Source organism: uncultured Fibrobacter sp., assembly GCF_947166265.1.
Taxonomy (GTDB): Bacteria; Fibrobacterota; Fibrobacteria; order Fibrobacterales; family Fibrobacteraceae; genus Fibrobacter.
This window is the reverse complement of record NZ_CAMVDO010000014.1, coordinates 1-57,671: the sequence shown is the minus strand read 5'-3', so window position 1 is coordinate 57,671 and position 57,671 is coordinate 1. Positions and strand designations below refer to the sequence as shown.

Sequence of the window (57,671 nt, the reverse complement as noted above, 5' to 3'; positions counted from 1 at the left end):
ACGGAACCTCTTTTACCAGTTTTTGCAATATGCGACTAAAATGTTCATGAGCCTCTTTCTCTTGCATAAAATCAAAATGGCTCGCATGCGAGGCATCGGTTGCTTCGACAACCTTGAGCCCCACCTCCTTGAGTCCTTTCAGGCGATCCCTCGACCACATACTCATGTGATAAGGCGAAATAAAGGCGACACGCTCCATTCCCTTTTCTTTCAGGAACCGCCCCACCGCGCGCCCCGGAAAATCACCAAAGGCCAAGTTGAAAAACGCATAGCGCTTTTCTTTTTTTAACGCGCGGGGAATATCGTACAGCGGGTGCTCCCACCAGACCGAAATAGGGAACCGCGTGCAGGCGAGAAGCGCAAAGAGCCTGCTTATGTTAAACACCAGCATCGTCGATACGACAGCACCGAAATATTCGCCACAGTCCTCCAGCCGAACCTGGTTTCCGGCGGCATCTAGAAAAAGACCCTCGTCCTCATAGTATCCGAGCGCCTTGACCTTGAGGTTATTGCGCCTAGCTTCGGCATACACCTTCTGCATGAACGTGAGTTCACGTTCGCCAAGCCCGTTAAAATCCCCGCTCGGATTGCAACGCATGATCAAGAGGATTTCCTTTAAATTGACCGAAGACGACCTTGTGTTCTTGAAGTAGTAACGCCCGCGACCCTTACGGTCGAGCACACCCCTTTCACGCAACATTTCAAGGGTGCGGCTCATGGAACCCGACGTGGTCCCGTAAACGAAGCACAAGTCCTTGATCGACGGTAGCGTACTGTCCACCGAAACCTTGCCGGATTTCCAGTCTTCTAAAAGCAGGCGTTCCAGGCGTTCGGTCTCATGTTCGCCTGCGTCTACCACGATTTCGGGCTTATTGCCCCAAAAGTATCCGTTGCCGTGCTCTCCGTAGATTTTCCCTTGTTCTACCAGGCGCTTGTACGCCTGGAAAATGGTAAAGGTCGAAGCATGCAATGACGCAGCCACCTTGCGCACAGACGGAAGCCTTGCGCCGTCCTTGAATCCGGACGATTCTATCCACTTGCAAAATTCATCGACAGTCATGGAGCCTCCGTTATAACACTAGATACACTATAGCACAAACATACATAAATGTCAGGTACAAGGAACCCCTAGTAAGCTAATTTATGTAAGGAAACAAAACTCATTTCAAAAATCGAGGCTATCATGTTCAAATCGTTACTCTTCACATTGGGGATTTTGCCTATGACCGCTTTAGCATTCCAAATCGGCGCCTGGGTCGGTGGCCCGGGTCAGTATCCGCAGCCCACACAGCAGAACGTGCAGGCATTCCAAGACTTACAGGGTACGCACCTCGACCTCATCAGCTACTTCGCACTCTTCGATATCAACGACTGGAATGCAACTGAGCAGTATGCAAACGTCGCCAAGAACAACGGCTCCACGCTGGTGGTCACCTGGATGGCGAACGGCTACAACGCCCAGGACCTGGTCGACGGTAAGGCCGACACCTATATTCGCGACTATGCGAAAGGGGTCAAGAACTACGGCGAAGAAATCTGGCTCAGGCCGCTCCACGAAGCGAACGGCGACTGGTACGACTGGGGCGTGGGTAAGGCTGGCGCCGGGAATACCGACGCGAATGTCGCCGAGGCATTCCGCCATATCGTGAATATCTTCCGCGAAGAAAACGTCACTAACGTAAAATGGGTCTGGACCACCAACGCTTCTAACGCAGGAACGGGCACAACGCTCACCGGCAACTACCCCGGCGACGAATACGTGGACTACATCTCCATCGACGGCTACAACTGGGGCAAATGCCAAAGCTGGTCCAGCTGGCAGACGTTCTCGCAGGTATTCAAGAAGGCGTACAACGCGCTCGCGAATATCGACAAGCCGCTCTTCATCGCCGAAATTTCCAGCTCCGAACTCGGCGGAAACAAGGCCGAGTGGATTACCGATATGTTCGATCACTTCGCCACGGACTTCTCCCGCGTATTTGCAGTGATGTGGTTCAGCCAGAGCAAGGAAGCGAACGAGGGCGACTGGGCGCTCAACACTTCGCAGGCAGCCGTTGACGCCTGGAAGGCCGGCATCGCCAAGATGAAGGCAAGTGAGCCCACCTCATCCAGCAGCCAAGACATAAACTCAAGCTCTTCGGACAACAACACTGGTATCAAGCCGACCGGGAGAACCACCAGCAGCTCCTTTCGCCTGCAAGACGGCAAGCTCTACATGCAAACCGACAAAGCACTAAAGGCTAGCGTCGTGCAGTTCGACTACCAGGGCCGCATTTTGTGGCGGAGCGCCGTACAGCACTTTGCCCCGGGAGTACACGCCATCGAAGTTCCCAGAACAAACGCACAAAACATTTTCCGTCTTGACATCCAACACCATTAGCTGTTCTCGCAAGCTTTAATACTATTTTTGGGGCATGTACACTTTGCCCTACCGCAACGACATTGACGCCTGGAAGGGATTCGCTATATTGGCGGTTGTCCTTTACCATCTCGGCATCCTCAAAACAGGCTACCTTGGCGTAGACCTGTTTCTTGTTATCAATGGCTACCTAATCATCCCGTCACTCACGGCTAAAATCAATGAGCGTTGCTTCAGCTATTTCGGTTTCCTGAAAAAAAGGTTGCTCCGCCTTGCCCCACTCGTGATTATAGCATCCTCCGTATGCCTTGCTGTGGGCTACTCGGGCATGCTTCCCGATGATTACGAAAACTTATCCGAAACGGCTGTGGCTTCCAACTTTTTTTCGCAGAACATTCTTGCAAGCATCACCACCAAGGACTACTGGAAATCAAGTAACGCCTTCAGCCCGCTGATGCACATGTGGTTTGTCGGCATCCTGATCGAGTTCTATGTGGCATTTCCCCTGATTCTTCTCGCCCTGCGCAAGGTGACGCATTCCCTCGACCGTAAAAAGACGAACCTGCTGCTCACCTTCATCTCGGCCATCTCATTTGCCCTATTCATCAATCCGGACGTTCCTGTAGGCAATCGTTTCTACCTGCTCCCCTACCGCCTTTTCGAATTCACGCTAGGCGGTCTCATCGGCTGTAACATGGCATCCATCACCACAAAAGTGGCGCAAGCCAGGGTTCTACGAATCCTGCAGTCGGCTGGAGTACTCGCCCTCATCGGAACCATCGGCCTAAGCCTCGCCTACATCCACGGCGACACCCTCGGACTGGAACTTTCGATTATCGGCGCCGAAAGCCCAGCACCATTCTCGTCCGAAACAGCGAGGAATCTTTTAATACTTTTCACCTCGCTATTTGCAAGCATCGCCATTTCACATAACTACAGCAACAGCAGGCTTGCCGTGAGCCACTTCGGCAAGATTCTCGAAATTATCGGTAAGGCAAGCCTCAGCATTTTCGTATGGCATCAAGTTATCATCGCGTTCTACAGATACTTTGTATCGCCCGAACTTTCAGTAACATTCTTCGCCTATTTCATCACGACACTAACCCTACTCACGTTCGCCTCTTTCCGCTACGTCGAAAAACTGAAATTCAACATCAAAAGCATCGCAGCCCTTATCGCCTTATTCTCGAGCAGTACCGCATTCGCCCTGTTCGTCTACCTACACGCAGGCGTCATGCGCGACGTTCCCGAGCTGGACGTTTCCAAGAACAACCTACAGCGCAACATGTTCGCCCTGTACTGTGACCGCGTCTACGAGCTTGACCGCGACTTCCCGCAAAACGAAAAGCCGAACGTACTCATCGTTAACACTTCGTTCGCACGAGACTTCGCGAACGTGCTGCTGGAATCAACGTACAAGGACAGCGTGAACATTTCCTACGCTGCCGAATGGGACGAAAGCCTGCTCCCGCGAGTCCGCGAAAGCGACTTCATCTTCTCGTTCGGATTCAAGAGCGAAGTTCCGCAATACGTATTAGAGAACATCAAAGCAAACGCCAAGATCAAGGGCATCGGCACTAAGAACTTCGGATTCACGAACGGAAACGTCTACGCCAAGCGCAACTCCCCCGACTATTTCAAACAAACTCTTCCGCTATACCGCGAACTTGAACAAGCGAACCGTCAAATGAAACAGAGCTGGAACGGAGACTACATCGATCTCGTGGCGCTCTCGCTCGATAGCAACGGGCGCATCCGTATTTTCACCCCAGAACACAAGTTCATCAGCCAGGACTGCAGCCACTTCACGCAAAACGGCGCAAAGCATTTCGCCTCGCTCATCGATTGGTCCACGCTCCTTAGTCGATAGAGATTGCCGCGCCCCCGGCATAAGGTTGGTGAGCCTGTCGAACCACAACAACATCTCATAAAACAGAAAAGCTCCGCTTTTAAGCGGAGCCCTTCCAAACAACGGCGCTATTCCCTATTAGTCGTCCCATTCATAAGAAAACTTGAACTTGAGTCCGCCATGGGGTTCATCACCGCAATCACCATCACACCCATTATTGGACGGATTGTATTCCACACCGCTCATGCCCCAGTTGAACGTGACTTCAGAACCATTTGGGGGAACACTATTATTCTTGGCGTTGGGAGTCCCACTCCACTTGTTGTTCAGAACCTTCGCAAAATTTTCGTAGGGCCAGAAAATCGAATGCTGCGCTGCGTCCGAAGTATATAGACCACCATCATATCGCGCGTGCAGATTGAGCTGGAAGCCACCCGACCCCATTTTAACTGTATATATGGTCTTGTCAACCGGAACCGCATCATTGTCACCATTACTATCAGAATTATCTTCATACACAATCTCATCACCATGGCTAGTCCTGCCCGCATTATAGAACCAGGCGCGATAGTGGTGAGCCTGGGACCATATCCCCGATTGATTGACATGGAGCCACGCCTGGATAGTCGCGTCAAGCCTAACGCCCTTGTACCAGTACTCACTGCCATGGCCGGTCATTTGGAATTTGACCTTAATAAGTCCTACAGCCTTCTCCTTTGTATCGGTCCCCTTCGAGAAGACATATTTATTGCCAACTTTTGTATATGCAAGAACCTTGTAGTCATAATAAGGGGAGCCACCACCCACATTGTCCGTATAGCTGTCTTTCGTGGAATCAATGACACCCAACATCATAATTCCACCATCAAGATACTTATCCGCAATGGGCTTATAACTCAATTCATCGATTTCCTTTCGAGCAAGGTTCGAATAGTCATTAGTTGCCCTTAGAACCACATACCCACTCACTCGAGCATCTGAGCTCTTCTCAAAATTAAGCACAATGGCGGAATGTTCGCTATTTCTGGACAATTCCAGACCCTTTGGCGGAGCCAAGGAGGACTTGATATTCAACGTATGGGACAGGGAACTCTTTTCATCTTCAGAAGTGACCGTAATGGCAAACTTGTTAAACGGATTGTCCTTTGTGGCAGGAGAAAGCGTTCCGCATTTGCTCTGTGCCGAAGAGAACTCGAAATAGTCATCCTTCTGGGTAACGACACAGACAGAATCTCCGCGTTTCACGGTGACTCTCGCCACGGGTTCCTTCGTCTTCACTCGAACAGCGAAGGTTCCTTCATAAACCATATCGGGCCATTCAAAGTTTGTCGAATCGCAGGACCCCGACTTGCATCCCGGCTTCACCATAACGTACTTTTTCTTGCTGACATCATATACATACAAAGTATCAATGACCGTACTTGTATACAGCTTCCTTACGGTCGGTTCGGGATCGTCCTTGTCGTCAATTCCGTCTCCATCTGTATCTTTCCTGGCCGGATTGGTGTAGAACGGTCCTTCCGAACCCCTTTTCCATCCCTTGATTTCGTCATAGTCCGAAATACCGTCGCCGTCGCTATCCACATTGTTGTCATCCGTCCCCTGTAAATCTTCCGTACTGGCAGGAACGCCGTCATGGTCTAAGTCTTCGTTATAAATAAACTGTACAAAGTCCCCGGCATCAACAAACAAAGTATCCAGCATCACGCTTCCAATGTAAAGCGAATAGAGAGTGGTGTACTGGGGATTCGAAGCCCTAGTGATTCCCAAGAACCAGGCAGACGTGTCGCCCGACTTTGCCGAATAGCTGACCCCGTCCAGGGATTTCAGGGCATACACCTTTTTCCCGGCGGGATTCACCAGAGAATCCTCTTCATACTTTACCTTCAGCGACTTGAGGAGATCCGCCACGGAAACCGGTACATAACGGTCGGCAGTCATACCGTTGGCAGTCTTCACCAAGTAATTGGTAGCCACACGGAACTCCTTCAAGTTCTTTCCGGCCGTTTTCCTGAGACGCGGACCGTAGTCAATAATGACGCTCGCCGTCTTGGCGAAGGTATTGGTGTACGCCCCCGTAAAATCGTTCGCCCCCGAGCCGTCCTTCTGTAGCGTTATCGTGTAGTCCGTAGCACTCAGGAACAGGACTCCCGGATTATAAAGGACGTCCTCCACCTGCGACACGGAAAGGTTTTCGTCACAGAACGACACGCTGGAACTCTGCCCCGGCGTCAACGAAATCGGACTCAACTTGTTCACCGCGTTCTGCGTCGAAATGATGGAAGTCCCCTTATGGAGCAGATTGGCGCTGACACTCAAGGTCAAGGAATTGATTGTATACGCGATCGCTCCCGTATTTGACAACGAAACATTCACGCATAACTTGGCTCCATTAATCGTCACGTTTTCACTACGTGCAGTTGCCCGCGCCTCCTCGTATTTTTTCGCAAGACTTTCCTGGGTGCTAGACGTCCAGCCATAGCCCTGGGATTCCGTTACGGAGCCACTGTAATTCGCATGGCCAACGGCATGAAAATGTCCTCCTGTAGTTCCTATTTCAACACCCACTTCCCAGCCATCCATCAACTCGGAGCTGCGAGTTTCGTTGTAGGCATTGCTATGCATCACTTCCTCTGTCGATCCCGTAGCAACTGTATAGGTGTCCGAACTTCCGGTTGTCTTGGATTTTTTCAGGTAAATTTCCGGAGCATCGACCAGTTTCACTTCGAGGGAGGGCAGATTCGCCACCTTCGGGTTCCAGGAACTGTAGCCAATCTCCTCGTTGTCCTTCCAGGAGTCGCCATCCGTATCGTCGGAATAAGGGTCCGTCCCATAAATGAACATTTCCTCGACATCGGAGATTCCATCCTTGTCGGTATCGTTCGACAGATACATATTAACAACATCTACCGACTGGATATCACTGATATTGAAGGTATACTTGCCGCCCATCGAACCCAGGGACTTTACGGCGATTGTCATCGTCTCGTCCTTACCGATCTCGTTGAACTTTATGTCCTTGAAGAGTTCCAAGGGCATCTCGTACATATCATTTTCTTCGAGGTCCTTAAGCGGCTTGGTCCCCTTGACCTTAAGCATCAGAGAATCCCCTTCCTCGTCGGGCTGCTCCTTCATAAAATTGATGGAATACACTTCTATAAGGTTTGCCTTGTAGGTCGAGTACCCCTGATATCCGGCATAACGGTACCGCAGCATCATCTCACTTGCAGAAGATGTGACGGAACAAGCAAGAGCAACGAGGAAAAGTCGTTTTAGAATTTTCGTATTCATGGTCGCCTCCTACTTGACAATTACCCGCTTGGCATTATGGTAATAGGTTCCCTTGGTGTTGGGCTTACCCTTGAGTTTCCGGCCCTGCAAGTCATACCAGTTATCCAGTCGAATAGCCCCGGTCCTTGTATTGATAGACCCTCTACCCACAACCATCGTGTTTTCGACAATTTCCACATCGAGGGTCTTGGGCATGGAGGACTTCTTGCCGCTGTACACAAGATAGGCCTGCAAAGGATAGATATCATCATCCTTTCCCGCCAAAACGAACTCGCCCACCTTGGGTTCCTTTTCACCCGTCACGGCAAAGTCAAACAGCTTTCCCTGACCTTCCTCGAAATCACCGAAAGCGGAATAGCAATACACCCCTCTCACTTCCCAGTCCCCGAAGGAGAGATTGTTCCTCACAGTCTTCTTGAACGTAACAGGGCCGTCAAAAGTCATGACCGGTCCCGTCGCTTCTATTAAGTAGGGCGTGTACGCCTTGATCTTAGATTTCGATGACACACGGGAAGCCACCACCTTCCATGTACCATCGCTTTTCTGCACATTCAATGCGTAGAACTTGACCCCATGAACCTTGCCAGCTTCTATATCAAAAGGCAGGAACAAGGTAGAATAGGAACCCGTCACAAATTCCCTTTCGAAGAAAACCTTGTTGATGGTGATGTCCTCGTGCACTCTGATAGTGTCAGGAACGGTCCAGTCACCTTTTATACGGGCGACCGATCCATTCTCGGCGTAGGACAATGCACCGAAATACATACCATGCATCTCGTCACCGTCATCTCCTAGAAGCATAGGGATTTCTCCATCGACGCCATCGAAGACGGCCTGAAGGTGGTTGTACTCGACAAAATCAACCAATTTCAGGTTGGCCTCCTTAAACTTGTCCGGGCTCCCTATCCCCGAACTATCCTTCAAGTCCGCCTTGAACGTGATTGAATCCACATGTTCCGCCAGGAACAAGCGGGTAGAGCCATCCTTCATCGTCACGCGAAGAACACGTGCAGCATCGTACGGGGATGTCTCGGCCAGGGAACTTACGGACAACAATCCCGTCAGAACCGCCATGACAGAAGCAAACCGGAAAAAGCCTTTCATAGGGCTCACCTCTCAAAAAATGTTTTTTGAACGAAATACATCCTAAATGTACACTTTTTCTTTACAAAACAGACGTTTTTTTCGAAAAGTTATATTACAAAAAGGCATATTCCATTTTGGAATATGTCCCTTAAACGACACTCGCAAAAAAAAGAAAAGCTCCGCTTTTAAGCGGAGCCTCTCTCTAGGATAATTCTGTGCTAATGCAAGAATTAGAAACGGAAGTGGGCGAAAGCCTTGTTGGCTTCGGCCATCTTGTGCGTGTCGTTCTTCTTGCGGACAGCGTTGCCTTCACCGTTCTTGGCAGCAACGAGTTCAGCAGCAAGGCGGTCAGCCATGTTGGCTTCGTTGCGGTTACGGGCGGCATCAAGGAGCCAACGGAGAGCGAGGGCCTTGGCGCGGTCCGGTGCAACTTCCATAGGAACCTGGTAGTTAGCACCACCGATACGGCGGGACTTCACTTCGAGGCGCGGCTTGATGTTTTCGAGGCAGAGTTCGAACTTTTCGAGCGGAGATTCCGGACCTTCGAGCTTCTGGCCGAGGTTTTCGAGAGCGGTGTAGACGATCTGTTCAGCGATGGTCTTCTTGCCCTGCTTCAGCACGACACCGACGAGTTCGGTAACGAGCGTGGACTTGTAACGCGGATCCGGGAGGATGGAGCGATGGAGAGCCTTTCTTCTTCTAGACATATTCTACCTTCCTTACTTCTTGGCCGGAGCGGCACCCTTCTTCTTAACACCGTACTTGGAGCGGCCGTTCTGGCGACCGTTCACAGCCTGGGTATCCAGGGTACCACGGATGATGTGGTAACGAACACCGGGGACGTCCTTCACACGACCACCGCGGATGAGCACGATGGAGTGTTCCTGGAGGTTGTGGCCTTCACCAGGAATGTATGCGGTCACTTCCATCTTGTTGGAAAGACGCACACGGGCGATCTTACGAAGAGCAGAGTTCGGCTTCTTCGGGGTGCTGGTGTACACGCGGGTGCAAACACCGCGCTTCTGGGGGCAGGACTTCAAGGCCACGGAAGCGGTCTTGTTGCTGATCTGTTCACGTCCGTTGCGGACGAGCTGTTGAATAGTTGGCACTGTTAATCTCCTAGATTTTGGAGTGCAAATATAGTTTCTTTTTCCAATTTTTTCAAGTAGTCGGGGTTAATTATCCGAATCATCCTCGTCATTGATGCCGACTTCGTTGTCCAGCATCTGGATTCCGTTGTCGGAGGATTCTTCGTATTCACCCTGAATACCCATAGGCCGAGCCGCGGCATCCAGTTCGGCATCGGCATCCACCACTTGGACGTTCCTCAAGTGGCGAGCACCCGTACCGCACGGGATAAGACGACCCATAATCACGTTTTCCTTAAGACCCAGGAGCGGGTCAACGCTACCTTCGATGGAAGCGCGGGTAAGGATCTTTGTGGTTTCCTGGAACGAGCAGGCAGAAATGAAGCTGTCTGTCGCCAAGGAAGCCTTCGTGATACCAAGGAGCATCGGCGTGAAGGTCGCCGGAGTCTTGTCGACAGCAGTCAACTGATCGTTGATAGCGCGCAGACGGGCCTTGGAAATTTCTTCGCCCGGAAGCAGTTCGGAGTCTCCGGAATCCTTGATGCGAACCTTACGCATCATCTGGCGGACGATACATTCGATGTGCTTATCTGCGATAGCCACACCCTGCAGGCGGTACACCGCCTGGATTTCGTTCACCAAGTGACGCTGGACCTCTTCGGGGCCAAGGACGTCGAGGATATCGTGGGGATCCACGCTTCCTTCACTGATCTTCTGACCAATGTGGACACGGTCACCTTCGTTGACCGCCAGATGGACGCCGCGGGGAACCAGCACTTTCTCTTCCTGGTCATCCATCTTAATGTAAACAACCTGATTGTTGCGGACTTCTTCGATCTTTTCGACCAAGCCGTCGATCGGAGCGATGAATGCCTTGTTCTTCGGCACACGAGCTTCGAAGAGTTCGGCCACGCGCGGAAGACCACCCGTAATATCGCGGGTCTTACCGGCTGCGCGCGGAAGTTTTGCAACAGTCTGACCGACGCTCACCATGTCGCCAACCTTAACCGTAAGGATAGCGCCGTCCGGAAGCATGTAGTTACCGATTTTCGTGTTAGAAGAATCGACGATGGTAACTGCCGGGTGGAGGTCCTTCTTGCCGTGCTGCTTGTCGCTAATCACGGTCCAGGTTTCCACGCCCGTCACTTCGTCAGTTTCGGAACGGTAGGTGCGGTTTTCAACCATGTCCGTAAAGACAACCTTACCAGAAACGTTACTGATAATCGGGCTGTTATACGGATCCCATTCGAACATCACGTCGCCAGCGTTTACCGTCTGGCCGTTTTCGACATGGAGGATAGAGCCGTACGGAATCTGGTAACGACCCTTGTTGATGCCGGTCTTGTCAAAGATAACGAGTTCAGCCATGCGGCTGGTAACGACCTTCTGGCCTTCGTGTTCGACAGTTTCAACCTGTTCGAGTTCGATGTGGCCGTCGACGGTTGCCTTCTTGTCGCTTTCGACAGTCAGACGAGAAGAAGCACCACCGATGTGGAAGGTACGGAGGGTAAGCTGCGTACCCGGTTCACCGATGGACTGTGCAGCGAGCACGCCCACGGCTTCGCCCAGGTCAACCGGACGACCGGAAGCAAGCATACGGCCGTAGCACTTGGAGCAGACACCGTTGCGGGAATCGCAGGTGAGCACCGAGCGCATCTTAATGTGTTCGAGACCCGTCGCAGAAATCTTCGCGAGGTCACGTTCGGTCACGAGTTCGCCCGCCTTCACGATCACTTCGCCAGTGACCGGATGCTTGATGTCATCCACCGGTGCACGACCGAGGAGACGTTCTTCAAGAGCGATCACGGTATCGTCACCGTCCTTGAACGCGGAAACTTCGATGCCGTTCGTGGTACCGCAGTCTTCTTCGGTAATCACGAGGTCCTGGCCCACGTCCACGAGACGGCGTGTCAGGTAACCAGCGTCAGCCGTCTTAAGAGCGGTATCAGCCAAACCCTTACGAGCACCGTGAGACGAAATGAAGTATTCCATCACGTTCAGGCCTTCGCGGAAGCAGGACTTAATCGGGTTTTCAATAACTTCCTGACCACCGAGCTGCTTGATCGGCTTCTGCATCAAACCACGCATACCGGACAGCTGCTTAATCTGTTCACGGCTACCACGAGCGCCGGAGTCGGCCATCATGTAAACCGGGTTGAAGCCGTCACGGTCGCTGGAGAGCAAGTCCCACTGCTTGGCAGCGACTTCGGAGGTCGTCTTCGACCAGACGTCGATCGTCTGGTTGTAACGTTCACCGTCGGTAATGACACCATCTTCGTACAGGCCACGAATCTTGGAAACCTGTTCAGCGGCCTTGTCGAGCATTTCCTGCTTTTCCTTCGGGATCACCATTTCGGCGATAGCCACAGAAGAACCGGCGCGGGTTGCCCACTTGTAACCATTCGCCTTCAGGTCATCGAGGTAATCCACGGTCACGCGGTTACCGGTGCGGCGGTACAGGTCGTCGATGGACTTAGCGATCACCTTCTTGCCGAAGGTTTCGTTGGCGTAGCCGAGTTCCTTCGGAACGAATTCGTTGAAGATGATACGACCGACGGTCGTCTTGATAACATTGTCTTCCTTAAGGGTAAGGAACTTGATCTTTTCGCCAGCCTTGACTGCGACTTCGATGTTGCCATTGTCGTCAGCAGCTTCGCGGAGGCACACGGCATCCTTTTCGAGGGCGCCCATGTAGACCTTGCGGCCAGCCTTGAGCTTCAGATAAACGATAGCATTCAGATCGACAACACCGTTTTCGTAAGCGCGCACGGCTTCGGCGGAGTCGAAGAAGTGCATGCCTTCACCCTTACGTGCCGGACGCGGCTTGGTCAGGTAGTACAGACCGAGCACGATATCCTGGCCGGGTACCGCGATCGGCTGACCGGAAGCCGGGTGAAGAATGTTGTTCGAAGAGAGCATGAGAACGCGGCATTCGAGCTGCGTTTCGAAAGACAGCGGAAGGTGGCATGCCATCTGGTCACCGTCGAAGTCCGCGTTGAATGCGGTACAGACGAGCGGGTGGAGGCGGATAGCGTTACCTTCGATCAGGCGCGGGTAGAAGGCCTGAATACCCAGACGGTGAAGCGTCGGGGCGCGGTTCAGCATCACCGGGTGGTCTTCGATAATTTCTTCGAGGATATCCCACACTTCCGGACGTTCGGCGTCCACGTACTTCTTAGCGGACTTGAGAGTATAGACGATACCTTCTTCTTCCAAACGGTGGATGATGAACGGCTTGTAAAGTTCGAGAGCCATGCGCTTCGGCAGACCACACTGGTGCATGCGAAGTTCCGGGCCCACCACGATCACGGAACGACCGGAGTAGTCCACGCGCTTACCGAGCAAGTTCATACGGAAGCGGCCCTGCTTACCCTTCAGGAGTTCGGCGAGGCTCTTCATCGGACGTGCGGAGCCGGCACGTGCAGTGCGGCGACCGCTGTCGAACAGCTGGTCCACGGCTTCCTGCAACATACGCTTTTCGTTGCAGAGAATCACGTTCGGAGCGCGGAGGTCGATCAACTTCTTCAAACGGTTGTTGCGGTTGATGACGCGGCGATAGAGTTCGTTCAGGTCGGAAGTCGCAAAGCGGCCACCTTCGAGCGGAACGAGCGGACGCAGATCAGGCGGAATCACCGGAAGCACGTCGAGGATCATCCAGGACGGCTGGTTTGCCAAAAGACGGGCTTCTTTCGGATATGCCTTGCGGAAATCTTCGTAGGCGTCGGCAACGATAAAGGATTCGTGCGAGGTTTCGTAGTCCCTCTTGAAATCGGCAACGGCTTCGGCGAGACCACGGAGCCAGGGCTGCTGGGAATCGGCCTTCATCGCCTTTTCAGGATTTTCGTAGTAGCTACGGAAACTGTCACGCTGAGACTTCAGGAAAGCGTCCACCACCTTGAGGCGCTTCAGGGCGTCGTCCTGCTTCGTCTTGGACTTGGACTGAGCCTGAATACGGAGTTCCTGAGAAAGTTCAGACAAATTCACGTTATCGAGCAACTGCTTGATAGCGGATGCACCCATCTGGGCCTTGAAGTTACGGCCTTCGTTGATAAGGTCCTGATACTGGGCCTCGTCAATCAGGGCGTTCTTCTGCAGGTCTGCGTCACCCGGATCGATCACCACGTACTTTTCGTAGTAGATGATGTAGTCGAGGTCCTTGGTGGAGAGGTTCAGGAGGGCGCCAATGACGCACGGCTGGTTACGGACGAACCAGGTGTGGGTCAGAGGAATAGCAAGTTCAATGTGGCCCATGTACTTGCGGCGCACGTTGGAGTGAGTCACTTCAACGCCGCAACGGTCGCAAACGACACCCTTGTAGCGGATGCGCTTGAACTTACCGCAGTTACATTCCCAGTTCTTCACCGGTCCAAAGATCTTTTCGCAGAAAAGACCATCCTTTTCGGGCTTGAAAGAACGGTAGTTGATGGTTTCGGGCTTGGTCACTTCACCATGGGACCAGCTACGGATCATTTCCGGAGCGGCGAGGTGAATCGAAATATCGCCAGAATTGTCGCGTTCAATTTCTTCGACCATATTACTTATCTCCATTGGTCTGAATATTGAGACCCAAAGAACGAACTTCGCGGATCATAACGTTGAAGGATTCAGGAACACCCGGCTTCGGCGTGTTCTGACCGTGCACGATAGCGTCGTACACCTTGGAACGGCCCTGCACGTCATCGGACTTGACCGTGAGGAGTTCCTGCAGCGTGTAAGCGGCACCGTAAGCTTCCATAGCCCACACTTCCATTTCACCGAAGCGCTGGCCACCGAACTGGCTCTTACCGCCAAGAGGCTGCTGGGTAACGAGAGCGTAGCTACCGATAGAACGGGCGTGGATCTTGTCGTCCACCAAGTGACCGAGCTTGAGGTAGTACATGTAACCGATCGTCACCGGGTTCAGGAAAGCTTCACCGGTACGGCCGTCATAGAGCTTTGCCTTACCGATAATCTTGTTGTTGTCCGGATCCATTTCGTAGTTCACGATCGGGTTCTTCTGGTAAGCCTTTTCGAGTTCCTTGCAGATATCTTCGAACTTGGCACCGTCGAACACCGGAGTCGTCACCTTGAAGCCGAGCGTCTTTGCAGCCCAGCCCAGGTGAACTTCAAGCACCTGACCGATGTTCATACGAGAAGGCACGCCCAGCGGGTTCAGAAGGATCTGCAGCGGACGACCGTCTTCGGTGAACGGCATGTCTTCGACCGGCACGATCTTCGAGACGACACCCTTGTTACCGTGACGACCAGCCATCTTGTCACCGATAGAGAGGCAACGCTTCTTCGCGATGTAGACCTTCACGCACTTGAGCACGCCCGGCTTGAGTTCGTCGCCCTTCGTGACCTTGTCGATTTCCTTTTCCATGGTACGGGTCAGGGTATCGAGGTTGTCGCGAGCAACGAGCACGAGCGAAAGAACCTTTTCCTGGAGTTCGTCGTCACCCACCACGAAGGTAGATGCCGGAGAGACCTTGGTCACATCGATAGCGGAGAGGTTCTGTTCGGTGTAGGTCTGGCCTTCGCGAATCAGGAGTTCGTGAGTTTCGTTGTCCATGACCTTGCCGGCTGCCTTGCCGCCGAGGAGTTCGAACAAGTGTTCGGAACAGGAAGCCTTGATCTTGTCGATCTGCTTCTGGAAATTGGAGCGGATATCGTTGATGGTTTCCTGGTCCTTTTCCTTGCTGTTCTTGTCGGCCTTGTCCTTCTTGCTGAAGATGCGGGTTTCAAGCACCACGCCCTTCATTCCCGGAGGAGCCTTCAAAGAAGAATCGCGGACATCGCCGGCCTTTTCGCCGAAGATAGCGCGGAGCAGGCGTTCTTCCGGAGAAAGTTCGGTTTCGCCCTTCGGAGTCACCTTACCGACGAGGATGTCGTCAGCCGTGACTTCGGCACCCACGCGGATCACGCCGTTTTCGTCGAGGTTCCTAAGAGCATCTTCGCCAACGTTCGGAATTTCACGGGTGAGTTCTTCGGGGCCGCGCTTGGTGTCGCGGACTTCCATTTCGTATTCTTCGATATGGATAGAGGTAAAGGTATCCTTGATGGCGAGTTCTTCCGAAATGATAACGGCGTCTTCGTAGTTGTAACCGTTCCAGGGGAGGAAGCCGATGAGGATGTTCTTACCGAGAGCCAGTTCGCCGTGGTCGGTGGAAACGCCGTCGGCAAGCACGTCGCCCGCCTTGACGAAATCGCCCACGTCAACGATAGGCTTCTGGTTGATGCAGGAATCCTGGTTGGAACGTTCGAACTTACGGAGCACGTAGGTGTCGATAGGATCCTTGCCCAAAAATTCGTAGTTTTCGCCGAGGCCGGTGAGAGGCACGAAGTTGCCGTCCACCATGTCGCCACGCTGCACGGTAATGTTGCGTGCATCGACGAAGGTCACCTTACCGTCGTGCTTGGCGCGGACCACCGTACCCGAGTCGAGAGCGGCGCGGCGTTCGAGACCCGTACCCACGACCGGAGCTTCGGCGCGGAGCAGAGGCACAGCCTGGCGCTGCATGTTAGAACCCATCAATGCACGGTTAGCGTCATCGTGTTCGAGGAACGGGATAAGACCAGCGGCGACAGACACGATCTGCATCGGGGCCACGTCCATGAGGTCGATGCGTTCGGTTTCTTCGTCGTCGAGGGCAAAGCTGTCCTGACGCATGAGGTGCGGATATTCGCTCTTGTCACGGACGATCACGTAGCCGTCCATGTCGCCCTTGAAGCGGTTGTCGTCGGTGAGTTCGGTCGATGCCGGAGCCACCTTGAAAGCGTCTTCTTCGTCGGCAGTGAGGAAGGTGATGTAGTCGGAAACGATCTGTTCCACGACGGTGCCCACCTGTTCGTAATCGGGCTTGCCGTTAAAGTCTTCGACAGTGAAACCGTTACGGTAGTAGGTCACGTTGCCATCGACATCCTTGAACGCGAACACCTTGTTCACAAAACCTTCGAACAGGGCACGCTGCTTGATGTCGAGGTTCATGCGCACGGAGTCGATCTGCTTCTTGGTCAGTTCAAGTTCCAGGAAGAGGTGCGGGTCGTGCACGAAAGCCTTGAAGATACCGAAATGCCACTTGGATTCGGGAACCTTCACGATGTTGCCCTTGGCGTCCTTGAAGTCGATGAGACCCACGATACGGTACGGGGTTTCAATAAAGCCGAAGTGGTTCACCACGGCAAAGGAGGCGAGGGAGTTGATAAGACCGATGTTCGGGCCTTCCGGAGTTTCGATCGGGCAGAGACGGCCGTAGTGCGTGTAGTGCACGTCACGGACTTCGAAGCCTGCGCGTTCGCGGGAAAGACCACCAGGACCGAGAGCGGAAAGACGACGCTTGTGAGTGAGTTCAGAAAGCGGGTTCATCTGGTCCATGAACTGGGACAGCTGGCTGGAACCGAAGAATGCCTGGACCACGGAGGAAACCATGCGAGTGTTCACGAGGTCGCGCGGAGTCATCTGTTCGTCTTCGCCGTGGAGGTTCAGGTTCTCGCGGATGACGCGAGACATACGGGAAAGACCCACGGAAATCTGGTTGGCCAAGAGTTCGCCAACGGAACGGGTACGACGGTTGCCCAAGTGGTCGATATCGTCGAGAGCAAAGCCTTCGGTACCGTTGTAAAGACCGATCATGTACTCGATGATGGCAAGGAAGTCCGCCTTGCTCATGGTCATCATGGTAAGGGACGGAATCTTGAATTCGTCGCCGAGTTCAGCGAGGATTTCGCGGATTTCGGGCTTGCTGTAAATCTTGGCGTTCAAGCGGTAACGACCCACTTCGCCGAGGTCGTACTTGTGCGGATCGGAAATGAACTGGCTGTCGAAGTAGATTTCGGCAGTGCGCATGTCCGGAGCTTCGTCCTGCTGCTGGTGAGTCACGGAGTAGATAGCCTTGAGGGCGTCTTCGCGGGACTTCGTCTTGTCTGCAGCGAGGGTGTAGTGGATAAGCAGATTGTCTTCTTCCTTGGAAAGGAGGACAACCTTTTCAACGCTGCTCTGGCGAAGGACTTCGAGCTTCTTGTCGTCGATCACTTCGTTTGCAGCGAGCACGACTTCACCGGTATTGGTATCGATGACGTCTTCGAAAACAACGCGGTCAATCAGGACGCAGACGCCGTTTTCATCGTACTGTTCGGCCATTTCTTCCACGGAGACTTCTTCGGTCTTCTTGTAGAAAAGCTTGAGGATGTCTTCGGTGGTTTCGAAGCCAAGGCAACGGAGCATGACCGTTGCGGCGAGCTTCTTCTTGCGGTCGATCTGAAGATAAAGGGTATCGCCTTCGGTATTGAACTCGACCCAGGCACCACGGTGCGGAATAATGCGGCTCTTGTAGTCGGAACGGCCGTTCTGCTGGAGTTCTTCGTCAAAGCTAATACCGTAGGAACGGTGCAACTGGGAAACGACAACACGTTCAGCGCCGTTGACGATGAACGTTCCGTTTTCAGTCATGATCGGGAGTTCGCAAATAAGGACGTCGTTCTTGACTTCTTCCTTGAGCTTGCGATCTTCGCCATCTTCCTCGAAACTCTGGAGAGAAAGGGTGGCATAAAGCTCCATAGAATACGTGAGCCCACGCTGACGGCATTCTGGGATGCTGTATTTCGGGATACCGAAATAGTAACCTTCGTAATTAAGAGAATAGAGTCCCTTGACGTCGGTAATGGGGAAAATATCCTGGAACACGCGTTCCAGCCCAACCTTGAGACGTTTTTCTTGCGGGATTTCCTTCTGGAGGAATTGCTCGTACGAAGCCTTCTGGACTTCGATCAGGTACGGGAGTTCCAGCTGGAACTTATTGGAGGAATAGCTTTTTCGCTCCGTGGTCATTTGAAATACCTCATCCGGTGAAGAGCTTTTTTATCTAAAAATAGCAAAAAAGTTTAATACACCAAAAGCCCGCACATAAAGTGCAGGCAGTTGGCGTATAATAAGTCAATGAAGTGAAAGCATTACTTCAGAGCGACCTTTGCTCCGAGATCTTCCAAGTCCTTCTTGAGCTTTTCAGCGTCAGCCTTCGGCATTGCTTCCTTGACCACGCTGTTGGCCTTTTCGACCAGGTCCTTAGCTTCCTTGAGGCCCAGACCGGTGATGGCGCGGACGGCCTTGAGGACGTCCATCTTCTTAGCGCCGCATTCGACGAGGATGACGTCGAATTCAGTCTTTTCTTCAGCAGGAGCGGCAGCAGCGGCGGCCATTACGACAGCGCCACCGGCAGCAGCTTCGATGCCGTGGGTTTCTTTAAGGTAGTCAGCCAAAGCCTTGGCTTCGAGAAGGGTAAGACCAACGATTTGATCGCCCAGTGCCTTGATATCAGTTGCCATGATGTGTTTCTCCGATTATTCCGTTTAAATTTTTTGGTTTGTGGTTTGTTGTTAAGCTTCCGCAGCGGCTTCAGGAGCAGCTTCGGAGCCCGATTCTTTTTCCAGCTTTTCCTGGAGCGTCTTGATTTGACCGGCGATCGTGGAACCAGGTCCGAGAGCGATGGAGACGATCTGAGCGATCATGCCCTTACGATCCGGGATCTTAGCGAGGTTCACGACTTCGGAGCCAGGCATCGGCTTACCATCGAGGTAAACGCTCTTGGCAACCAAGAAATCGGGGTTTGCTTTGTGGAATGCTTCAATTTCGCGAGCGGGCAGAAGCGGGTCTTCTTCGAAGCCGACCATAACGGATGTTGCACCGGTCAGCAAATCGTCGAGACCTTCGACCTTAAGAGCGGCGAGCACGCGCTTGAGAAGAGTATTCTTCACAGCGTGGTACTTAACACCCTTAGATGCGAGTGCCTTGCGAAGGGCATTGTCCTTTTCTACGGTCATGCCTTGATAATTGAGCAGATAGACGGCGGTTGCGCCATTGAAGGACTCGACGAGCGCGTCCACGGTCTGTTGTTTTTTAACTACAGCTTTCATGGTATCTCCTAGCGCGTCAGTGCCATATCAAGTTTGATGCCCGGAGCCATCGTTGCGGACAACGTAAGGCTCTTAATGTAGGTGCCCTTAGAAGATTGAGGCTTGTTCTTAACGACAGAGTCGATAACAGCCTTGGTATTTTCAGCCAGCTGTTCGACACCGAAGGAGAGCTTGCCTACGGGGGCATGGACATTAGCGCCCTTGTCAACGCGGTACTGGATCTTACCAGCCTTGAGTTCCTTAACCGTCTGGGCAACGTTAACCGTAACCGTGCCGGCCTTCGGAGAAGGCATCAAACCGCGAGGACCGAGGACCTTAGCGACCTTACTAATCACCGGCATCATGTCGGGAGTAGCAACGACGGAATCAAAGTCCAGCCAGCCTTCCTGAATCTTCTGAACCAAGTCAGCACCACCTGCGTAGTCAGCACCTGCGCTCTTAGCAACTTCAAGGTTATTGTCCTTGCAGAAAACCAAGACGCGGACCTGACGACCGGTACCATGCGGCAGCACAACAGTGCCACGAACCACTTGGTCGGAATGTTTTGGGTCCACACCGAGATTGAAGTGTACTTCGACCGTCTGGTCGAACTTCAATTCGGACTTTTTGAGTATTTCGATTGCTTCCTTCAAATCGTACGCCTTGGTGCGATCGAAAGATTCAGCAATCTTTTTGTATTTTTTTCCTCTGAACATGAAATTTTCCTGTCAGATACGTAACGGTGAATTACCTGCCTCAGTCAACCACTTCAATACCCATGGAGCGAGCAGTACCCGCGACCATGCGCATAGCGGCTTCGAGGTCGATTGTGTTTAGATCCGGCATCTTCTTTTGGGCGATATCCTGGACCTGGGCCTTGGTGAGCTTACCAACTTTCTTACGGTTGGGTTCGCCAGAGCCGCTTTCAATGCCGGCAGCCTTCTTGATGAGGGCCGGAACCGGCGATACCTTCGTGATGAAGGTAAAGCTCTTATCGGCATAGACCGTAATAACGACCGGGATAATCATTCCCTTGTCGTTCTGGGTCTTAGCGTTGAACTGCTTGCAGAATTCCATGATGTTCACACCCTTCTGACCAAGGGCGGGACCTACCGGGGGAGCCGGGTTAGCGGCGCCTGCAGGAATCTGGAGCTTAATATAACCTGTGATTTTCTTTGCCACTGTGTTATCTCCGTTTCAAAACCGTAGAATTAAGCGATGTCGGACTCAACCTGGTTGTAGGAGAGTTCGACAGGCGTAGAACGACCGAAGACAGTCACCATGACCTTAATCTTGGTCTTGTCTTCCATGATTTCGTCTACGACGCCCACAAAGTCCTTGAAGGGACCTTCCTTGATGCGGACATTTTCGCCAATAGAGTACGGGTTTTGGATCTCGCCTTCAGTAGAGCCACTAGGATCAACTCCAAGAAGACGATCGACCTCGCTCTGTTGCAAAGGAATGGCCACCCTCTTAGTGGGGGTCATTCCAAGGAAATGGGTGACGCCATTGATGTTCATCACCAAATGCTGGGTGAGCTCGTCCAGCACCATTTCGATGAAAACGTAAGTGGGCATTGCGTTCTGGACGGATACATGACGATGACCGCGAACGGTGGAAACCACCTCGCGGGTCGGTACGATAATCTGTCCGAACTTATCTTGAACGCCTTCGCGTTCAATCATCTGCTCGATACGTTTCTTAATGTTATTTTCTTGACCGGAAAAGGTGTGAATGGCATACCACTTCATATCAGGCATAACAACTAACCTCTTCCCATAATCTTGTCAATAATCCAAGAAAAACCAACGTCGAGTCCGGCAATGTACAGACCCATAATGACGCTGAAAAGCATCACTACCAAGGTGGAACCCTTAAGTTCTTCCCAAGTAGGCCAAGTGACTTTCTTCAGTTCCTCGATGGATTCCTTGACATATTGCTGGATCTTGCGCATAATGACTCCAGGAAGTGAGCAGGTCGGGAGGGACTCGAACCCCCAACCAACGGTTTTGGAGACCGTGACTCTACCAATTGAGCTACCGACCTATTCGGACTTCCTTACTTGGTTTCCTTGTGAACAGTATGCTTGCGGCAGAACGGGCAATACTTCTTGTACTCTACGCGAGAGGGGTGAAGACGCTTGTTCTTGTCGCAGTCATAGTTGCGCTGATTGCATTCGGTGCATTCGAGCGTGATGAGTTCTCTGGGCATTTTATTATCCGATTACTTGATGATTTCGGTTACGGAGCCAGCGCCAACGGTACGGCCACCTTCGCGGATTGCGAAGCGGAGCTGCTTTTCCATTGCCACCGGGGCGATCAGGTTCACGTGGATGGTCACGGTGTCACCCGGAGTCACCATTTCGACACCTTCCGGAAGCTGGATCGTGCCAGTCACGTCGGTGGTGCGGAAGTAGAACTGAGGACGGTAGCCGTTCATGAACGGTGTGTGACGGCCACCTTCGTCCTTCGTAAGAACGTAGATTTCTGCCTTGAACTCGGCGTGCGGAGTCACGGACTTCGGAGCTGCGAGCACCTGGCCGCGGCTGATGTCCTTCTTTTCTGCGCCGCGGAGGAGCAGACCGACGTTGTCGCCAGCCTGGGCGTCGTCGAGGAGCTTGCGGAACATTTCAACGCCGGTAACGACGTATTCGGCAGTTTCGCCGAGACCAACGCGTTCGACCTTGTCGTTCAGGTGAACCACGCCGCGTTCGATACGACCGGTAGCGACAGTGCCACGACCGGTGATGGTGAACACGTCTTCGATCGGCATCAGGAACGGCTTTTCGGTTTCGCGGGCCGGCAGCGGGATGTAGGTGTCGCAGGCGTCCATGAGTTCCATGATCTTGTCCTGGTAGGCAGGGTCGCCTTCGAGGGCCTTGAGGGCGGAACCGCGGATGATCGGGGTGTTGTCGCCGTCAAATTCGTACTTGGACAGAAGGTCGCGAACTTCCATTTCCACGAGGTCGAGGAGTTCTTCGTCGTCCACCATGTCGACCTTGTTCATGAACACGACGATCTTCGGCACGCCCACCTGGTGAGCGAGGAGGATGTGTTCACGGGTCTGGGGCATCGGGCCGTCAGTAGCGGCCACGACGAGGATAGCGCCGTCCATCTGGGCAGCACCGGTCACCATGTTCTTAACGTAGTCGGCGTGCCCCGGGCAGTCGACGTGAGCGTAGTGACGGTTTGCAGTGGTGTATTCGACGTGAGAAGTGTTGATCGTGATACCACGGGCCTTTTCTTCGGGAGCGTTGTCGATTTCGTCGAAACGCTTGGCGGCGGCGAGGCCGCGTGCAGCGAGGGTCGTGCAGATTGCGGCGGTCAGAGTGGTCTTGCCGTGGTCAACGTGGCCGATGGTGCCGATGTTGCAGTGCGGCTTGCTTCTGTCAAAATGTTCTTTTGCCATGATTCTATCTCCATTTAGTGAGAGCCCAGATCGGGAGTCGGACCCGAGACCTCTTCCTTACCAAGGAAGTGCTCTACCACTGAGCTACCTGGGCATAAGCCCTACGATGCCTTAGACACCGTAGGGCTTGATTGTCGTGGGCCGTCGTGGTTTCGAACCACGGTAGGCGTAAGCCAACGGATTTACAGTCCGTCCCCTTTAACCACTCGGGCAACGACCCATTATGTCGAGCCAAAGATAGGAATCGAACCTACGACCGGCTGATTACAAATCAGCTGCTCTACCAGCTGAGCTACTTTGGCATATCCTATTTTCATTACTGTAGATAGGAGTGAGCCAAATTTAATAAGTTTTTCCCTGTTTTGTCAACGAAATTCGGCGTTTTTTTCAAAAAAAAATGATTTTTTTCAAGAAACCTGTATACACAATAGACAAAATAGTGTGAATAGACTGTTGATAAAGTTTAAAGTTCCTAAAAAAGGCCCTCTCCCTACCGGAGAAGGCCTCGATACTAATAAAACTTCCCTATCTGGTATTACTCGAAATCCTCGAACCACAATTCTTCAAGAGTGAGGTTTCCACTCAAGAAGGCCGGGCACAAGCCGTCCCTATAGAAAGAAACAATCGATTCCAGCGGAGCACCTTCCGTAAGCTCCGTCGAGGTAATCGTCGCACCGTCGCAAACGACATTCACCGATTCCGCATCAGACTTGTAAGTATCGCATACAGCCTGCAGGGTCGCCGCGTCAACACCGGTATAGGATTCCGTGATAGTGATGTAATCGCCCCTGTACTCGCCCACGACAGTCACCGTCCTACTCGGGAAGACGATTTTCTGGGTCACGATATTTCCCGCGACATCGACATCGCAAGAAACCGCCCGCTCCGCGGAAACATCCCCCGGGCTTTCACTAAACTTATCAGCCACTTCCTGCATATTTTCGCGGAAATTATCGCATCTTTTCGTCAGACCCTCGACCATTTCCTGAATCAACTCACCATCCAGAGGACGCGCAGCGTCTTTCGGGATGCTGCGATCCGTAACGACACGGTCCTCGGAACACACGACATAGTCGGCACCGAACCTGTCCTTCATATTTTTGCACACATCGTCAACCTCCATCAAGAACAGCCCCGACATACGATAGTCTACCAAGACATAATAAGACCCGTCTGCATTCCAGGTTCCCGATTCTTCCGCCCTAAATGTCGAGCCGAACTCTTCCGCGCTGGCAATCATAGTCACCGACGAGGACGTCGCATAGACATCGCAACGCCCCGTCACGTTCCCCTGTTTTACAGGGGCGGTGTACTTGAGGTCACCGTACGGGGAACCGCCGTCCGACGAGGTCGAAGAATCGCAAGCGACGAGAGCCCCTGCAACAGCAAACGCAGACACATACTTGAGGGTATTTTTCATTTGTTCTCCTTTTTCTGGCAATTTGCATGAATAATGTAATAAACAGAATCAAAAAAACAAGGTTCGCATCGAGTTTTCGCCCCTTTTATATATATTTGGGGCATGGAAATTTGCACACACAAGCACACCGCAAGAATTGAAGTCCGCTATGCAGAAACGGACCAGATGGGAATTGTCCACCACTCCGTTTACGCCGTATGGTTCGAACAGGCCCGCACCGAATTTTTCCGCACCGCAAACGCAAGCTACGCCGACATGGAAGCGGAAGGCTTTGCCGCCCCGGTCCTGGAGCTAAACGTCAAGTACAGGCAGCCTACCCACTACGGGGAATTCGTGGACATAGAAACCACCATGGTGCGCGAAGGGACGCTCAAGTTCCGCTTTGAATACAAAGTTTTCGTGAACGGGAACCTTTGCACTACGGGATCGTCGCTGCACTGCATGACCAAGGGCGGACGGCCCACGCGGGAACTGCCCAGCAGCTTTGCCAAGTTCGAATTCGTGACTGAATAGAAACATTATAGAAACATTAAAAAAGGCATGCCTGCGCGGGCATGCCTTTTTTCTTATTTCACAGTGATTAAAGCGCTGCCCGTCCTGGTCTTGACGATATAGCGGCCAGCATTCCTTACTTCAAACTGCATTGTGGAAGAAGATGCCCTGCGGCTTGCAATGACGCGGCCCTGCAGGTCGAGGAGAGCCACGGGTTCATTTGCGGTAAGCCCGGAGACTTCTATGCGGAGGGCTTGCACGCCGACACGCAGATTCGACTTTGCGGCACGGGTCATGCCGATAGCCTTTTCTCCCAGATGTTCAGGATCTTCTTCAAAGACGTCTTCGACTTCCACTTCGCAGGGTTTCATCCGTTCCGCCACATCGGACTGGTCCAGATAAATGTTGCTGAAGATGTTCATGTTGCTCATCGTGGTACGACGGTCACAGAAGAAGATGTCGATATCGTAGGTGTTTCCGACAACGAGCGGTTCGTCGTTCTTGTCGGTCAGGAGGGACAAGTCGGCATATCCGGGAGCGGCCATGTGAGTGCCGCCCAAGTCGATCGCGAGCTTTCCTCCGATAAAGATCCAGATGTCGTCATCGCCACGGACGCCAAATTTTTGCCCTTTCTTGTAGGTGAACTTGGCATGGCTTTCAAAGCAGAAATGCTGGTTTCGTCCCGGAGTTGTAGACGACCAACGGGGATTTCCCCCTTCACGGGTGCTCACCTTTTCATAGGAATCAAAGAACGTCCAGCCTTCGGGTGCATCGCTCGAGCAAGACCATCCCCAAACGCAAAGCGAGCTACCTCCCGAAATGCCCAAATAGCTGGATATCGGCATGTTAAGGTCATCGCCATTTGCAAACAGTCCTGTACAATCGATGCCCTTATTCCACCCAATTCCCTGACACAGGACGTTCATCTTCATGACCTTTTCGGTAGAGTCCAGTTCACGGAGTACCGGGCCGATAAACACGGGGCCTTCGGCAGGGCGCTTTTTCCTCGCCTCCGGAAGCGGAGTTCCGGCAACGATATCGCCATCTTCGGTTAACTCGGCAGGATAGTAACCACCGACTACAGGAGCTCCCGGAGAGGTATAATAATCCGAGGAGAATTCCCACTTGCCCAAACTATTCAGGGTAAACGGAATCGTGGAACAAGAAGTTTCGTTGACGCCATCGGTCGAATTGAACAGCTGGTTAAAAAAATCGGAATTAATAAAGCACCTTTCGCCCGCCTTGGTAAGAACCGGCTTGTGGTCGTCGCCAAGGATTAGTCCCACAATTCCAGGAGTCACTCCAATACAGGCGTTCACCGCCGCCTGCGCCTCGATAGGTTCTACCCCCTGGGCACCCACCTGGCAACCTTCGCCACCCATCGCATAGCAGGAGAATGCCGGATGCAGTTCCGCATCGGTATCGTAGACAATGCCCTGCAGGTGCACACTACAAATTCCCTCGTAGTTCGGATCTTCGGCATACCAGTAAACCTTTTCCGGGTCATTTGGCACATAGAACAGTTCATTTGTTTTCAATTTCTTGAACAGGGAATCGATGTTCACTTTTTTGGCAAACGTGAGCGAGTGATCTTCTGCGTTATAGAAGGTCGCCTTGGTCGGAATTTTCTCTTCAAAGAAAAGTGTCGAATACCAGCCACAGTGCCCCGTTTCTACGTCCATATCCGTAAAGTTTTTTCCGTCGGTGCTGAAGGTAGGCGTTTCACCGAACCATTTTGCGATCTGCGGCGGGATTACGTGCAGAGTCTTGAGGGCTTCGGGTTCCTTGGTGCGCACCAGCGTTTCGTGCGCCTTTTTCGGATTTTCAAAAACATAGAGCGTGTCGTGAGGCTTGATACCCAGCTCGGATTTGAAGCAGAAATATTCACTGGTATAGGAGCCACCCACATTGTAGAAATCCTTATAGATAAAGTGCCCCTGGCAATGTTCAGGTTGATCCGTAAACGAAATCAGGCCGTCGTATGCATGATAAAGCGTATCGGTCGCAAGCGTATCGTAGACATGTTTCCAGACCTTGCGCGAACCTATCGTGTCGCGTTCAATAATGGTAGACCCCGTTTCGTCGTCAATGATACAATAGCCATCATCATCTTTCTTGCAGCGACTAACGACCTCGTACTCGGTCGTCTGTACGGAATCGACCTTGATATCCATCCTGACATACATGGACTTGAATTCATTACTTACAACGTACCAGCCCTTCGAGTTTTTCTTGGTTACCGGGACGAAGCGATAGCCATCCAACACGACATAGTTGTTTTTCCAATCGGTCTTGAAATAGACCACCGGAGGAGTCACCTTCTTGTGGTAAGTGGAACTTCCCCAGAAATCGATATACAGGTTTTTCTGCTTGTCAAAGTCAGATTCCGAAAATACGCGGGTTGCACTATAATAGTACGTCCTGGAATAGCCGACCAGTTCACCCTCGTCGTAGACATCTTCTACAAGGGTATCCTGCTCTCCGCTGTAAAAGCAGAAAGGCGCAATGGTATCGCCATCGAGCAAGTTCTTGACGGCATACTTGTACCACCCGAACTTGTCCTTGCTCTTAAGCAAGACGTCGTTTTCGCTCTTTTTGAGCACATGGCCCAAAGAATCCCTATTCGGACACCCCGGCGAGACATATATGCTTTTAACTCTTGGATTCAGGAACACGTTTCCCGAATAGTCCATGGAAAAGGCGAAAGCGGCAAGTGCAAGCGCCATCATCAGGGTTATTCTTTTCATCTTTTTCCTTCCTAATTAAATTTGTCCTAAAAATAAAATTTGAGTTTACTTTCCGTTTCTTCTGGAGCGCTGGATTTCACGTTCGATGAGGCGCTTTTCGACAGCGAAGAAGTCCTCGTTTTTCTGGATGGCGCTTTCGTAGATGACGTTTGCAAGTTCCGGTTCGCCCGCAAGGAGCGATATCACGATGCAATTGCGCAAGAAGATGTCGCCCATCTCGTTCATTTCGTAGCGGTCAAAGAAATCGGCAATGAGGAGCGAAGCCTGCTTGTAGACACCTTCGCGGGCGGCTTCCATGATGTTGAATTCTTCGGAGAAACTGCGCGGGAAAGCCCCCGCTGCAACGAGGTCGCGCACCTTGACGTAGACTTCGTCGGTGTCGCGGACTTCCATGGGGACGGTGCGGATCCATTCGATGTAGTTTTCGCGGAACTTCTGGAACGCGAGGGAAGATTCTAGCGCTACGAGACGAGGATCTTCGGCGAGGGAGTCCGGCCCTTCGGCAGAGGAACCGCTCGGCCCTTCGGCAAGCTCAGTGACCTTTGTTGCAGTGGGTTCAGCGGTCACTTCGGCAAGCTCAGTGACCTTAGTTTGCCCAGGGACCTTGGGGGGCTCAGGGGTGACGCCACTTGAAATTCCTGGATTCCCTCCCGTTGGTCGAGAATGACCGATAAGAGCAACATCTTCGGTTTGTTGCGGATGAGCAGAGTTCTTTAATTCGGCCACGTAAGAGAGCAGCGCGGTTTTCTTGAATTCGTCCTTCGGTTCGGCAAGCATCGCCTTCACGCGGGCGGGGCGACGGAGCGCGTAGTCCTCGGGGTCGAGGTACTGTTGCCAGCAGACTTCGCAGCTGTCGAACACGTTCACGATATGCGCCTCGGAATGCACGAAGCGGGCCTCTTCGGCCTTGTTGTCCACAATCGGGATAAAGAGGCTGTTCGGCTTTACACCGTCAAGCAGCGACTTAACCATCTTGTTCGTGAAGAGGAAGTTTCTTTCGCCGAAGAATTCCGGGTCACGGTGGATGCGGTTGAATTCCGCCACCAGGGCCGTATCGGTAGAGAAACGCCCGATGCCCTTCTGCAGTACCGGCTGGTCGCTTGCAATCATGATGATGTCGGGCTCGTCGGTAGACTTATAGAGGCTCACGTACGGGAATACCGTGTCGAGCGCCTTCAGAATGTTCAGGAACATGAGATCGTTGAATTCGTACGTCTGAATCCACTGTACCCAGAGGGCGCCCGGTTTCATGTAGCGGCGCATCTTGGCGTAGAATTCATGCGCAAAGAGCCCTGCCACGCCGCTCACCCACGGGTTAGAGGGCACGCTGATAATCATGTCGTACTTGCGGCGGTTCGTATGGAAGAAAGTCGTCGCATCGTCGATGAAAATGTGGATGCGCGGATCGTCGTAGCCGCGATAGTTCCACGGGTAGAATCCCTTTGCAAGGTCCATCATCGCCTGCTCGATTTCCACGCAGTCGAAATCCTTGAGCAGGGGGTCGGCGAGCAGGTAATGCGCGCCCATGCCGCTCCCGAAGCCGACCATCGCGGCATCGTACGGTTCGGTCTTCACGGCCATCGGCATAAAGGCGGTTGCCGCCTGCGTGAGTTCGTCGCTTGAAATCGGGGACTCACGGTCCTTGCTCATGCTCGCGTCGGCCTTGCCGTTCGTCTTTACATAGTAATGCACCGGCGATTCGTGGAAGCTGATGGTTGCCGTCTTTCCGTCAATCACCTGGATCTTTTCGTTCGGGTGCATGTTCTTGTAGCTACGGAACACGCCCGAGGTAATGAGCGACGGATCGAACTTCACGAAGATGGCAGGCATAATCATCACACACACCATGATGTAGAACATCACGCTGTAGCGGAAACGCTTGCGGTAAACCACCAGCAGGATAAAGCCGATGGCGAAGTCGAGCAGAGCTGCCGTCACGAGCGCGCCCTTGAGCTGCAGAATCGGCAACAGCAGAAGTCCACCGCCTGCCGAGCCGATAATGGAGCCGAGCGTATTCCAGCCGTAGACCTTTCCGATGGGGGCTTCGCTCTTGAAGGCGCGCGTGAGAATCAGGGTAATCAGCGGGAGCGTCATGCCCGCAAAGAAACTCGTCGGCACCATCCACAAGAGAGAAAGCGCGTACTTGAACAGGCTCCAGCAAATGTAACCGTCGGAAGTCGGGTTGAAAATCTGGTTCGCCTCGTTCATCATGCCCCAGAAGGGCTGGTGGAAATACAACGTGCAAAGCGCGAAGAAGGCCATCAAAATCTGCGCCATCGAAAGCACGACGAGGCTATCTTTCTTGAGCAGTCTGCCGCTCACCGCGGAGCCCAGCGAAAGTCCCAAGATAAACGCCGAAAGCATCTGGTCGAAGCTATGGCTCGAAGAACCCAGCAACAGCGAAAGCAGACGGATCCAGACGATTTCGTAGACGAACGAGGTGAGGCCCGTAATCGCAGCAATCCAGAGCCACGCATTTTTCGGCGGCATCGCAAGCTTGTGTTCGGCCACATAGTCCACGTCCTGTTCCTCGGGTTTCTTCGATTCCCGCGTCGGCACAGGCGATGTCGCAAGGCCGATGAAGCTGAACACCGCCGCAAGCAGGAAGTTGATAGAGGCTGCCACGCACAGGGTAGCGTGGTTTCCGATTTCGGGAATCAACAGGTAACTTGTCGCAAGAATTCCGATAGCAGAACCGAGACTGTTCGTAAAGTAGAGCATCGGGAGCGACACTTCGGCACCGCTCTTGCGCATGAGTCCCGCCGCAATGAAGGGGAAAGTCATGCCGACCGCAATCGCAATCGGGAGCGTAGAACCCGTCGCCAGGACCACCTTCGCAATTTCTGCGCCACGCGGCGTGAGCGTGGCCGTCCATTCGGAGTCGTAGAAAATTCCCGTAAGCCACAGGTACAGCGGATGGTAGGCCACCCCGCCAATACCGATCGCCAGTTCCACAATGCCGTAACCCAGGAGCGGGCGCTTGGTACGTTCGACCATCTTGCCCGCCACAAAGCTACCGATGGCAAGGCCGCCCATATAGATGCAGAGCGTGAGCACCTGGCCGTAGCTGGAATGCCCCAGAAAAAGTTTAAGGTAACGAGCCCACGAGCCTTCGTAAATCAGGCCCGCAAACCCGGACAGGGCAAACAGGAAATAGACCAAGATATTCATGGCGTAAATTTATATAAAAAAGGCGCCGTTCTATGTAAAACAATTATTCACCTTCAGTCAGACCGAATTTTCGGAGAGCCCAAGCTTCCATATAGGGCAGAATTTCCTTGTAAGGCACTACAATCATCACGCTGCCGTGGGAATGCCAGCCGATTTCGAAAGAGTACCCGTCAAAACCGATACCTTCCTTCAAAAAAGATGGCTCCAGCTTGAAATCCATGCTGATGGCATCGGCGTTGGCATCGTATTTTTCCGCATATTTGCGAAGAAGCGATATAATCGCTTTCTTTTCATTTGGATTGAAAATAGTGGAATCAACCAACGCCCCGTCCTTCTTCGAGAAAGTCCGATGATACTCGTAAATGAATCCTCCGCCAGCACCGGCATTGTACCCGGCGTTCGAAATGTAATAAGTCGTCCACAGCAGTGAATCGTACGCGACATCTATACTGTCCTGGCGTTCGTAACGGAGGGAGGAGGCGACTTCCGTATGAGCGCTATCAAAGTACCAGTCATTGGGATAATTCCTGAGTTCGGACTCAATGCTCCTCTTGTAATTTTCCGCCTGACGGTAAAGGGCCCTTTTACGAATTTTTTCTAAATGTCTGGAATCAAGGACCGTGTCGGCATCGGTCAAGTCATCGCCCAACAATCCCTTGATGATTTTCCAGTGGACCCGTTTAGGATAAACCTGGAACCTCGGCAACTCCCAGTGCAAGGATACCGTGTAAAACCTGTTGCTGTCGCGTTCCGTTCCATAATTGGAGAATTCCATACAGCCTTTCTCTTTTGTGGGGTCACATTCAATCAATTCGTCGTCGTGTATAGCAATTTCCGCCTTGACCCGCTCCAGATCGCTTTTTCCAATCAGGCTGTATTCCGTTTTCATATCGGTAAGCATGGAATAGACTTTATCCATCTTCTCTTCCAGAATGGACAAGTCCTTGTCATCCCGAGCCTGCAATGCAACTGCCGGTTCCTTTTTGGGGGCATCTTCCGGTTCTTTGGAACCGCTTTGGAAAAAAGTAAGCGAGCAGACAACTACCGCGACAAGGTATGCTACCGATAAAATCGAGCTTACGATTTTTTTTGTCTTGGAACCAGTTGGGCTCGGCCTGTTCATAATGGCGAGCACGAATGCCACTACTGCAAACGGCAGCAAGAAAAGGTACATTCCTCCCCGCGACACAAGGCCCATGAGAAGGCCTGCCAAGATAAAAAGAGTTTCAAAAATTGCCATATTCTAATCCATCGTAGTGAAAAATATTACACAGAAAAATTAGATAAAAATTATACGCCCCAGTTAAATTGAGCAGACTTAAAATCCTCAACGGAATTCAAGATGCTGATTGCACATTTTTTGATATTCTTGGTGTTCGGATATTCGGTTACACCATTTTTCCTAAGCAGGCGAACCACTTCCGTAGACTTCACCAGATTGCTCGTATTCTCTTCCATTAGCGATACAGATTTGTTCATTCCGCCAATTCGACCATCCGTGGTAAAATTAGGTCCGCCAGACATTCCATATTCTATTATTCCGCTTGTGCGATAATAGCTGTAATTGCCATCATAACGATACTGCATACGAATACGCATCGGTACAACAGTCAAATTAGGGTTAACGAACGGCTGAGTGTAGCCATACGAGGTCAGTCTTTCCCCATTAGGCAATTCAGCGTGTTCAAGACTGCATACCATAGGCATTTCGACAGGCTCTTCATCCAACACCATCAAAGCGATGTCTGCATCCAAATCGTAATCAACCATATGAATCTTGTAGCATGTATCATTCTTGATATCGTAATAACACTTATGTTCAAATTCGTCTACAACATGGTATGCAGTGATGAGGTAATCGCTGTTAACGAAGAACCCCGTGCCGTTATGCATGTCCTCTTCGGCAAAGGCCATGAAGAAGGAGAGAAGGATGATACCGATAAGCTGTTTCATGACGCCTCCTTTTTTTTCTATGGAACCCTGCTGAAATTCCGTTAGTTCAAATATAACTTCACCGAATGTCATATTATGACATTTTAGGTTTTTTGTGAAAAAAATCGCAAAAAAAAGTCCAAAGCCTTGTGCAGATCCGCATCAAGGCTTTGGATGTTAAGAGGGGATGCCCCGTAAAAGCAGGGCGTTTTTATTTATGAACTTTTTAGTCGAACATATTCTCGGTGTTGCAATCAGGGCGTATGTTCCACTTGCTGATGTCGCCGTTGAATTTGCTATGGGAGAACATTCTACTCATGTTAATCACATTGGATACATCCCATCTACTGATGTCGCCATTGAACTGGCTATAAAAGAACATACGACTCATGTAGGTCACATTGGATACATTCCACTTGCTAATGTCGCCATTGAATGAACTTCCTTCAAACATACTACTCATATCTGTCACATTGGATACATTCCACTTGCTGATGTCGCCATCAAAAGGATTGTGAATCGTACGTTCATAAATAACACCTTTTTCAAAAAACATCTTGCTCATATCGGTTACGTTGGACATATCCCACATACTGATGTCACCATTGAATGCGCTACGAAGGAACATACTACTCATATTAGTCACGTTGGATACTTTCCACTTGCTGATGTCGCCATTAAATTGGCTATGGGAGAACATTCCGCTCATGTTAGTTACTTTAGACACCTTCCATCCGCTGATGTTTCCAGTAAATTTGCTATTGGAGAACATCCCGCTCATGTCGGTCACGTTGGATACATCCCACTTGCTGATGTCGCCATTAAACTGGCTATCGGAAAACATCCAGCTCATGTTTGTCACGTTGGAGACTTTCCACTCGCTGATGTTGCCATTAAACTGGCTATCGGAGAACATCCTACTCATGTAAGTCACTTTGGACACATCCCACTTGCTGATGTCGTCATTGAACTGGCTACCGGAGAACATCCCACTCATGTCGATCACATTGGACACGTTCCACTCGCTGATGTTACCGTTGAATTTGCTATTGGAGAACATGTCGCTCATGTCGGTCACGTTGGATACATCCCACTTGCTGATGTCGCCATTAAACTGGCTATCGGAGAACATCCCGCTCATGTCGGTCACGTTGGACACGTTCCACTCACTGATGTTGCCGTTGAATTGGTATCCGAACATTACGCTCATATCGGTCACGTTGGACACGTCCCACTTGCTGATGTCGCCATTAAATTGGCTATGGGAGAACATTCCGCTCATGTTAGTTACTTTAGACACCTTCCATCCGCTGATGTTTCCAGTAAATTTGCTATTGGAGAACATCCTGCTCATATCGGTCACGTTGGACACGTCCCACTTGCTGATGTCGCCATTGAACTGGCTATCGGAGAACATCCCGCTCATGTTTGTCACGTTAGATACGTTCCACTCACTGATGTTGCCATTAAATTGGCTATGGGAGAACATCTTGCTCATATTGGTCACGTTGAAGATGTTCCACTTGCTGATGTCGCCATTGAATTGGCTGCTAGAGGAGAACCCGTCAAACATCCCGCTCATGGTAGTCACGTTTGACACGTCCCACCTACTGATGTCGCCATTGAACTGGCTACCAGAGAACATTCCGCCCATGTCGGTCACATTGGACACGTTCCACCTACTGATGTCGCCATTGAATTGACTAAACCAGAACATATCATACATATTAGTCACATTAGATACATCCCACCTACTGATGTCGCCGTTGAATTTACTATAAAGAAACATCCTGCTCATATCGGTCACGTTGGACACGTCCCACTTGCTGATGTCGCCATTGAACTGGCTATCGGAGAACATCCCGCTCATGTTTGTCACATTAGATACATCCCACCTACTGATGTCGCCGTTGAATTTACTATAAAGAAACATCCTGCTCATATCGGTCACGTTGGACACGTCCCACTTGCTGATATCGCCATTAAACCCGGTAAACAAATCGTCATCCCGATCATCGTCTTCAAACTCCCAATCATCGTCTTCAAACTCCCAAATATCGGTTTCAAACATATGGCTCATATCAAACATATTGCTCATGTTAGTTACTTTAGAAACGTCCCACAGGCTAATGTCGCCATTGAAGTCGCTACAAGAAAACATTCCGCTCATATTAGTCACATTGGACACGTTCCATCCGCTGATGTCGCCGTTGAATTCGCTTCCTTTGAACAATTCGCTCATGTCGGTGATGTCAGAAACATCGATGTCGTTCAGGTCGCATTCGGGCCCCTCGGTTTGAATGCGGTTCTCGATGATTTGCTTCAGTTCTTCTTTATTTGCGGGTTTGAGCATCGTCTGTTCCTTTAAAAGTAATGAGCCAGTGGTTGCAAAGTTAATATAACCATTTGGCATCAAAAAAAGCACCAAACGCCACATCAAAATAGTTCTAAAACCGCATAATTGGCGAATTGCAGAATCGTTATACGCCCCAGTTATAGTGAGCAGACTTAAAATCTTCAACGGAATTCAAGATGCTGATAACACATTTTTTCTCATTCCTGGTGTTCGGATACTCCATTACACCATTTTTATGGAGCAGACGAACCACTTCCGTAGACTTCACCAGATTGCTGGTATTCTGTTCAACCAGCGATATCGACTTGTTCACTCCCCCGATTCGACCATCTATGGTAAAATTAGGCCCGCCAGACATTCCAAGCCGCAATTTTCCCGTCATGCGATAATAGTTGTAATTGCCATCATAACGATAGTGCATACGAATGCTCAACGGGATAATGGTCAACTCATGGTCGATGAACGGGTCAGGGTAGCCATACGATGTCAGTCTTTCCCCGATAGCCAATTCAGAGTGAGCAAGACGGCATACCATAGGCATTTCGACAGGTTCATCATCCAGCTTCAACAGAACGAGGTCTGATTCTAAATTGTAATCCACGATATGAACTTTGTAGCACGTATCATTCTTGATATCGTAATAACACGTGTTTTCAAAGTTTTCAACGACATGGTACGCAGTCACGATGTATTCTCTGTTAACGAAGAACCCCGTGCCGTTATGCATATTATCGTCGGCAAAGGCCATGGCGATGAAAGAAAGGGTGATACCGACTAGCTGTTTCATGATGTTTGTATTCCCCGGGCTTATAAAGGGGCCCTATGAAGATATGATTAACGCTTGGATTGGAAATGGAGATATTCTCGGGAAGTATACTGGTCTTCCCATCTTACCTTGTAGTCCTTGGGGAGGGTGCCTTCGAGGATTTTGACAACTCGCCTTCTCTCGTAGTATGGCAAGTCTACGAGGCTGATATCGACAGCTCGGCCTGTCCTATGATGGGACCACCTGTCGTGCCTATCGAAGGAGTCATGAGCGGAAATAATGGTCGGGGCGAAGTCCTCTCCGAACTGGCTCTTGAACACCTTGATGACATACACGAGGCCGCTTTCAAGCTGAGGGGTAAGCTCCATGACGACATATCCTTTCTGGAAGGTGTTCTCCATGATGTAGTCATGGTTTTTACCCACCTGTACAGGGACATTGGTACGGAAGTCATAGTTTTCTTCTTTGGCCTTGTATTCACCATCATCTGACTTCGAATATGTCTGTTCTGCTACAGGTCTATGGGACCAACAGCTGTTAGGCGATTCGGGCCTATACGGGTCGAAGATGAGCTTATAGCCCACGATGAGCATGATGACTATGAGGATTATTCCGAGGAAGGTTTTGAATAGGTTAACAAGGCATCCCATGGTGACGACTCCGTTGTTGTGTAGGTTTATTTTCCGTATTGTTCGTCATAGAGGCGTTGCAAAGCCTCCTTGTATTGAGCGTCTCGTTCGGCCTCGATTTTCTGTTTCTGGATTTCTTGCGAGTGGTCCACATAGGGGTTCTTGTTGTGCCTGTTAGTTGCGAGGGCAAGCAAGACGACTGCAAGAACGATGATGATGAGTAAGACCACCTGCGTGAAGAAATACGTTATGCGTTCTAGGATGTTGTCGATGAAGTCAAACATTGGTTGCCTCCACTAGTTGCATTCTCTATATATTTATCGTGGGCAATTCCGCCAATGTAAAGTCAGTTCGTGATAAAAATCTGTAGCCGCAAAAAAAGTGAAAAGCCTTGTGCAAATCTGCATCAAGGCTTTGAATGTTGAGAAAGGCCGCCCTGCAAAAGCTAGGCGTTTTTATTTGTCTTCAAACATGTTCTTGGTGTTGCTGTTAGGGCGTATTTTCCAATTGCTGGTGTCGCCGTCGAAGTTGCTAAGGGTGAACATCCCGTAATCGTCGGTCACATTAGATACGTCCCATTTGCTGATATCGCCATTAAATGGGCTTTTATAGAACATCCTGCTCATATCGGTCACATTGGAGACCTTCCACTCGCTGATGTTGCCGTTGAAATTGCTCTGGGAAAACATATAACTCATGTCGGTTACTTTGGAGACGTCCCACCGGCTGATGTCTCTATTGAATGAGCTTCCTTTAAACATACTCCTCATGTCCTTCACTTTGGAGACTTTCCACTTGCTAATGTCGCCATTGAACTGACTATTCCAAAACATTTCGCGCATGTTGGTCACATTGGATACATCCCACTTGCTGATGTTGCCTTTAAATGGGCTTTTATAGAACATCCTGCTCATATCGGTGATGTCCGAAACATCGATGTCGTTCAGATTGCATTCGGGGCCGAGTAGCTTAATTCTTTCATCAATAAGATTTCTTAAAAGTTCTTTTTTATCGAGAGCGGGTGCTGCTAAAAACTGTTTTTTTGTGTAAGTACAACGAATCCAGCCATCTTGATTTAAAAATTCTGGGAATACATCCCATTCGCTGATGTCTCCGTTGAAAGCACTTCCTTTAAACATGCTCCACATGCTGGTCACATTGGACACGTTCCACTGGCTGATGTTGCCGTTGAATGTGCTATTGCTGAACATATTACTCATGTCGGTCACTTTGGATACATCCCAGTTGCTGATGTCGCCGTTGAATGTGCTTCCAGAAAACATGCTCCACATGCTGGTCACTTTGGATACATCCCACTCGCTGATGTCGCTGTTGAATGTGCTATTGCTGAACATACTACTCATGTACTTCACGTTGGAAACATTCCATTGGCTGATGTCGCTGTTGAATGAGCTGCCAGAAAACATTCCGCTCATGTTAGTCACGTTGGATACATCCCACTGGCTGATGTTGCCGTTGAATGGGCTTTTACGGAACATCCCGCTCATGCTGGTCACGTTGGATACGTCCCACTGGCTGATGTTGCCGTTGAATGCGCTATTGCTGAACATTTCGTGCATATCGGTCACATTAGACACATCCCAGTTGCTGATATCGCCATTGAATGAGCTTCCTTTAAACATGCTCCACATGTTCGTCACTTTGGATACGTCCCACTCGCTGATGTTGCCGTTGAATGCGCTATTGCTGAACATTTCGTGCATGTCAGTCACATTGGATACGTCCCATTTGCTGATGTCGCCGTTGAATGTGCTTCCAGAAAACACCCCACTCATATCGGTAATGTCCGAAACATCGAGGTCGTTCAGGTCGCATCCGGATCCGAACAGATAAACTCTTGTGTGAATAAGATTTCTCAAAATTTCTTTTTTATTGAGAGAGGTTGCTGTTAAAAACTGTTTTTCTAAGAGAGCGTTTTCCGTTAAATACTGTTTTCTTATGTAATTATGACGAACCCAGCTATCCTGACTTGAAATTTCTTCGGATATGTTCCAGTTGCTAATGTCACCGTTGAATTTGCTAAAGTTGAACATCATGCTCATGTCGGTCACGTTGGATACGTTCCACTGGCCGATGTCGCTGTCGAATGCACTACCGTAGAACATCATGCCCATGTCGATCACTTTGGACACATCCCACCTACTGATGTCACCGTTGAATTTACTGCCCAAAAACATTCTATTCATGTTAGTCACATTGGACACATTCCACTGGCTGATGTCGCCGTTGAATTTACTGTCCATGAACATCCAGCTCATGTCGGTCACATTGGATACATCCCACCTACTGATATCGCCGTTAAACAGATTTTTTTCATCGAAGTCTTCATCCCAACAATTGCCATCAAACATATGGCTCATGTTAGTTACTTTAGACACGTCCCACTCGCTAATGTCGCCATTGAATGAGCTTCCAAAAAACAGATAACTCATATCGGTGATATCCGAAACATCGATGTCGTTCAGGTCGCATCTGTATCCCTTGGTCTGAATGCGTTTGTCGATAATTTTCTTCAGTTCTTCTTTATTTGCAGGTTTGAGCATAGTCTGTTCCTTTAAAAGTAATGAACCAGTGGTTGCTAAGTTTATTCATCATCTCTGTTGGGAAAATTCAGTAAGACCGAATTCTCGGCGGGCCCAAGTTTCCATATAGGGCAAAATTTCCTTGTAAGGCACCACGATCATCACGCTACCGTGGGTATGCCAGCCGATTTCGAAAGATAAACCGTCAAAACCGATACCGTCCTTCAAAAAGGAAGGCTCAAGTTTGAAATCTATGCCAATGGCGTCGGCGTTGGCATCGTATTTTTCCGCGTATTTGCGAAGAAGCGATACAATCTTTTCCTTTTCATCTGGATTGAAAATAGTGGAATCAACCAGCGACCCGTCTTTCTTCGAGAAGGTCCGATGATACTCGTAATTGTATCCTCCGGCGGCACCGGCATTGTACCCGGCGTTCGAAATATAATAAGTCGTCCACAGTTGTGAATTGAACGCGACATCTATACTGTCTAGGCGTTTGTATTTGAGGGTGGCGGCGACTTCCGTCTGGGCGCTGTCATAGTACCAGTCACCGGGATAATTCCTGAGTTCGGACTCAATGAACCTCTTGTATTCTTCCACCTGACGGTAAAGGGCTCTTTTTTGAATTTCTCCTAAATGTCTGGCATCAAGGATTGTGTCTGCATCGGTCAAGTCATCGCCCAACAATCCCTTGATGATTTTCCAGTGGACCCGTTTAGGATAAACCTGGAACCTCGGCAATTCCCAATGCAAGGAAACCGTGTAAAACCTGCTGCTGTCGCGTTCCGTTCCATAATTGGAGAATTGCATACAGCCTTTCTCTTTTGTGGGGTCGCACTCAATCAATTCGTCGTCATGCATGGCGATTTCCGCCTTGACCCGCTCCAGGTCGCTTTTTCCAATCAGGCTGTATTCCATTTTCATGGCAGCAAGCATGGAATAGATTTTATCCACCTTCTCCGCTATATCGGATAAGTCCTTGCAATCCGGAGCCTGCAATGCAACTGTCGGTTCCTTTTTGGGGGCGTCTTCCGATTCTTTGGAACCGCTTTTTAACAAAATAAGCGGGCAGGCAATTACTGCGACAAGGTATGCCGCCGTTAAGATACCGATCAGCCGTTTCATGACGTCTCCTTTTTTCTATGAAGGTCTCTAACATAATTATCGACCAAAGGAGCGCAAATGTAAAGTGGAAATAAAAAAATCAGCCCCACGGGCTGATGTCGCCATTAAAGGGATAAGGCAAACAGATTACACTCCGCGGAGGTCCGGATCCCAGACAACCTTATGGAGCTGCACCTGGAACCGTGCGTCGTTTTTAACCATCACGTCGCTTGCGAGCATCCAGTTCACGATTTCCACATTCGAAAGTTTTCCGAATACGGGCGACACGAAAATAGAGGGCATCCCTTGCGGAACCCCATCGGGTAAATTTTTCTGTAAAGCCTGGGCGGATTTTTTGGCAGCGAGGCGTTCCACCACGGATTCCGTTTCTTCCAGGTCCTCGACGCTCCCGACCACGAACTTGAGGACATCGCCTTCGCCAATCGTCTCCATGTTCTCGAGTTTCATGTGCGAAGACATCGCGCTACTTTTGCATTTCCAGTCCATCGTGTAGAAAAGCCCCGGGAGTCTCCACTTGGCAGGAACGGTCCCGTTCGTCTCGACATTCACGCGGAACCCCTCGCGACTCAGGGTTTCCAGAAGTTCGGCCACACCCTGATGCAGTAGCGGTTCCCCTCCGGTGAGGGTCACGTTTTTAACGCCGTAGCCTTTTACCGCCTCAAGAACCTGTTGCAGGTCCATCGTCTTGTAATCGGAACCTTCGACCGCGTACATGGAATCGCAATAGGAACAGCGCAGGTTGCAGCCGTGCAGGCGCACGAACACGGCGGGGAGCCCCGTCCGTATGCCTTCGCCCTCGATACTCTTGAAAATTTCGCAGACTTTCATAAGACCGCGCTCATGCCTCTTATGCTTCGTACTCGACGACGTTGCCTTCGCTTTCCTGAATCTGCACCTTGTAGCAGTGCGGCACCTGTTCGCAAATCCAGCGGGCCATGTTTTCGGCAGTCGGGTTCAGGTCCATCACGTCATTTAAGAACTTGTGGTCGAGCTGCCCCTTCACGATTTCCTTAATCTTCGAAAAATCGACCACCATTCCGTTCTCATCGAGCGTTTCGCTCTGGCAGAACACCGTGATGATCCAGTTATGCCCGTGGAGTCCGCGGCACTTGCTTTCGTAAGGGAGCGAAAGACGGTGCGCTCCCGAAATTTCAAGACGCTTGATTACCTTGTACATACTCATGCCCTGTACTCCGTCGTATCTTCGATTCCTGCCTCGGCAAGCGCCGCCTTGCGTTCGATACAGGTTGCGCACTTACCGCAATGAATGTTCTCGCCCTTGTAGCAGGACCAGGTTTCGGCGTAGTTGATTCCAAGGAGCTTTCCACGGCGAGCGATGTCGGCCTTGGAAATCTGCGTGTAGGGAGCGTCGATGGTGATTTTCGCGTAGGTGCCCGCGGAAATGGCCGCCGACATGTTGTCCACGAATTCCTTTCTGCAGTCCGGGTAAATGTCATGGTCGCCAAAGTGGTTCGCCATCATCACCTTCGAAAGGCCACGGCTTTCGGCAAGGCCCGCCGCCACGGAAAGCATAATCCCGTTGCGGAAAGGCACCACGGTCGACTTCATGTTTTCGTTCGCGTAGTTCCCTTCGGGAATCGCGTCCGCACCCGACAACAGCGACGACGTAAAATAGTCGTGCATGAACTTCAGCGGAATCGTGATGTGCGGAATCCCGAGCCGTTCGCAGTGGAGGCCTGCAAAGGGGATTTCCTTGTCGTTGTGGTTGCTGCCATAGTCGAACGAGACCGCAAGCGCAATGTCTTCGGCACGCTCGTAGAGCAACGTGGTACTGTCCATTCCTCCGGAGAGGATCAATAGAGAATCTTTCATGGGGCTCCTAGTTTTGTTTAGAGTCAGGATGGATTTCGAACTGACTTGCCCAAAGATAGAAAAATCCCCGCCGCATTCTTTATATATTTTACGGCCATGAAAAAGAAAACGTTCCTTTCCGTAGCTTTATCGATTGTAGCGCTCCTTTCCGGCTGTTCCAAGGGAATCAAGCCGAGCGACCCCGATGTTTACCGCAACAAGACCGGCATCATTGGCGTATTCCGCCAGTCCGCCTTCTACTGCGAAAACGTGATGCCGCAGTTCATGACGCTTGGCCAGCAGAAAATCATGGTCAAGTCCGGCTGGAGCAACGAGCAGGACAACCTCTTTATCAGCGAAATGAAGCCGGGAATCGCCCCGCTCTACACCTACGAATATTCCTGCGGAGAAGACGAAACCAAGCTTACGCTCGACACGACCGACCACGGCAAGAAGGCTTTCCCCTACGCCGTGAAGATTCCCGACCAGGGTTTCTGCAAGATCGTCATTTCTTTCCTCGAAAACGACAACCTGTTTTCCCATAACGACGCCCTGCTGCTCGACTTCTTCAAGAAAAACGAAGTCGCTGCAGGTTTCCCGAACATTCCCTACTGCGACGTCATTGACACCAAGGGGAACGTGGTCACCTTCATGGACCGCGACTCGCTCAACCGCGAACAGTTCAACGCCGCCGTCAAGGACGCAAAGCAGCTGACCGCCGAAAACATCTACCCGCTCGTTTCTATCGAAGGAAGTTCCGATATGGCGACCCTGAGCGGCGACAACTCGCAGGTGATTCTTGTGACCTGGCACAACAACCCCGAAGCCTTCAAGGACGGGCAGACGGTAACGCATACTGAAAAGGTCATTTGGGGATTCACCGACAAGGAATTCGTGAAATGGTTCCGCGAAAACCACGAGAAGGTCGATAACTGGGACCTACGACTCAAGCAGCTTCTGGGCATGTCGCCCGAAACGAACAACAGCCACTTCACCGTGTTCTGGGCAAACGTTTCCGACGTTTTCCGCCCGGCCTACTACCCCGAAATCAACAGCGGACTGATGAACAACGCGTTCTCCAACTCGCTCGAAGAAGACACGAGCGAAAACGCCATGTGGTTCAAGAACTGGTTCGACAAGACGAGTTCCACCGCCTACCGCAAGGACGGAGGGTACCCCTGGACGCGCCTCGGCTACACCTACGACTGGGGGAATCCGAACAGCAAGTACGGGCTTTCGGAATTTATCGTGAAGGATGGCGCCACTATAGAAGTCAAGTTCACCAGGAACAACAAGGCGTTCCTCAAGTGGATTAAGGACAGGATGTAATTAATTCGGATTTCGGATTTCAGAATTATGGCGGACTAGGACGCGAAAAAGCGACTGGCCCGCATTTTTGTACTTGCGTTCGAAGGCGGTTTCTGGAACGTCGGGGGTGAATTCGTCACATTCTACGGACAAACAAAGTGAAAGCGCCCCGCCCGCTACGCGGGCGGCTTCCGCGAATTCGCGGGCGTAGATTTCCCAGTTGGTCCGCAACTCCGTTGCGGCCCCCAGACGCAAGAGCGTCGGGAAAATCGGATGCAAGTGGAATCGCCTTGTCGCCTCGCTTTCCTTGGGCCACGGATTCGGATAGTAGAGCGCATGATGCAGAATTTTCCACTCCCCCGCCACGACCTTTTCGAGTGCGAGGCGCCAGAAATCGAGCAGTTCCGCGCGAACCCAGAAGGCGTTCGGCGGAACCTGCATCTGGTCTAGCTCAGCGGATTCACCTGCGGCATCTTCCATCGCATTTTCTAGCTGGCGCTCATTTCCCGCCTTCGAGAGGCGCACCGACGACTTGTCGATTCCGATCACCGGAATTCCCGGGAAACGCTTTGCCAGATGGATGGTACTCTCCCCCGTACCGCACCCAGAATCCAGAACCAGCGAAAGAGGGACAGGCGCTTCGCAATCCCTAGCGGCATAGTTACGTACAAATTCGCAAGCCTTTTCAAACGATTCGCGGGTATGGTCCGCCACCGGGCGCAAGAAAGTCGTGGAGGCGTACTTGCGCACCACGACTTCCAAATACCTGTAGATGTCAACCTGGTTGCTTGTAACCGAATGGACTATGTTTCCATTAGATTGCTTCGTCACTTCGTTCCTCGCAACGACGAAGGAAATTACTTTTCCCAGATAGAGAGGCGGTCGCCACCGATAAGTTCGATATCGTCGAGCCAGAATTCAACGGTCGGGTCAAGAACGGTCGCCTTGAAATTCCAGTTCAGCTGGTTCACGCACTTGTACGAAGCGTTCGGGGCAATAATATCGGCAAGCGGCACACTCACGCGTTCCCAGTCCGCAGACATCGCGTGTTCGTACTGAGCAATTATTTTCTGCTTTTCTAGCTGAGGTTTCGCTTCGATAACGGCAAAGACAATGGCGCCCTTGCCCCTGATACGGAATGCAATCGAGTCGACCGAGGAAATGTCGTTGCAGAGAGCCTTGTCGCTCTTGCCCAGTTCGATACCGACGGTAGCCCAGGGATAATGCACTCCCGTGGAATCCTCGACAGCGTCCCCGAATTCGGCTTCCACATGAGCCACGATGTTGCCGTCCAAGTCTTCAAGCGTAAAGCGGTGTTCCTTGCCAACAATAAAACTCGGGGTCACGTTCTTGGAGGAATAATCAAAATACCACCAGCCGCCATCGTATGTACGCGCGGGCATAAAGCGGTTCTGGTAGTTGGAATCCTGGAAATCGTCCAGCAAAAGCGCACGGGATTCTTCGGCGAACGTACTGGAAGTCGACTTTTTCCCGGCAACCACCTTGAGGTAGGTGCTGCTGGTGTCATGCCCCGCATCGGGAATGAACACAAGGCTCAGCGCCCCTTCGGGAAGCGAATCCAGGGAGAAAGAGCCGTTTTCGACCTTCGCGGAATGTTCCATGCCGCGAACCTTGACCGTTCCGTTCGCAGACTCGTCACCTACGTTGCCCGAGACCTTAGCCATCTTTTTAAGCTGGTCCTGTCCAAGGTCGACGACGCTGTCGCCTTCTACCTTGACCTGCAGCTGCAAGGCTTCGCCATCGAGCTTAGCTTCGAACGTATAGTCGCCGTCGGCAACGCCTTCGATTGTCACGTAGCCCTTCTTGTCGGTTTCGGCTTCGTAGGCGTCGGCACCGTCTAGGCTTTCGCTATCCATGAGGCGCACCCTTGCCTGGGCAGCAGGCTTTTTATCCGCCGTCATGATCTGTGCCGTAATGGCATTACCGGCCTCGGAACCGCTGGAGCCACCTCCCGCCGTCTTGGTTTCGCCGCACGCCAAAAGACCCCATCCCAAAGAAAGGGTCAGCGCAGCAGAAGACGCCGTTTTTACCATACGGGAAATGTTCAAGTTTTTGCGGAACACATCCGAAAGATACAAAAATAAAGGTGTACTGCGCATTATACCCCCTTGTTTTGCGGGGTAGAGCCCGTGTCAGGGTCGTCCACCTTGTCGGACAGGGGGAACATCGCTATGTTCAATGCGTATACACGGTCGGCACGTTCGCTCTGGCGGGCGAACTGCAAAAGGCCACGACGGAATTCCTCGATACGGTGGCGGATTTCGGGCAGGTCCGCTTCTTCGGCGGTAAACACGACCGACGAAATATCGCGTTCTTCGGGTTTATGGCGATCGATCGATTCCTGGGCAAGTTCAAGCGTATGCCTGTGGAAATCGCGCACGGCCTGGCTCTTGACTTCGCCGCCGGTACTGATGATCTGGTCGGTAATGTTCCAGCCGCCCTTATTGTCGGGGACCACGAGCCCGAGCTGTTTCAGGATGCCGAGGGCGGAACGCGCCTCGTCCTGCGAAATGGGCGGATTCAGCCCCTTGGCAAGCTTGCCAACGTCGCTTGTGTCCTTGGAAATGCCGATAAGGGCGCGAAGGGCCGCACAGGCCCAGCTGCCAAAATACGAAAGCTCGGGAGTCGAAAGGATACGGGTTTCCATGGAACGGAGTTCCATCAGCCTGTAATACAGCTCAGAGAGAGTCTGCTTCGCCTTCGTCTTGTTGAAACGGTATAAAGTCTTGAAATATTCGGCGCGGCGATCGTCCAGGCCGCACAACCGGATGAACGCGGGGAGCGTGCCCTCGTTCAAATGCCCCTCTTTCTGGAACACACGTACAAGCCAGGCCGGGTCCACGCCGGTTTTCTGGCCAAGGTAGCGGTACGAGGTGAAAGGGCAGCCTTTCTTGGTTTCGACAAACCAGTCTCTCAAGAACTCGCGGTATTCCAAATAGTCTAATACTTCGGGCATACCCATAATTTACCCAAAAAAAGATAGGAAATGTTTACATATTTTAAAATTCTTACTATTTCCGTTGCAATTTTTTCAACATTGCCTGCACAAATGTGTATTTTTTGGTTTAAGACCTTCCTATATTTAATACAATGCCCCGCACTTACGCCGCCATAGACCTCAAGTCGTTTTTCGCCTCGGTGGAATGTATCCTCCGGGGGCTTGACCCGTTAAAGGCGAAGCTCGTGGTCGCAGACGAAAGCCGCACCGAAAAGACGATTTGCCTCGCGGTGACGCCTGCGTTAAAGGCATACGGGATTCCCGGGCGAGCGCGACTTTTCGAGGTGAACCAGAAGGTGCGCGAGGTGCAGCGGAAAACCGGCGAAAAGATCGAATTCACGATTGCAAAGCCGCAGATGGCAAAATACGTGGAATACTCCACCAAGGTTTACAATGTCTACTTGAAATACGTAAGCGCCGAGGATATCCACGCGTATTCCATTGACGAATGCTTTCTGGACCTGACGCAATACCTCAAGCTTTACAAGAAATCGGCCCGCGAACTGGTAAAGACGATTATCCAGGATGTGTTCACGACCACGGGAATTACGGCGACAGGCGGAATCGGCACCAACCTGTACCTCTGCAAGATCGCGATGGACGTGATGGCAAAGCACGTCGAAGCCGACAGCGACGGCGTCCGAATCGCAGAACTCGACGAGATGAGTTACCGGCGGCAACTCTGGGCGCACCGGCCGATTACGAGTTTTTGGCAGGTGGGACGCGGCATTGCGGAGCGGCTGGAGAATTGCAGACTGAATGCGGGGCGCGGAATCTACACGATGGGAGACATCGCCCGCGTGAGCGTGAAAAATCCCGAAGGCCTGTACAAGCTTTTCGGCGTCAATGCGGAAATTTTGATTGACCACGCCTGGGGTTACGAACCCTGCACGATTGCAGACATCAAGAAGGCAAAACCGCGCAACAGGAGCACAGGCGAAGGCCAAGTGCTACAGGACCCGTATCCGTTCGACAAGGCGCGACTTGTGGTGCGCGAGATGGTCGATACCGTTTCGATGACCTTAGTGGCGCACGACCTGGTGACAAACGCCATGGTGCTTACAGTCGGCTACGACCGCGAAAACGTGGACAAGGGGATTTACCACGGCGAAACCGTGATGGATGTTTACGGGCGCATTCTCCCGAAACCAGCCCACGGTACGGCAAACATCGGCTACTACACCAGCTCGCAGACGGTGATGGCCGATGCCGTGATGAAACTTTTTGACCGCATCGTGAACCCGAAGCTTACGGTGCGGCGATTGAATCTTGTGGCCGCCGACATCGTGGATGCAAGCCACGAACAGTACGACCTGTTCACCGACGTGCAGAAACAGGAACGCGAAAAGAAACGCCTGAAGGCGGAACTTTTGATTAAGAAACGGTTCGGCAAGAATGCCATCGTGAAGGGAATGGACCTGCAAGAAGGCGCCACAACCGTGGAACGCAACGGACAAATCGGGGGACACCGTGCCTAATTTAGACGAAAGAACGGCTCTCCGAGCCTACAGACGAGAGACGAGAGACAATTACTCAGATATAATCGACTTGCCGTATCCGCGGAACGACTGGAACTTCCTTATGAAGCACCCGCGGATGAACGTGGAAGACCGCGCGAAGATTTTCCACCCGTTTGCAGCACTGCGCGGACATGCCGAGGCGCTCGACGCAACGGCGGAGCGCAAGCAGGCGGCGATCGAGAACGAGTTAAGCCTTGACGAAAACGAATTCGGCGCATAAGGCGGTTGCGGTTTTTCTACATTAATTTATAGGATTCCTTTACACGAGGTCATTATGAATCTTGAAGAAGAACAAATTCGTGAGCTCCAGCGTAAAGACCAGGAACATGATGCGCGCCTGGATATGCAAAAAGAAAAGGATGACGAACACGATGTTCGCATTGACGCACTGTACAGCAAGGAACGCGAACAGGATTTCAGGTTGAAGGCCCAGGTGGCCAAGGATGCGGAACACGATTTCCGCCTGAATTCCGTAGACAGCGTCAACAAGACGCAGGATTCGGAACTGCGCCGCCAATCGGAAAAGGACCGTGAACACGACGCCCGACTGAATGCACTCGAAAAGCTTTGTGCTGAACTGTCGCAACGAATTGCCGCCCTTGAAGAACAACTGAAAAAGTAGGGCGCATGACTCAGCCGATTCGAAACATCGCAATCCTTGCCCACGTAGACGCCGGAAAGACGACCCTTTCCGAGCGAATCCTTTTTGCGGCGGGCGAAGTTCGCCGGCCGGGCCGCGTGGAAGAAGGCCTTGCCACGATGGATTACCTGCCCGAAGAAAAGGACCGCGGCATCACCATCGAGAGCGGCGTTGCACATTTCGAATGGAAGAACACCTGGTTCAACTTTATCGACACGCCGGGGCACGTGGACTTTGGCGCCGAAGTAGATACGGCACTCACGGCGGTCGAAGGCGCCGTACTCGTGGTGAGTGCAGCGAGCGGTGTCGAGACACAGACCGTCGCCGCCTTCCGTAAACTCCGCGAAGCGGGCGTCCGCACGATTCTTTTCGTGAATAAGCTGGACAACCCCGACTATTCGCTAGACGAAACGCTGATCAACATCGAAGAAGTCCTGGGCGTACGCCCGGTACTCATGACCCTCCCCGAATACAAGGGCGGAAAGATTAGCGGTGTACTCGACATACTGAGCAGAAGCCGCCTGGTACATTCGGAATCCGGCGAAGAAATTATCGACGACAGCTGGCCGCAACCGGGCGAAGTGAGCGATTCTACCGAAAAAGTCAAGAAGCATTATGCAGAGGCAGTGGAATTCGCGAGCAACTTCGACGACGAAATCTTGCAGCTTGCACTCGAAGGAAAGGCGGTCGCGCCGAAACAGCTTTTGCGCGGGCTCAAGGAACTAGCGAAGAATGACGACTACGCCCTCTGCTATGCAGGCTCTGCGATGGAAGGCTTCGGAGTCCGCAGCCTGTTGACGGCGCTTTCCTTCTTTTTACCCGACGCGCCCCAGTTTAACGAAAACGAGCTTGGCCAGGTGATTCGCCTTAGACACTTTAAGGGCGTGGGCGAAATTTCGCTTTTCCGCAGCCACACGGACATGGAACGCAAGGAATGGCCCGCGGGGTTTGAGTTTTCTCGTCTGAAAGCCAACTTGTTGCAGCCCGTGGACGAAATCCGCTCCGGCGACATTTACGCGATGCGAACGCCGTTCGAGACGGAACTTGGACAGGTGATTTATTTAGACGAGAGACGAGAGGCGAGAGACGAGAGAGAGGAGACGCAACCAGACTCCTCTATCCGCGACAAGTACCAGCCGCTTCTGCAGACGCGCGTGGAGTGCCTGGGCTCCGATGATTACCATCACGTGGAAAAGAGTCTAGGCACGCTCAGCCGCATGGACCCCTCTTTCCGCGTTCAGAAGGACGACGGCGGATTCTGGTACCTGCATACCGTAGGCGAAGTGCAGCTGGACGTGCTGCTTGCCCGCCTCAAGCGCGAGTTCGGCTGCGAGGTGCGTGCAGGAAAACCCGAGGTGCGTTGGCAGGAACGCCTCTGCCGAAATGTCGGCCCCGTCGAAAACACGTTCCAGATTGGCCCGCATAAAATTTCGATAAAGCTTTCGGCGACACCGCTCGAAGGTGACGCACACGACATCCGTCTCTCCGCAGAATTCCTCGAAAACGCCCCGCGTGAAATCTTGGCGGGCGTGCGCTCGGCGCTCCTCGAATCGACCGAAATCGGCGTTCTCGGCAAGGGGCCCCTTGTAGGCGTCTGCTTTGAAGTCCACGAGTTCACCTGGACCGAAGGGGCGCTGCCGCCCATGATCAAGAAGGCATGCGCCGACGCGGTCGTCAAGCTGATTAAACCCGCCGACGTGCAGCTTTTCGAACCCATCATGGAACTTTCGCTCGAATGCCCCGTCAACTTCGCGGGACTCGTGACCGGAGACATCCAGTCGCGCGACGGCAAGGTGAAAGAAATCGGCGGTGACGGCAAGACGCATTTTTTGAAGGCGGACGTCCCGCTGCGAAAGATTTTCGGCTACGCCACGGGTGTACGCAGCATCAGCAAAGGGACGGCCCTTTACAGCATGAAACTGCTCGGGTACAAGCCCGCAATCATTTAAATTTTTTGAAAATTACTTCTGGACTTTTTCGTAGACGGCAATCTGACGTTCTACGATGCGGTCCCAATTGAAACATTCGCCGATTCGCTTCTGGGCGCCCGCCAGCAGCTTTTTCACAAGTTCATTATCCGAAGCTAGACGCTTGTAAGCTTCGGCAAGAGCCTTCGGATCTTTTTCGGGAACGAGGATTCCTGTTTCGCCATCGACAACGACATCGGGAATGCCGCCCACGTTACTTGCGACGACGGGGAGTCCGAGTTCCATCGCCTCGATCAGCACGACGCCGAGACCTTCGGTATCGCCCTTGCTATCGACAATGGCCGGGAGCGTGAAGACATTTGCGGTCTTGTATTCGTTCGCGAGTGCCTCGGGAGAAAGTTTGCCAGTGAAAATGATTTCGGCAGACTGAGCGGCAAAGCCGCTCTGGATTGCTTCGTCACTTACGTTCCTCGCAATGACGCTTGCGGCCTGTTCTTTAAGTTGTTCCGTCAGGTCACCGACGCCCACGATGCGGATTTCGAACTGGTCGCGCGGCAGGTACTTCGCGGCTTCAATCAGGTAGCAGATTCCCTTGCGTTCGATATGGCGGCCCACGAAGAGGATTTTAAATTTGCTATTTACCGGATGCGGATCGGGGCGTTGCGGGGTGTCCCCGCTAGAAGGGGTAGCGGATGCCGCGTCAGCGGCAGGAGCGAGGGGGAGACTTCCCCCATCTCTCGTCTCTCGTCTCTCGTCTTTCGTCTCTAGCGTTGTTCCGTACGGGCTCCATTCAACGTCGACATCGCGGAGCGCCTTGATTTTACCGGCCGTAAAGCTTGAATTCGCGAAAACGGCCTGCGCCTGCCCGATGGCAAACTTGAGGAGAGGTTTCACCCACTTTTTCTTGCGGATGAGCAGGAGTTCCGCCCCGTGGAAATTGAGGACCAGCGGGATTCTGAATAACTTAGCGGCACCGAGCGCAATATAGGCGTGCGGAAACGGCCAGTGGGCATGAATCACGTCGGGCCGGAACTTGCGGCAAATGTTGATGCACTTGAAAAAACCGCTGATGATGTAGGGAATCGCCAAAAGCTGCAGCCAGGGCTTGCTCGCCATTTTGCTGGGAGCGCCTTCTTCGTGAGTGAGCATTTCCCATTCGGCGGGCGCGTAGCGGAAACGGTTTACCTTGACGCCGTCGATTTCGTGGCTTTTCAGGCCCTTGTACGCGGGAGCGAGAACTTGTATGTCAAGTCCTGCCTTTTTGAGGTGCGCAATAGAGGTTCGCAACCAGGGGACTTCGGCGTCTTCGTGAAAACGCGGATAGACGGAACCGATAACGAGGACTTTCTTGACCATTGAACTTAAGCCTGGGCGGCACTCGGCTGCGGTTCAGCATTTTCGATGTTCTGGATGCATGCCGGGTAGATGATGGGCCTTACGACCTTGTTCAGAAGGTCCTGCATGTCGATCTTGAAATCGTGCACGACGGCCATCTGTTCGATACGGCCCCTGACGCGATTCCAGCCTTCGATCTTTGTATCCAGGAGCAACAGGCCCAAGCCGGAGTCATGTTCCAAAAATCCGATGATGTCGCTGCTGCGTCCACCCTTGCTCTGCGCGGCAAGGAAAATATCCCAGAAAAGGTTGAAGTCGTCGTCTTCCGGCATTTCCTTGCGAAGGGTCTCAAAATCAAATTCCAGATACACAAAGTAGCTGTTGTCTTCGTCGCTTCGAATGATTTCCTCTTGACAACGGCGTTCGAATATTTCTTCGGTGTAGATAGAAATATCATACTTGCGTTTTCTGATTAAATTGAATAGGAACTTTTTCATCATCGAGTCAAATTTAGGCTATTTTTGAGTCATGCAACGATTGTTGAAATTGAAAAAAGCGCTCAAGGCCAGTGTTTTGGCCTCCTCGGTCGAAAACTTCAGGACCATTCTCGCATCGAGAACCAAATATCGTCCCCTGACATCCGACGAAATCCAGATTCTTGAAAGAAACGGCAACCGTTCCGAATCCTGGGAAAAGGTCATGGTCGAAAACGAGTTCGACCCGAACCGCATTATCCGTTCGTCGTTCATGGGCGAAGTCTACCTGCCAAAGTTTTTCGGAACGCTTTTGCTGCCGGGTGACGTGTCTTTCCCGACAGGCATCTACGACAGCCTGGTCCACAACTGCATTATCGAAAACGCACTGGTCCACAAGGTGGCCATGCTCAGCAACATCCTGGTCCGAAGCAGCGCTGTCATCCAGAACGTAGGTTCTATCGTCAGTAGCGGAAAAATCAGCTACATGGTCGGAAACGCCATGCACGTGGGGAACGAAATGGGTGGACGCAAGGTTACCGTTTTCCCCGAAATCACGACGGAACTTATCGAGGCGCAGCTTTTCCATAAGCCGGACCCCGAAGTCGCGGCGGCATTCGACGAACAGCTCCGCGCCTACCGCGAAGAAACCGCGTTCCCGTTCGGCGTGGTGGGCAAGGGCGCCGTGGTCTGCAACACAAACATTATTCGCAACAGCTGGATCGGAGCTCACGCCCGCATCGAGGGCGCCGAAAAAATCAGGAACTCCGTGGTGCTTTCGTCCCTCGAAGAACCGAGCCACGTCTACGACTCCGTGATTCTTGAAAATTCGAACGTGCAAAAAAGCGTTACGATCCATACGGGCGCGGAAGTGCAGGGATCGGTCCTCATGAGCCGTACCACCATCGCATGCAAGGCAATCGTCAAGTCGTCGATTATCGCTCCGTGCTGCCACATCGAGGAAGGCGAAGTGAACAGTTCATACGTGGGCCCCCTGACCCAGATGCATCACCATTCGCTCTTGATTGCAGCCCTTTGGCCCGACGGATGCGGCAACCTGGGCTACGGCGCAAATGTCGGCAGCAACCACACCGGACGCATGCCCGACCAGGAAGTAATGCCAGGACTTGGCATGTTCTTTGGACTCGGCGTGAACATCAAGTTCCCCGCGAACTTCCGAGAATCGCCCTTTACCTTGATTGCGACCGGACTTACAACGCTCCCGCAGCGCGTCAAGTTCCCGTTCTCGCTCATTCGCCCCGGCGACCCGCAACTCGTAGGAGTCGCCCCGCGCTTAAATGAAATCGTACCCGGCTGGAACTACGCGAACAACGCCTACGCGCTCGACCGCAACCTCTACAAGTATTCGCTGCGCGGCAAGGGAATCATTCCGTCTTCTTTCTACACGATCTTTAGCCCCGATACCGTTCGCTACGTCTACGACGCCTACCAGCGCCTGCAAGTGACAACCGTCCGCGACATATACACCAAGGAACACATCGACGGACTCGGAGAAAATTTCCTGCGTGAACGCGTACGCCAACAGGCTCTCAGGACTTACCAGGAATACCTCGCACGCTACGCCCTGGAACAGATCATATCCCTCGTCATTAACGACGTGAACCTGCAAACGCAACCGGTCAAGGAACTGCGCCGCCTCGCGACAAACGACACCAACAAGGACGTGATGCGCACGGTGTCGCTCCCCGAGACATTCGACGAACTTTTCAAGCGTTACCGCCAGCTGGAAAAGGACTGGTACGAACGCGTGACCCACGGGCTCGACAAGGACAACGAACGCGGACGCGCCATCTTTGACGACTACGACGACGCACACCCCATTGACAAGGGTTTCTCGGAATGGGAAAAGGCCCGCGTCGAAGAAAAGCTGCGTCGGCTCGGAACCATCGTGAAAACGGCAAGGCCTGAATGAACCTGTCGTGGACATTGCTCGGAATCTTTCTGATTCTGGAAATTGCCGCGAGGCTTACGCTCGAAATTCGTGAACGCAGACTCACGCAGATGCGTGGAGGCGTTTTTGCCCTGCTGCGCCTGATTCCCCTGGTAAACGACATCGTCCCGTTACCGGAACACCGGAAGGCCCCTGCCGAAAGCGAATTCCAGAAAAAGCACGAAGAAGGACATGCGGAACTGCGACACGGGATTCTGCGGAACCTCGCCAAGATCGCCCTGCTTCTGCTTGCCGTGTGGCTGTTCGCGTTCTTGCTCGCAAGCCGCGAAATGTCACTTGTCGAAGCGGTACTGTGGCTGCACCTGGCCGCAATTCCGTTCCGCACGGTATTTCACCTGTACTGCTGGCACCAGGAATACGAAGCCGATCACTATGCCTTTGAAAAGCTCGGCAAGAAAGTGGCGAAGGCCGCAATGCGTGACCTTGCCACAAGCGAGATTCCCTACACGAAACTTTTTGCGGCCATCTATCGCGAACATCCGACAGTCGCCATCCGTAGCCAGAAAATTTTAAACAAGGAAATCAAGGCGTAGAGCCGTTTTGCGGACAGCACCTTATTCAGGTTGCGCGGACCGAATTCTATTCCGGTTTTGCGGAAGCGCGAATCAGCATGAGCTGGGCCGGCACGTAGAACCACCAGATTAGGTTATTTGCAATTTCGGCCACGGCCTGCAAAGCACTGTGATTTTCGCCCGTAACCATGGAAAGGCCTACACATGCATCGCAGCAGAAAAAGGCGACCATACCCCAACGGACAAACAGGGCGTTTTTAGACGGGAAATATTCCTTTCGCGGAGCAAGGATACCCACGATCATGGAGGTAACGACAAACACGCCGTAAACAACGACGATCGCTACCGTGAGTTCCAGGGTTCCTGTCGCAAGCAAGATAATCCCCGCAAGAACAGCGATCGCAAGCAAAGCATATACCCGCGGAAGTTTAGTATCCGATTCGGAGGTGCGGGAATGCCTATAAATAAGAACCGTCTGAAACACCATAAAAAAGGATATTCCCAAAAGGGTGCCGAGGGATCCAGAATTAGGGGCGATTACCGTAGTCAAGCTGAAACAATAATCGGCGATGAGCGAAAACACAAACGCAATACGCAGCAGCTTACCGTCCCTGCTACAGAAAGCACTCGGCGCCTTCATAAAGGCAAGCACCGTCAGCAACGTCGTCATGACGGACTTGGTATAAAGCTGGAGGGTTCCGGCTTCGGAAAGGCACTGGCTTACCGCGCCGCAGGAATAGAAGTCGAACCAGTCCTTGCCCGTGGTAACGAGGAGGAACAGGGCGAGGAGGGAAAAGACGATTTTTTGAGCGGTTGTTTGTAAAAGCATAAACAAAGGATAGCAAAAATTTTTGACTATCCTCATTATTTTATCAAAAACAACGTGAAAATTACTTGATTCGGATTTGGCGCAGGCGGGAACCTTCGCGGACAAGGTAATTTCCCGGAGCCAGCTTTAGCGATTTGCCCAGGAATCGGCCCTGCATGTCAAAGACCTGAATCGGCTCGTTCGGACGGATTTCGAGACCCACAAGATTGCGGTTCCCTGTCGCCGTGGTAGAGTCTTCCTTGGTCGTGTCCGGTTCCACGAACGGATTTTCCGGATCATCCACCACCACCTTGATGGTTACGGAGGCTTCGCAGCCCAAGGCATTCGTGTGGACGGCCTTGTAGTAGCCGCTTGATTTTCCGTCAAGATTCTTGAAGCGGATTTCGCGGTCGGTCGAAGTGAAATTGTTCGGGCCACTCCAAACCCAGCGGCCGCCTTCCCACGGATGTGGCCCAATTACTAGCGAGTCGCCCTTATTCGGCTTCACGTCAGTGGTTTCGTTCCAGCCACCGTCATGCACCTTCACGTACGGGACAATCGTATCCGGCTTGCAGACGCCACCTTCGGCGCCGTCAATCACCATCGTCGTAATCGTCTGTGCAGGTGCCGTCATCGAAAGCGTCTTCCCCGACACCGCGATATCGGATTGCTCATTTAAACTGCCCGGCAATTCGAACCGTACCACCTTCGCGCTTGCGCCGATTTTGTCAAACCCGCGCAAGTCGAATTCGTACTTCACGTCGCTTTCGCCACTGTTGCGAACCACGAGCACCAAAGCGCCATCTTCTCGCAGCGTCGCGAGCGTATTGCCGTTATCGCTGTCGATAATGCGCGAGCCCGGCCGAATAAAGCGGCTGAAGGCCGCGTGCATATAAAAGCGAGCATTCGGCGTGAAAGTTTCCTTTTTATGATCCAGCGCAAAGGTGCGCCAGTTTTCCGCTGGGTCGCCGAGCTGCCAGTCCACCCAGGCATTCGCCTTCATGTCGCGGAGGTCCGCAAGAATCACGCCCGCCATCCAGAGCGCGATATTTTCGTCGCCACTCTTGTGGAGCGGTCCCGTTTCGGATTGCCACACGCGCTTATTCTTGGCGAACGCCGCATTGAACAACTTTGCGCGATTCTCGCCGCCGGAATAGCTGTGCGTGTTCACCTGGAACATGTAGGAAAGAGCCTCGCTGCTGTAACCGTTGAACTGGTTCAGCGCATCGCCGATGTTCGTTTCGTCGGCGGCACTCACCGAAGTTTCGGGGAACAGGCCCTTTGCCTCGAGCGCCTTGCCGAGTTCCACAATCATCTTGGACTGGTTATTCTTGAAACCGCAACCTTCCTGGTCGCCGTTCGCTTTCCACCAGCCGGCACTCGGTTCGTTGAATGGTTCCACTGTGCGGAACGTGATTCCCCATTCCTTCTTGAAATGGAGCGCTACTTCGGAAAGGTAATCGGCAAAATCATCGAAGTAATCTTCTTTCAGGTTGTCGGCGCCATTGTTGCCGCCCGAGACGCACCCGCTCTTGGTCATCCACCATGGGGGCGAATTGCTGAACGCCTCGAAAATCGGGTCCTTTACGCGCTTCGCGAGCTCAAAGGCGATGTTACGCTGGTACGGATCCGCCGTCCAGTCAAAGTCGCCACTTTCGGTAGGCTTGTAACCGGGTACCGCCGCGGCGCCATCGCCCTTCGTGAGGTGATTATGCCCCGGCTGGTCGCCGCCGCCGATGTTGTAACGGAAAATCGTGTAGCCAAGACCCGTATCAGGATCCGCAATCGCGCCAATCAGCTTGTCCCGATTCGCCTCGCTCCAGGCGCCCGCCTTCACGGCCCACCAGCAAAGACTGGAGCCCCAGCCCTCGAAAACCTGGTAGCGCTTGCCAGGGTCCACTACTACTTTTGTCTGCGCAAATGCCTGCGATGCAAGCCCCGCCCCCAGCAATGCCGCGAGAGCAACAGAACGCAACGTGGCATGTGCCGCAAAACGCACCGTAACATGCGCCGCGCCCGCCTTTGCCATGCGCGAAACCTTAAATTTTTTTCCAAAGCCAATCATACCCTTAAATATATCCCCAAAATGACTAAATGTCAAATGTGGACTTTTTGGAGACGTTTGTTGCTCACGTTGGGGGATTATTTCAACCCGCGCAAGATTTTCTTCTGTTCGTCGGTGATGCGGTAGCTTTCGCAGGCTTTCTGGATGGAT

46 protein-coding genes and 4 tRNA genes (1 of these 50 running past the window's edge) are annotated in these 57,671 nt (G+C 52.0%); 10 read left to right on the top strand and 40 right to left on the bottom strand.

Going from position 1 to position 57,671, the window contains the following annotated elements; all coding sequences use genetic code 11:
* Window positions 1-1,060 carry the 5' portion of a GntR family transcriptional regulator gene (locus Q0W37_RS08890; RefSeq protein ID WP_297700682.1) on the bottom strand. The gene continues 260 nt to the left of window position 1, outside the view, so 1,060 of the gene's 1,320 nt are visible here — the first part of the coding sequence; its start codon is at window positions 1,058-1,060; its stop codon lies off the left edge, out of view.
* Between the two features lie 162 nt (window positions 1,061-1,222).
* On the opposite strand from Q0W37_RS08890, the gene Q0W37_RS08885 reads away from it, so the two are divergent.
* Complete coding sequence (locus Q0W37_RS08885; protein ID WP_297700680.1) at window positions 1,223-2,380, top strand: glycoside hydrolase family 26 protein; 1,158 nt, start codon at window positions 1,223-1,225, stop codon at window positions 2,378-2,380.
* Between the two features lie 34 nt (window positions 2,381-2,414).
* A complete protein-coding gene (locus tag Q0W37_RS08880; protein ID WP_297700678.1) occupies window positions 2,415-4,229 on the top strand; it encodes an acyltransferase in 1,815 nt (604 codons plus the stop codon).
* Between the two features lie 117 nt (window positions 4,230-4,346).
* Here Q0W37_RS08880 and Q0W37_RS08875 read toward each other — a convergent pair whose 3' ends face one another.
* The 19 genes from Q0W37_RS08875 to Q0W37_RS08785 all read right to left on the bottom strand — a co-directional run bounded on the left by Q0W37_RS08875 (window position 4,347) and on the right by Q0W37_RS08785 (window position 24,368).
* Entirely contained in the window at window positions 4,347-7,499 is a 3,153-nt protein-coding gene (locus Q0W37_RS08875) for a hypothetical protein (protein ID WP_297700676.1), read from the bottom strand.
* 9 nt (window positions 7,500-7,508) lie between these two features.
* Window positions 7,509-8,603 carry a hypothetical protein gene (locus Q0W37_RS08870; RefSeq protein WP_297700674.1) on the bottom strand — a complete coding sequence of 365 codons (1,095 nt, stop codon included), beginning with the start codon at window positions 8,601-8,603 and terminating at the stop codon, window positions 7,509-7,511.
* 212 nt (window positions 8,604-8,815) lie between these two features.
* Window positions 8,816-9,292, bottom strand: coding sequence for a 30S ribosomal protein S7 (gene rpsG / locus Q0W37_RS08865; RefSeq protein ID WP_073057334.1), 477 nt, complete (start codon window positions 9,290-9,292; stop codon window positions 8,816-8,818).
* 12 nt (window positions 9,293-9,304) lie between these two features.
* The gene (rpsL, locus tag Q0W37_RS08860; RefSeq protein WP_072980597.1) at window positions 9,305-9,694 is read right to left on the bottom strand and encodes a 30S ribosomal protein S12; all 390 of its coding nucleotides are present in this window, start codon (window positions 9,692-9,694) and stop codon (window positions 9,305-9,307) included.
* 66 nt (window positions 9,695-9,760) lie between these two features.
* Window positions 9,761-14,206, bottom strand: a complete 4,446-nt coding sequence (gene rpoC / locus Q0W37_RS08855; protein ID WP_297700670.1) for a DNA-directed RNA polymerase subunit beta' — start codon at window positions 14,204-14,206, stop codon at window positions 9,761-9,763.
* Window position 14,207: 1 nt separating this feature from the next.
* On the bottom strand, window positions 14,208-18,479 hold the full coding sequence (gene rpoB / locus Q0W37_RS08850) for a DNA-directed RNA polymerase subunit beta (protein ID WP_297700668.1): 4,272 nt from the start codon (window positions 18,477-18,479) through the stop codon (window positions 14,208-14,210).
* Between the two features lie 122 nt (window positions 18,480-18,601).
* Window positions 18,602-18,973: a 50S ribosomal protein L7/L12 gene (gene rplL, locus Q0W37_RS08845; protein WP_072980602.1), complete on the bottom strand. Its 372-nt coding sequence runs from the start codon at window positions 18,971-18,973 to the stop codon at window positions 18,602-18,604.
* 51 nt (window positions 18,974-19,024) lie between these two features.
* On the bottom strand, window positions 19,025-19,561 hold the full coding sequence (gene rplJ / locus Q0W37_RS08840) for a 50S ribosomal protein L10 (protein WP_297700666.1): 537 nt from the start codon (window positions 19,559-19,561) through the stop codon (window positions 19,025-19,027).
* 8 nt (window positions 19,562-19,569) lie between these two features.
* Window positions 19,570-20,256, bottom strand: coding sequence for a 50S ribosomal protein L1 (rplA, locus tag Q0W37_RS08835; protein WP_297700664.1), 687 nt, complete (start codon window positions 20,254-20,256; stop codon window positions 19,570-19,572).
* A gap of 40 nt (window positions 20,257-20,296) precedes the next feature.
* Entirely contained in the window at window positions 20,297-20,722 is a 426-nt protein-coding gene (gene rplK, locus Q0W37_RS08830; RefSeq protein WP_297700662.1) for a 50S ribosomal protein L11, read from the bottom strand.
* A gap of 29 nt (window positions 20,723-20,751) precedes the next feature.
* Window positions 20,752-21,300 carry a transcription termination/antitermination protein NusG gene (nusG, locus tag Q0W37_RS08825; RefSeq protein ID WP_297700660.1) on the bottom strand — a complete coding sequence of 183 codons (549 nt, stop codon included), beginning with the start codon at window positions 21,298-21,300 and terminating at the stop codon, window positions 20,752-20,754.
* A gap of 5 nt (window positions 21,301-21,305) precedes the next feature.
* Window positions 21,306-21,494 (bottom strand): preprotein translocase subunit SecE, encoded by a 189-nt coding sequence (secE, locus tag Q0W37_RS08820; protein WP_072980610.1) that lies wholly within the window; start codon window positions 21,492-21,494, stop codon window positions 21,306-21,308.
* A gap of 19 nt (window positions 21,495-21,513) precedes the next feature.
* A tRNA-Trp gene (locus tag Q0W37_RS08815) sits at window positions 21,514-21,586 on the bottom strand.
* A gap of 12 nt (window positions 21,587-21,598) precedes the next feature.
* On the bottom strand, window positions 21,599-21,751 hold the full coding sequence (gene rpmG, locus Q0W37_RS08810; protein WP_072801172.1) for a 50S ribosomal protein L33: 153 nt from the start codon (window positions 21,749-21,751) through the stop codon (window positions 21,599-21,601).
* Window positions 21,752-21,763: 12 nt separating this feature from the next.
* A complete protein-coding gene (tuf, locus tag Q0W37_RS08805) occupies window positions 21,764-22,948 on the bottom strand; it encodes an elongation factor Tu (RefSeq protein WP_072981006.1) in 1,185 nt (394 codons plus the stop codon).
* Between the two features lie 22 nt (window positions 22,949-22,970).
* A tRNA-Thr gene (locus Q0W37_RS08800) sits at window positions 22,971-23,042 on the bottom strand.
* A gap of 43 nt (window positions 23,043-23,085) precedes the next feature.
* Window positions 23,086-23,168: transfer RNA gene (locus tag Q0W37_RS08795), tRNA-Tyr, on the bottom strand.
* Between the two features lie 9 nt (window positions 23,169-23,177).
* Window positions 23,178-23,250, bottom strand: a tRNA-Thr gene (locus Q0W37_RS08790).
* A gap of 233 nt (window positions 23,251-23,483) precedes the next feature.
* Entirely contained in the window at window positions 23,484-24,368 is an 885-nt protein-coding gene (locus Q0W37_RS08785) for a hypothetical protein (protein WP_297700658.1), read from the bottom strand.
* Between the two features lie 102 nt (window positions 24,369-24,470).
* On the opposite strand from Q0W37_RS08785, the gene Q0W37_RS08780 reads away from it, so the two are divergent.
* Window positions 24,471-24,881, top strand: a complete 411-nt coding sequence (locus Q0W37_RS08780) for a thioesterase family protein (protein ID WP_297700656.1) — start codon at window positions 24,471-24,473, stop codon at window positions 24,879-24,881.
* Between the two features lie 53 nt (window positions 24,882-24,934).
* Here Q0W37_RS08780 and Q0W37_RS08775 read toward each other — a convergent pair whose 3' ends face one another.
* The 13 genes from Q0W37_RS08775 to queC form a co-directional block, all read right to left on the bottom strand.
* Window positions 24,935-27,607: a fibro-slime domain-containing protein gene (locus Q0W37_RS08775; RefSeq protein ID WP_297700654.1), complete on the bottom strand. Its 2,673-nt coding sequence runs from the start codon at window positions 27,605-27,607 to the stop codon at window positions 24,935-24,937.
* Between the two features lie 45 nt (window positions 27,608-27,652).
* Entirely contained in the window at window positions 27,653-30,778 is a 3,126-nt protein-coding gene (locus Q0W37_RS08770) for a spermidine synthase (RefSeq protein ID WP_297700652.1), read from the bottom strand.
* A gap of 43 nt (window positions 30,779-30,821) precedes the next feature.
* Window positions 30,822-32,018: a hypothetical protein gene (locus Q0W37_RS08765; protein WP_297700651.1), complete on the bottom strand. Its 1,197-nt coding sequence runs from the start codon at window positions 32,016-32,018 to the stop codon at window positions 30,822-30,824.
* 50 nt (window positions 32,019-32,068) lie between these two features.
* Entirely contained in the window at window positions 32,069-32,731 is a 663-nt protein-coding gene (locus Q0W37_RS08760) for a serine protease (RefSeq protein WP_297700649.1), read from the bottom strand.
* 205 nt (window positions 32,732-32,936) lie between these two features.
* Window positions 32,937-35,063 (bottom strand): BspA family leucine-rich repeat surface protein, encoded by a 2,127-nt coding sequence (locus Q0W37_RS08755; RefSeq protein ID WP_297700647.1) that lies wholly within the window; start codon window positions 35,061-35,063, stop codon window positions 32,937-32,939.
* 127 nt (window positions 35,064-35,190) lie between these two features.
* Entirely contained in the window at window positions 35,191-35,853 is a 663-nt protein-coding gene (locus Q0W37_RS08750; RefSeq protein ID WP_297700645.1) for a serine protease, read from the bottom strand.
* Window positions 35,854-35,900: 47 nt separating this feature from the next.
* On the bottom strand, window positions 35,901-36,425 hold the full coding sequence (locus Q0W37_RS08745; protein ID WP_297700643.1) for a hypothetical protein: 525 nt from the start codon (window positions 36,423-36,425) through the stop codon (window positions 35,901-35,903).
* Window positions 36,426-36,508: 83 nt separating this feature from the next.
* A complete protein-coding gene (locus tag Q0W37_RS08740) occupies window positions 36,509-36,745 on the bottom strand; it encodes a hypothetical protein (RefSeq protein WP_297700642.1) in 237 nt (78 codons plus the stop codon).
* Between the two features lie 171 nt (window positions 36,746-36,916).
* Window positions 36,917-39,025: a BspA family leucine-rich repeat surface protein gene (locus Q0W37_RS08735; RefSeq protein ID WP_297700639.1), complete on the bottom strand. Its 2,109-nt coding sequence runs from the start codon at window positions 39,023-39,025 to the stop codon at window positions 36,917-36,919.
* Between the two features lie 48 nt (window positions 39,026-39,073).
* A complete protein-coding gene (locus tag Q0W37_RS08730; RefSeq protein ID WP_297700637.1) occupies window positions 39,074-40,129 on the bottom strand; it encodes a hypothetical protein in 1,056 nt (351 codons plus the stop codon).
* Window positions 40,130-40,255: 126 nt separating this feature from the next.
* Window positions 40,256-40,957 (bottom strand): radical SAM protein, encoded by a 702-nt coding sequence (locus tag Q0W37_RS08725; RefSeq protein ID WP_297700635.1) that lies wholly within the window; start codon window positions 40,955-40,957, stop codon window positions 40,256-40,258.
* 19 nt (window positions 40,958-40,976) lie between these two features.
* Window positions 40,977-41,306, bottom strand: a complete 330-nt coding sequence (gene queD / locus Q0W37_RS08720; protein ID WP_297700633.1) for a 6-carboxytetrahydropterin synthase QueD — start codon at window positions 41,304-41,306, stop codon at window positions 40,977-40,979.
* Window positions 41,307-41,308: 2 nt separating this feature from the next.
* A complete protein-coding gene (gene queC / locus Q0W37_RS08715; RefSeq protein WP_297700631.1) occupies window positions 41,309-41,962 on the bottom strand; it encodes a 7-cyano-7-deazaguanine synthase QueC in 654 nt (217 codons plus the stop codon).
* 96 nt (window positions 41,963-42,058) lie between these two features.
* Between queC and Q0W37_RS08710 the strand changes: the two genes are divergently transcribed.
* Window positions 42,059-43,270 carry a hypothetical protein gene (locus Q0W37_RS08710; protein ID WP_297700629.1) on the top strand — a complete coding sequence of 404 codons (1,212 nt, stop codon included), beginning with the start codon at window positions 42,059-42,061 and terminating at the stop codon, window positions 43,268-43,270.
* On the opposite strand, the gene Q0W37_RS08705 is transcribed toward Q0W37_RS08710, so the two are convergent.
* The 3 genes from Q0W37_RS08705 to Q0W37_RS08695 are packed head-to-tail and all read right to left on the bottom strand — an operon-like array spanning window position 43,271 to window position 46,226.
* Window positions 43,271-44,080 carry a methyltransferase domain-containing protein gene (locus Q0W37_RS08705; protein ID WP_297700627.1) on the bottom strand — a complete coding sequence of 270 codons (810 nt, stop codon included), beginning with the start codon at window positions 44,078-44,080 and terminating at the stop codon, window positions 43,271-43,273.
* A 26-nt stretch (window positions 44,081-44,106) separates the two neighbouring features.
* Complete coding sequence (locus Q0W37_RS08700; protein WP_297700626.1) at window positions 44,107-45,369, bottom strand: carboxypeptidase-like regulatory domain-containing protein; 1,263 nt, start codon at window positions 45,367-45,369, stop codon at window positions 44,107-44,109.
* Window positions 45,369-46,226, bottom strand: a complete 858-nt coding sequence (locus Q0W37_RS08695) for a TIGR02147 family protein (protein ID WP_297700624.1) — start codon at window positions 46,224-46,226, stop codon at window positions 45,369-45,371. Before Q0W37_RS08695 ends, Q0W37_RS08700 begins: the two co-directional genes overlap by 1 nt.
* A gap of 134 nt (window positions 46,227-46,360) precedes the next feature.
* Between Q0W37_RS08695 and Q0W37_RS08690 the strand changes: the two genes are divergently transcribed.
* The 4 genes from Q0W37_RS08690 to Q0W37_RS08675 are packed head-to-tail and all read left to right on the top strand — an operon-like array spanning window position 46,361 to window position 50,377.
* Window positions 46,361-47,746: a DNA methylase gene (locus Q0W37_RS08690; protein WP_297700622.1), complete on the top strand. Its 1,386-nt coding sequence runs from the start codon at window positions 46,361-46,363 to the stop codon at window positions 47,744-47,746.
* Window positions 47,739-48,008 carry a hypothetical protein gene (locus tag Q0W37_RS08685; RefSeq protein ID WP_297700620.1) on the top strand — a complete coding sequence of 90 codons (270 nt, stop codon included), beginning with the start codon at window positions 47,739-47,741 and terminating at the stop codon, window positions 48,006-48,008. The genes Q0W37_RS08690 and Q0W37_RS08685 overlap by 8 nt, the downstream gene beginning before the upstream one ends.
* Window positions 48,009-48,062: 54 nt before the next feature.
* Window positions 48,063-48,410 carry a hypothetical protein gene (locus Q0W37_RS08680; RefSeq protein WP_297700618.1) on the top strand — a complete coding sequence of 116 codons (348 nt, stop codon included), beginning with the start codon at window positions 48,063-48,065 and terminating at the stop codon, window positions 48,408-48,410.
* Window positions 48,411-48,415: 5 nt separating this feature from the next.
* The gene (locus Q0W37_RS08675; RefSeq protein ID WP_297700616.1) at window positions 48,416-50,377 is read left to right on the top strand and encodes a GTP-binding protein; all 1,962 of its coding nucleotides are present in this window, start codon (window positions 48,416-48,418) and stop codon (window positions 50,375-50,377) included.
* Window positions 50,378-50,389: 12 nt separating this feature from the next.
* Here the strand turns inward: Q0W37_RS08675 and Q0W37_RS08670 are convergent, their stop codons facing one another.
* Window positions 50,390-51,712 carry a glycosyltransferase gene (locus Q0W37_RS08670; RefSeq protein ID WP_297700614.1) on the bottom strand — a complete coding sequence of 441 codons (1,323 nt, stop codon included), beginning with the start codon at window positions 51,710-51,712 and terminating at the stop codon, window positions 50,390-50,392.
* Window positions 51,713-51,717: 5 nt separating this feature from the next.
* Window positions 51,718-52,191: a hypothetical protein gene (locus Q0W37_RS08665; protein WP_297700611.1), complete on the bottom strand. Its 474-nt coding sequence runs from the start codon at window positions 52,189-52,191 to the stop codon at window positions 51,718-51,720.
* A 28-nt stretch (window positions 52,192-52,219) separates the two neighbouring features.
* Between Q0W37_RS08665 and Q0W37_RS08660 the strand changes: the two genes are divergently transcribed.
* Window positions 52,220-54,097 carry a DUF4954 family protein gene (locus Q0W37_RS08660; protein ID WP_297700609.1) on the top strand — a complete coding sequence of 626 codons (1,878 nt, stop codon included), beginning with the start codon at window positions 52,220-52,222 and terminating at the stop codon, window positions 54,095-54,097.
* A gap of 14 nt (window positions 54,098-54,111) precedes the next feature.
* Window positions 54,112-54,669 (top strand): M48 family metalloprotease, encoded by a 558-nt coding sequence (locus Q0W37_RS08655; RefSeq protein WP_297700607.1) that lies wholly within the window; start codon window positions 54,112-54,114, stop codon window positions 54,667-54,669.
* Window positions 54,670-54,715: 46 nt separating this feature from the next.
* Here Q0W37_RS08655 and Q0W37_RS08650 read toward each other — a convergent pair whose 3' ends face one another.
* Both Q0W37_RS08650 and Q0W37_RS08645 read right to left on the bottom strand, forming a co-directional pair.
* A complete protein-coding gene (locus Q0W37_RS08650; RefSeq protein WP_297700605.1) occupies window positions 54,716-55,477 on the bottom strand; it encodes a hypothetical protein in 762 nt (253 codons plus the stop codon).
* Window positions 55,478-55,538: 61 nt separating this feature from the next.
* A complete protein-coding gene (locus Q0W37_RS08645; RefSeq protein WP_297700603.1) occupies window positions 55,539-57,521 on the bottom strand; it encodes a glycoside hydrolase in 1,983 nt (660 codons plus the stop codon).
* Between the last annotated feature and the right edge of the window lie 150 nt (window positions 57,522-57,671).

Coding starts and splice junctions, on each gene's coding strand:
- Q0W37_RS08885 (WP_297700680.1), top strand. CDS start 1,223: ATGACCGCTTTAGCATTCCAAATCGGCGCCTGGGTCGGTGGCCCGGGT.
- Q0W37_RS08880 (WP_297700678.1), top strand. CDS start 2,415: ATGTACACTTTGCCCTACCGCAACGACATTGACGCCTGGAAGGGATTC.
- Q0W37_RS08875 (WP_297700676.1), bottom strand. CDS start 7,499: ATGAATACGAAAATTCTAAAACGACTTTTCCTCGTTGCTCTTGCTTGT.
- Q0W37_RS08870 (WP_297700674.1), bottom strand. CDS start 8,603: ATGAAAGGCTTTTTCCGGTTTGCTTCTGTCATGGCGGTTCTGACGGGA.
- rpsG (WP_073057334.1), bottom strand. CDS start 9,292: ATGTCTAGAAGAAGAAAGGCTCTCCATCGCTCCATCCTCCCGGATCCG.
- rpoC (WP_297700670.1), bottom strand. CDS start 14,206: ATGGTCGAAGAAATTGAACGCGACAATTCTGGCGATATTTCGATTCAC.
- rpoB (WP_297700668.1), bottom strand. CDS start 18,479: ATGACCACGGAGCGAAAAAGCTATTCCTCCAATAAGTTCCAGCTGGAA.
- rplL (WP_072980602.1), bottom strand. CDS start 18,973: ATGGCAACTGATATCAAGGCACTGGGCGATCAAATCGTTGGTCTTACC.
- rplJ (WP_297700666.1), bottom strand. CDS start 19,561: ATGAAAGCTGTAGTTAAAAAACAACAGACCGTGGACGCGCTCGTCGAG.
- rplA (WP_297700664.1), bottom strand. CDS start 20,256: ATGTTCAGAGGAAAAAAATACAAAAAGATTGCTGAATCTTTCGATCGC.
- nusG (WP_297700660.1), bottom strand. CDS start 21,300: ATGCCTGATATGAAGTGGTATGCCATTCACACCTTTTCCGGTCAAGAA.
- secE (WP_072980610.1), bottom strand. CDS start 21,494: ATGCGCAAGATCCAGCAATATGTCAAGGAATCCATCGAGGAACTGAAG.
- rpmG (WP_072801172.1), bottom strand. CDS start 21,751: ATGCCCAGAGAACTCATCACGCTCGAATGCACCGAATGCAATCAGCGC.
- tuf (WP_072981006.1), bottom strand. CDS start 22,948: ATGGCAAAAGAACATTTTGACAGAAGCAAGCCGCACTGCAACATCGGC.
- Q0W37_RS08785 (WP_297700658.1), bottom strand. CDS start 24,368: ATGAAAAATACCCTCAAGTATGTGTCTGCGTTTGCTGTTGCAGGGGCT.
- Q0W37_RS08780 (WP_297700656.1), top strand. CDS start 24,471: ATGGAAATTTGCACACACAAGCACACCGCAAGAATTGAAGTCCGCTAT.
- Q0W37_RS08775 (WP_297700654.1), bottom strand. CDS start 27,607: ATGAAAAGAATAACCCTGATGATGGCGCTTGCACTTGCCGCTTTCGCC.
- Q0W37_RS08770 (WP_297700652.1), bottom strand. CDS start 30,778: ATGAATATCTTGGTCTATTTCCTGTTTGCCCTGTCCGGGTTTGCGGGC.
- Q0W37_RS08765 (WP_297700651.1), bottom strand. CDS start 32,018: ATGGCAATTTTTGAAACTCTTTTTATCTTGGCAGGCCTTCTCATGGGC.
- Q0W37_RS08760 (WP_297700649.1), bottom strand. CDS start 32,731: ATGAAACAGCTTATCGGTATCATCCTTCTCTCCTTCTTCATGGCCTTT.
- Q0W37_RS08755 (WP_297700647.1), bottom strand. CDS start 35,063: ATGCTCAAACCCGCAAATAAAGAAGAACTGAAGCAAATCATCGAGAAC.
- Q0W37_RS08750 (WP_297700645.1), bottom strand. CDS start 35,853: ATGAAACAGCTAGTCGGTATCACCCTTTCTTTCATCGCCATGGCCTTT.
- Q0W37_RS08745 (WP_297700643.1), bottom strand. CDS start 36,425: ATGCTCATCGTGGGCTATAAGCTCATCTTCGACCCGTATAGGCCCGAA.
- Q0W37_RS08740 (WP_297700642.1), bottom strand. CDS start 36,745: ATGTTTGACTTCATCGACAACATCCTAGAACGCATAACGTATTTCTTC.
- Q0W37_RS08735 (WP_297700639.1), bottom strand. CDS start 39,025: ATGCTCAAACCTGCAAATAAAGAAGAACTGAAGAAAATTATCGACAAA.
- Q0W37_RS08730 (WP_297700637.1), bottom strand. CDS start 40,129: ATGAAACGGCTGATCGGTATCTTAACGGCGGCATACCTTGTCGCAGTA.
- Q0W37_RS08725 (WP_297700635.1), bottom strand. CDS start 40,957: ATGAAAGTCTGCGAAATTTTCAAGAGTATCGAGGGCGAAGGCATACGG.
- queD (WP_297700633.1), bottom strand. CDS start 41,306: ATGTACAAGGTAATCAAGCGTCTTGAAATTTCGGGAGCGCACCGTCTT.
- queC (WP_297700631.1), bottom strand. CDS start 41,962: ATGAAAGATTCTCTATTGATCCTCTCCGGAGGAATGGACAGTACCACG.
- Q0W37_RS08710 (WP_297700629.1), top strand. CDS start 42,059: ATGAAAAAGAAAACGTTCCTTTCCGTAGCTTTATCGATTGTAGCGCTC.
- Q0W37_RS08700 (WP_297700626.1), bottom strand. CDS start 45,369: ATGCGCAGTACACCTTTATTTTTGTATCTTTCGGATGTGTTCCGCAAA.
- Q0W37_RS08695 (WP_297700624.1), bottom strand. CDS start 46,226: ATGCCCGAAGTATTAGACTATTTGGAATACCGCGAGTTCTTGAGAGAC.
- Q0W37_RS08690 (WP_297700622.1), top strand. CDS start 46,361: ATGCCCCGCACTTACGCCGCCATAGACCTCAAGTCGTTTTTCGCCTCG.
- Q0W37_RS08680 (WP_297700618.1), top strand. CDS start 48,063: ATGAATCTTGAAGAAGAACAAATTCGTGAGCTCCAGCGTAAAGACCAG.
- Q0W37_RS08675 (WP_297700616.1), top strand. CDS start 48,416: ATGACTCAGCCGATTCGAAACATCGCAATCCTTGCCCACGTAGACGCC.
- Q0W37_RS08670 (WP_297700614.1), bottom strand. CDS start 51,712: ATGGTCAAGAAAGTCCTCGTTATCGGTTCCGTCTATCCGCGTTTTCAC.
- Q0W37_RS08665 (WP_297700611.1), bottom strand. CDS start 52,191: ATGATGAAAAAGTTCCTATTCAATTTAATCAGAAAACGCAAGTATGAT.
- Q0W37_RS08660 (WP_297700609.1), top strand. CDS start 52,220: ATGCAACGATTGTTGAAATTGAAAAAAGCGCTCAAGGCCAGTGTTTTG.
- Q0W37_RS08650 (WP_297700605.1), bottom strand. CDS start 55,477: ATGCTTTTACAAACAACCGCTCAAAAAATCGTCTTTTCCCTCCTCGCC.
- Q0W37_RS08645 (WP_297700603.1), bottom strand. CDS start 57,521: ATGATTGGCTTTGGAAAAAAATTTAAGGTTTCGCGCATGGCAAAGGCG.